58 protein-coding genes and 1 tRNA gene (2 of these 59 cut by a window edge) are annotated in these 54,319 nt (G+C 67.3%); 27 read left to right on the forward strand and 32 right to left on the reverse strand.

Going from position 1 to position 54,319, the window contains the following annotated elements:
- Positions 1–148, forward strand: partial view of a GNAT family N-acetyltransferase gene (locus QRN13_RS00780; RefSeq protein ID WP_284876457.1) — the final stretch only. The gene continues 1,508 nt to the left of window position 1, outside the view; the window shows 148 of its 1,656 coding nt (coding positions 1,509–1,656); its start codon lies off the left edge, out of view; the stop codon is at positions 146–148.
- On the opposite strand, the gene hemW is transcribed toward QRN13_RS00780, so the two are convergent.
- Together hemW and rdgB are read right to left on the reverse strand one after the other, a co-directional pair.
- Complete coding sequence (gene hemW / locus QRN13_RS00785; RefSeq protein ID WP_284876458.1) at positions 145–1,305, reverse strand: radical SAM family heme chaperone HemW; 1,161 nt, start codon at positions 1,303–1,305, stop codon at positions 145–147. The two genes, QRN13_RS00780 and hemW, sit on opposite strands and share 4 nt — an antisense overlap.
- The gene (gene rdgB / locus QRN13_RS00790) at positions 1,298–1,900 is read right to left on the reverse strand and encodes an RdgB/HAM1 family non-canonical purine NTP pyrophosphatase (RefSeq protein WP_271042428.1); all 603 of its coding nucleotides are present in this window, start codon (positions 1,898–1,900) and stop codon (positions 1,298–1,300) included. The genes hemW and rdgB overlap by 8 nt, the downstream gene beginning before the upstream one ends.
- 453 nt (positions 1,901–2,353) lie before the next feature.
- Here rdgB and QRN13_RS00795 point away from each other — a divergent pair, with 453 nt between their 5' ends.
- The 3 genes from QRN13_RS00795 to QRN13_RS00805 are packed head-to-tail and all read left to right on the forward strand — an operon-like array spanning position 2,354 to position 3,801.
- Positions 2,354–2,959: a DUF2975 domain-containing protein gene (locus QRN13_RS00795; protein WP_284876459.1), complete on the forward strand. Its 606-nt coding sequence runs from the start codon at positions 2,354–2,356 to the stop codon at positions 2,957–2,959.
- Positions 2,960–2,983: 24 nt separating this feature from the next.
- Positions 2,984–3,223, forward strand: a complete 240-nt coding sequence (locus QRN13_RS00800) for a helix-turn-helix domain-containing protein (RefSeq protein WP_017504942.1) — start codon at positions 2,984–2,986, stop codon at positions 3,221–3,223.
- Entirely contained in the window at positions 3,220–3,801 is a 582-nt protein-coding gene (locus QRN13_RS00805) for a Smr/MutS family protein (RefSeq protein WP_284876460.1), read from the forward strand. The genes QRN13_RS00800 and QRN13_RS00805 overlap by 4 nt, the downstream gene beginning before the upstream one ends.
- A 66-nt stretch (positions 3,802–3,867) precedes the next feature.
- Here the strand turns inward: QRN13_RS00805 and QRN13_RS00810 are convergent, their stop codons facing one another.
- Both QRN13_RS00810 and QRN13_RS00815 read right to left on the reverse strand, forming a co-directional pair.
- Positions 3,868–4,509, reverse strand: a complete 642-nt coding sequence (locus QRN13_RS00810; RefSeq protein WP_039243898.1) for a TetR/AcrR family transcriptional regulator — start codon at positions 4,507–4,509, stop codon at positions 3,868–3,870.
- 191 nt (positions 4,510–4,700) lie between these two features.
- Positions 4,701–6,536 (reverse strand): cation:proton antiporter domain-containing protein, encoded by a 1,836-nt coding sequence (locus QRN13_RS00815; protein WP_284876461.1) that lies wholly within the window; start codon positions 6,534–6,536, stop codon positions 4,701–4,703.
- A 156-nt stretch (positions 6,537–6,692) separates the two neighbouring features.
- Between QRN13_RS00815 and QRN13_RS00820 the strand changes: the two genes are divergently transcribed.
- The gene (locus QRN13_RS00820; RefSeq protein ID WP_153922824.1) at positions 6,693–8,816 is read left to right on the forward strand and encodes a M13 family metallopeptidase; all 2,124 of its coding nucleotides are present in this window, start codon (positions 6,693–6,695) and stop codon (positions 8,814–8,816) included.
- 364 nt (positions 8,817–9,180) lie between these two features.
- On the opposite strand, the gene hisS is transcribed toward QRN13_RS00820, so the two are convergent.
- Positions 9,181–10,671 (reverse strand): histidine--tRNA ligase, encoded by a 1,491-nt coding sequence (gene hisS / locus QRN13_RS00825; RefSeq protein ID WP_284876462.1) that lies wholly within the window; start codon positions 10,669–10,671, stop codon positions 9,181–9,183.
- 153 nt (positions 10,672–10,824) lie between these two features.
- Between hisS and QRN13_RS00830 the strand changes: the two genes are divergently transcribed.
- Both QRN13_RS00830 and QRN13_RS00835 read left to right on the forward strand, forming a co-directional pair.
- Positions 10,825–11,031: a hypothetical protein gene (locus QRN13_RS00830; RefSeq protein ID WP_055754345.1), complete on the forward strand. Its 207-nt coding sequence runs from the start codon at positions 10,825–10,827 to the stop codon at positions 11,029–11,031.
- Positions 11,031–11,612, forward strand: a complete 582-nt coding sequence (locus QRN13_RS00835) for a ClpP family protease (RefSeq protein ID WP_055754346.1) — start codon at positions 11,031–11,033, stop codon at positions 11,610–11,612. The genes QRN13_RS00830 and QRN13_RS00835 overlap by 1 nt, the downstream gene beginning before the upstream one ends.
- 13 nt (positions 11,613–11,625) lie before the next feature.
- Here the strand turns inward: QRN13_RS00835 and hslV are convergent, their stop codons facing one another.
- A complete protein-coding gene (gene hslV, locus QRN13_RS00840) occupies positions 11,626–12,186 on the reverse strand; it encodes an ATP-dependent protease subunit HslV (protein WP_017504950.1) in 561 nt (186 codons plus the stop codon).
- A gap of 134 nt (positions 12,187–12,320) precedes the next feature.
- On the opposite strand from hslV, the gene QRN13_RS00845 reads away from it, so the two are divergent.
- A complete protein-coding gene (locus QRN13_RS00845) occupies positions 12,321–12,722 on the forward strand; it encodes a BLUF domain-containing protein (RefSeq protein ID WP_284876463.1) in 402 nt (133 codons plus the stop codon).
- Between the two features lie 54 nt (positions 12,723–12,776).
- Complete coding sequence (locus tag QRN13_RS00850) at positions 12,777–13,514, forward strand: HesA/MoeB/ThiF family protein (protein WP_284876464.1); 738 nt, start codon at positions 12,777–12,779, stop codon at positions 13,512–13,514.
- 3 nt (positions 13,515–13,517) lie between these two features.
- Here the strand turns inward: QRN13_RS00850 and QRN13_RS00855 are convergent, their stop codons facing one another.
- The gene (locus tag QRN13_RS00855; protein WP_055807490.1) at positions 13,518–13,769 is read right to left on the reverse strand and encodes a hypothetical protein; all 252 of its coding nucleotides are present in this window, start codon (positions 13,767–13,769) and stop codon (positions 13,518–13,520) included.
- A 119-nt stretch (positions 13,770–13,888) separates the two neighbouring features.
- On the opposite strand from QRN13_RS00855, the gene QRN13_RS00860 reads away from it, so the two are divergent.
- Entirely contained in the window at positions 13,889–15,097 is a 1,209-nt protein-coding gene (locus QRN13_RS00860; protein WP_284876465.1) for a DUF6880 family protein, read from the forward strand.
- Here QRN13_RS00860 and QRN13_RS00865 read toward each other — a convergent pair.
- A complete protein-coding gene (locus tag QRN13_RS00865; RefSeq protein ID WP_026108384.1) occupies positions 15,094–16,080 on the reverse strand; it encodes a 2-hydroxyacid dehydrogenase in 987 nt (328 codons plus the stop codon). The two genes, QRN13_RS00860 and QRN13_RS00865, sit on opposite strands and share 4 nt — an antisense overlap.
- A gap of 67 nt (positions 16,081–16,147) precedes the next feature.
- Between QRN13_RS00865 and QRN13_RS00870 the strand changes: the two genes are divergently transcribed.
- The 4 genes from QRN13_RS00870 to QRN13_RS00885 all read left to right on the forward strand — a co-directional run bounded on the left by QRN13_RS00870 (position 16,148) and on the right by QRN13_RS00885 (position 19,984).
- The gene (locus QRN13_RS00870; RefSeq protein ID WP_231868706.1) at positions 16,148–16,720 is read left to right on the forward strand and encodes an SH3 domain-containing protein; all 573 of its coding nucleotides are present in this window, start codon (positions 16,148–16,150) and stop codon (positions 16,718–16,720) included.
- Between the two features lie 69 nt (positions 16,721–16,789).
- On the forward strand, positions 16,790–17,323 hold the full coding sequence (fabA, locus tag QRN13_RS00875; protein WP_199060587.1) for a 3-hydroxyacyl-[acyl-carrier-protein] dehydratase FabA: 534 nt from the start codon (positions 16,790–16,792) through the stop codon (positions 17,321–17,323).
- Between the two features lie 66 nt (positions 17,324–17,389).
- On the forward strand, positions 17,390–18,607 hold the full coding sequence (gene fabB / locus QRN13_RS00880; protein WP_284876466.1) for a beta-ketoacyl-ACP synthase I: 1,218 nt from the start codon (positions 17,390–17,392) through the stop codon (positions 18,605–18,607).
- A gap of 333 nt (positions 18,608–18,940) precedes the next feature.
- Positions 18,941–19,984: an aspartate-semialdehyde dehydrogenase gene (locus QRN13_RS00885; RefSeq protein WP_284876467.1), complete on the forward strand. Its 1,044-nt coding sequence runs from the start codon at positions 18,941–18,943 to the stop codon at positions 19,982–19,984.
- A 9-nt stretch (positions 19,985–19,993) separates the two neighbouring features.
- On the opposite strand, the gene truA is transcribed toward QRN13_RS00885, so the two are convergent.
- Genes truA through QRN13_RS00930 form a run of 9 tightly spaced genes read right to left on the reverse strand, consistent with a single transcriptional unit; the run spans position 19,994 to position 27,097 of the window.
- Positions 19,994–20,737, reverse strand: a complete 744-nt coding sequence (gene truA / locus QRN13_RS00890; protein ID WP_284876468.1) for a tRNA pseudouridine(38-40) synthase TruA — start codon at positions 20,735–20,737, stop codon at positions 19,994–19,996.
- A complete protein-coding gene (fmt, locus tag QRN13_RS00895; protein WP_284876469.1) occupies positions 20,737–21,660 on the reverse strand; it encodes a methionyl-tRNA formyltransferase in 924 nt (307 codons plus the stop codon). Before fmt ends, truA begins: the two co-directional genes overlap by 1 nt.
- Before the next feature lie 27 nt (positions 21,661–21,687).
- Positions 21,688–21,966, reverse strand: coding sequence for a hypothetical protein (locus QRN13_RS00900; RefSeq protein ID WP_017504962.1), 279 nt, complete (start codon positions 21,964–21,966; stop codon positions 21,688–21,690).
- A complete protein-coding gene (gene def, locus QRN13_RS00905) occupies positions 21,966–22,541 on the reverse strand; it encodes a peptide deformylase (protein ID WP_284876470.1) in 576 nt (191 codons plus the stop codon). Before def ends, QRN13_RS00900 begins: the two co-directional genes overlap by 1 nt.
- A 57-nt stretch (positions 22,542–22,598) precedes the next feature.
- Positions 22,599–23,000: an acyl-CoA thioesterase gene (locus QRN13_RS00910; RefSeq protein WP_284876471.1), complete on the reverse strand. Its 402-nt coding sequence runs from the start codon at positions 22,998–23,000 to the stop codon at positions 22,599–22,601.
- Positions 23,001–23,033: 33 nt separating this feature from the next.
- Positions 23,034–23,612, reverse strand: a complete 579-nt coding sequence (locus tag QRN13_RS00915; protein WP_284876472.1) for a hypothetical protein — start codon at positions 23,610–23,612, stop codon at positions 23,034–23,036.
- A gap of 4 nt (positions 23,613–23,616) precedes the next feature.
- Positions 23,617–24,789 (reverse strand): polysaccharide biosynthesis/export family protein, encoded by a 1,173-nt coding sequence (locus tag QRN13_RS00920; RefSeq protein WP_055754356.1) that lies wholly within the window; start codon positions 24,787–24,789, stop codon positions 23,617–23,619.
- A gap of 30 nt (positions 24,790–24,819) precedes the next feature.
- Entirely contained in the window at positions 24,820–26,103 is a 1,284-nt protein-coding gene (locus QRN13_RS00925; RefSeq protein WP_284876473.1) for a glycosyltransferase family 4 protein, read from the reverse strand.
- Between the two features lies 1 nt (position 26,104).
- Complete coding sequence (locus QRN13_RS00930) at positions 26,105–27,097, reverse strand: KpsF/GutQ family sugar-phosphate isomerase (protein WP_284876474.1); 993 nt, start codon at positions 27,095–27,097, stop codon at positions 26,105–26,107.
- A gap of 168 nt (positions 27,098–27,265) precedes the next feature.
- On the opposite strand from QRN13_RS00930, the gene otsB reads away from it, so the two are divergent.
- The 3 genes from otsB to QRN13_RS00945 are packed head-to-tail and all read left to right on the forward strand — an operon-like array spanning position 27,266 to position 31,268.
- Positions 27,266–28,024: a trehalose-phosphatase gene (gene otsB / locus QRN13_RS00935; protein ID WP_284876475.1), complete on the forward strand. Its 759-nt coding sequence runs from the start codon at positions 27,266–27,268 to the stop codon at positions 28,022–28,024.
- A gap of 4 nt (positions 28,025–28,028) precedes the next feature.
- Entirely contained in the window at positions 28,029–29,813 is a 1,785-nt protein-coding gene (locus QRN13_RS00940) for a glycoside hydrolase family 15 protein (protein ID WP_284876476.1), read from the forward strand.
- A 42-nt stretch (positions 29,814–29,855) separates the two neighbouring features.
- Positions 29,856–31,268 (forward strand): alpha,alpha-trehalose-phosphate synthase (UDP-forming), encoded by a 1,413-nt coding sequence (locus QRN13_RS00945; protein ID WP_284876477.1) that lies wholly within the window; start codon positions 29,856–29,858, stop codon positions 31,266–31,268.
- A gap of 3 nt (positions 31,269–31,271) precedes the next feature.
- Here the strand turns inward: QRN13_RS00945 and QRN13_RS00950 are convergent, their stop codons facing one another.
- The 6 genes from QRN13_RS00950 to QRN13_RS00975 all read right to left on the reverse strand — a co-directional run bounded on the left by QRN13_RS00950 (position 31,272) and on the right by QRN13_RS00975 (position 37,315).
- A complete protein-coding gene (locus tag QRN13_RS00950) occupies positions 31,272–32,246 on the reverse strand; it encodes an esterase-like activity of phytase family protein (RefSeq protein WP_284876478.1) in 975 nt (324 codons plus the stop codon).
- Complete coding sequence (cobT, locus tag QRN13_RS00955; RefSeq protein ID WP_284876479.1) at positions 32,243–34,126, reverse strand: cobaltochelatase subunit CobT; 1,884 nt, start codon at positions 34,124–34,126, stop codon at positions 32,243–32,245. The genes QRN13_RS00950 and cobT overlap by 4 nt, the downstream gene beginning before the upstream one ends.
- 41 nt (positions 34,127–34,167) lie before the next feature.
- Positions 34,168–35,412 carry a DUF418 domain-containing protein gene (locus tag QRN13_RS00960; protein WP_284876481.1) on the reverse strand — a complete coding sequence of 415 codons (1,245 nt, stop codon included), beginning with the start codon at positions 35,410–35,412 and terminating at the stop codon, positions 34,168–34,170.
- A 57-nt stretch (positions 35,413–35,469) separates the two neighbouring features.
- Positions 35,470–36,027, reverse strand: a complete 558-nt coding sequence (locus QRN13_RS00965) for a phthalate transporter (protein ID WP_137720670.1) — start codon at positions 36,025–36,027, stop codon at positions 35,470–35,472.
- Positions 36,024–36,905 carry a 3-hydroxybutyryl-CoA dehydrogenase gene (locus QRN13_RS00970; protein WP_284876482.1) on the reverse strand — a complete coding sequence of 294 codons (882 nt, stop codon included), beginning with the start codon at positions 36,903–36,905 and terminating at the stop codon, positions 36,024–36,026. Before QRN13_RS00970 ends, QRN13_RS00965 begins: the two co-directional genes overlap by 4 nt.
- Positions 36,906–37,009: 104 nt before the next feature.
- The gene (locus QRN13_RS00975) at positions 37,010–37,315 is read right to left on the reverse strand and encodes a YggT family protein (RefSeq protein ID WP_017504977.1); all 306 of its coding nucleotides are present in this window, start codon (positions 37,313–37,315) and stop codon (positions 37,010–37,012) included.
- Positions 37,316–37,478: 163 nt separating this feature from the next.
- On the opposite strand from QRN13_RS00975, the gene QRN13_RS00980 reads away from it, so the two are divergent.
- Positions 37,479–37,554: transfer RNA gene (locus QRN13_RS00980), tRNA-Ala, on the forward strand.
- A gap of 49 nt (positions 37,555–37,603) precedes the next feature.
- Here the strand turns inward: QRN13_RS00980 and uraH are convergent.
- The 3 genes from uraH to QRN13_RS00995 are packed head-to-tail and all read right to left on the reverse strand — an operon-like array spanning position 37,604 to position 39,037.
- Positions 37,604–38,002, reverse strand: coding sequence for a hydroxyisourate hydrolase (uraH, locus tag QRN13_RS00985; RefSeq protein WP_284876483.1), 399 nt, complete (start codon positions 38,000–38,002; stop codon positions 37,604–37,606).
- Positions 38,003–38,051: 49 nt separating this feature from the next.
- Positions 38,052–38,606 (reverse strand): lipocalin family protein, encoded by a 555-nt coding sequence (locus tag QRN13_RS00990; protein ID WP_284876484.1) that lies wholly within the window; start codon positions 38,604–38,606, stop codon positions 38,052–38,054.
- A gap of 53 nt (positions 38,607–38,659) precedes the next feature.
- Entirely contained in the window at positions 38,660–39,037 is a 378-nt protein-coding gene (locus tag QRN13_RS00995) for a hypothetical protein (RefSeq protein WP_066552955.1), read from the reverse strand.
- Positions 39,038–39,172: 135 nt separating this feature from the next.
- Between QRN13_RS00995 and QRN13_RS01000 the strand changes: the two genes are divergently transcribed.
- Positions 39,173–39,964 carry an SDR family oxidoreductase gene (locus QRN13_RS01000; protein WP_284876485.1) on the forward strand — a complete coding sequence of 264 codons (792 nt, stop codon included), beginning with the start codon at positions 39,173–39,175 and terminating at the stop codon, positions 39,962–39,964.
- Here the strand turns inward: QRN13_RS01000 and QRN13_RS01005 are convergent, their stop codons facing one another.
- Positions 39,965–40,912, reverse strand: a complete 948-nt coding sequence (locus QRN13_RS01005) for an aspartyl protease family protein (RefSeq protein ID WP_284876486.1) — start codon at positions 40,910–40,912, stop codon at positions 39,965–39,967. It lies immediately after the preceding gene.
- Between the two features lie 211 nt (positions 40,913–41,123).
- Between QRN13_RS01005 and QRN13_RS01010 the strand changes: the two genes are divergently transcribed.
- Positions 41,124–41,468, forward strand: a complete 345-nt coding sequence (locus QRN13_RS01010; protein WP_284876487.1) for a hypothetical protein — start codon at positions 41,124–41,126, stop codon at positions 41,466–41,468.
- Here QRN13_RS01010 and QRN13_RS01015 read toward each other — a convergent pair.
- The 3 genes from QRN13_RS01015 to fsa are packed head-to-tail and all read right to left on the reverse strand — an operon-like array spanning position 41,465 to position 43,779.
- Positions 41,465–42,394 (reverse strand): tyrosine recombinase XerC, encoded by a 930-nt coding sequence (locus QRN13_RS01015; protein WP_284876488.1) that lies wholly within the window; start codon positions 42,392–42,394, stop codon positions 41,465–41,467. The genes QRN13_RS01010 and QRN13_RS01015 overlap by 4 nt on opposite strands.
- Positions 42,376–43,089 (reverse strand): DUF484 family protein, encoded by a 714-nt coding sequence (locus QRN13_RS01020; RefSeq protein WP_284876489.1) that lies wholly within the window; start codon positions 43,087–43,089, stop codon positions 42,376–42,378. The genes QRN13_RS01015 and QRN13_RS01020 overlap by 19 nt, the downstream gene beginning before the upstream one ends.
- 36 nt (positions 43,090–43,125) lie before the next feature.
- A complete protein-coding gene (gene fsa, locus QRN13_RS01025) occupies positions 43,126–43,779 on the reverse strand; it encodes a fructose-6-phosphate aldolase (protein WP_284876490.1) in 654 nt (217 codons plus the stop codon).
- A gap of 30 nt (positions 43,780–43,809) precedes the next feature.
- Here fsa and QRN13_RS01030 point away from each other — a divergent pair, with 30 nt between their 5' ends.
- Positions 43,810–45,987, forward strand: a complete 2,178-nt coding sequence (locus QRN13_RS01030; RefSeq protein WP_284876491.1) for a primosomal protein N' — start codon at positions 43,810–43,812, stop codon at positions 45,985–45,987.
- Positions 45,988–45,997: 10 nt separating this feature from the next.
- On the opposite strand, the gene QRN13_RS01035 is transcribed toward QRN13_RS01030, so the two are convergent.
- Entirely contained in the window at positions 45,998–46,393 is a 396-nt protein-coding gene (locus tag QRN13_RS01035; RefSeq protein WP_284876492.1) for a Tat pathway signal protein, read from the reverse strand.
- Between the two features lie 135 nt (positions 46,394–46,528).
- On the opposite strand from QRN13_RS01035, the gene ahcY reads away from it, so the two are divergent.
- The 3 genes from ahcY to QRN13_RS01050 all read left to right on the forward strand — a co-directional run bounded on the left by ahcY (position 46,529) and on the right by QRN13_RS01050 (position 50,010).
- On the forward strand, positions 46,529–47,920 hold the full coding sequence (gene ahcY, locus QRN13_RS01040) for an adenosylhomocysteinase (RefSeq protein WP_017506126.1): 1,392 nt from the start codon (positions 46,529–46,531) through the stop codon (positions 47,918–47,920).
- Between the two features lie 33 nt (positions 47,921–47,953).
- A complete protein-coding gene (locus QRN13_RS01045; RefSeq protein ID WP_284876493.1) occupies positions 47,954–49,174 on the forward strand; it encodes a BaiN/RdsA family NAD(P)/FAD-dependent oxidoreductase in 1,221 nt (406 codons plus the stop codon).
- Positions 49,175–49,629: 455 nt separating this feature from the next.
- Positions 49,630–50,010, forward strand: coding sequence for a TFIIB-type zinc ribbon-containing protein (locus QRN13_RS01050; protein ID WP_284876494.1), 381 nt, complete (start codon positions 49,630–49,632; stop codon positions 50,008–50,010).
- Between the two features lie 6 nt (positions 50,011–50,016).
- Here QRN13_RS01050 and QRN13_RS01055 read toward each other — a convergent pair whose 3' ends face one another.
- Positions 50,017–51,735: a hypothetical protein gene (locus QRN13_RS01055; RefSeq protein WP_284876495.1), complete on the reverse strand. Its 1,719-nt coding sequence runs from the start codon at positions 51,733–51,735 to the stop codon at positions 50,017–50,019.
- A 254-nt stretch (positions 51,736–51,989) separates the two neighbouring features.
- On the opposite strand from QRN13_RS01055, the gene chvI reads away from it, so the two are divergent.
- The 3 genes in view from chvI to QRN13_RS01070 are tightly spaced (each overlapping or abutting the next) and all read left to right on the forward strand, a layout consistent with a single transcriptional unit that may run on beyond the window.
- On the forward strand, positions 51,990–52,694 hold the full coding sequence (chvI, locus tag QRN13_RS01060) for a two-component response regulator ChvI (RefSeq protein ID WP_045810684.1): 705 nt from the start codon (positions 51,990–51,992) through the stop codon (positions 52,692–52,694).
- Positions 52,663–54,273, forward strand: coding sequence for a two-component sensor histidine kinase ChvG (gene chvG / locus QRN13_RS01065; protein ID WP_284876496.1), 1,611 nt, complete (start codon positions 52,663–52,665; stop codon positions 54,271–54,273). Before chvI ends, chvG begins: the two co-directional genes overlap by 32 nt.
- Positions 54,270–54,319 carry the 5' portion of an HPr kinase/phosphorylase gene (locus QRN13_RS01070; protein WP_284876497.1) on the forward strand. The gene runs 379 nt beyond the window's last position, so the window shows 50 of its 429 coding nt (coding positions 1–50); its start codon is at positions 54,270–54,272; its stop codon lies off the right edge, out of view. The genes chvG and QRN13_RS01070 overlap by 4 nt, the downstream gene beginning before the upstream one ends.

Consider the following 54,319-nt stretch of genomic DNA (forward strand, 5'->3'; position numbering starts at 1 on the left):
GCGCAGCTACAAGGCCAAGTTCGGCCCGGACTGGCGTTCGCGCTTCATCGCCGCGCCGGTTTCGACGCCCCTGCCGCTGGCCCTGCTGGATGTCGCTTTGCTGACCAGCGGCGGCTGGCTGGGGATGCTGGGGCTGAAGAAGGCCTAGGTCAGCAGCGCCTTCAGCACGCCATCCAGCACAGGTCGGCCGCGCTCGGTTGCGATCAGTCGCTCGGCCTTCAGCATCAGGAATCCGTCGGCGATCAGGTCCGCGACCGGCGCGCATTCAGCCGACAGGCCGAGCGCCGACAGCAGGGCGACAGGCGCGCCTTCGGTGGTGCGCAGGGCCAGCAGCAAACGTTCTTCAGCGGCGTCGACTGGGGTCTGGGCGTCGCGCTCGGACCAAGGCGTGAGGCCCGAGACGCCCGCCACATAATCGGCGATGCGGCGGTGGGCGACGGTCGCGCTCCTGACGCCGTCCAACGTCAGCCGGCCATGGGCGCCGGGGCCAAGTCCCAGATAGTCGCCGCCGCGCCAGACATGCAGATTGTGCGACGACCGGGCGGCGGGACCGCGCGCGTGGTTGGACACCTCATAGGCTTCGAAGCCGGCGGCCGAGAGGACATCCTGGGTGGTTTCGTACAGCGAGGCGGCCCGGTCCTCGTCAGGCGGGGTCAGGGTTCCCCGTGCGAAGGCTCGGCCAAAGGCGGTCGTCGGCTCTATGGTCAGCTGATAGGGCGAGACGTGTTCGAACCCGAGCGCCAGCGCCGCCGTCAATTCGGCGGCCCAATCTTCAGGCGTCTGGTCCGGGCGGGCGTAGATCAGGTCGATGGACAGACGGTCGAAGGCGCGGCGGGCCAGATCGACCGCGCGCAGGGCCTCGGCCGCCGCATGGTCGCGACCCAGAAAACGCAGGGCGGCGTCGTCCAGCGCCTGAACCCCCATCGACAGGCGGTTGATCCCGGCGTCGGCCAGGGCGGCGAACCGGCCGGCCTCGGCATCCGTGGGATTGGCCTCCAGCGTGATCTCGATGTCGCCGGCGGGCGGGAACAGGTCGCGGGCCGCCGCCACGATTCGCGCGACGGCGTCGGGCGCCATCAGCGACGGCGTGCCGCCTCCGAAGAAGATTGAGGCCAGGCGTCGCGAGCCCGTGAGATTTCTCTGTGCGCGCAGATCGGTCAGGATCGCCTCGACCAGCCCGGCCTGTTCCTCGGTGCGCCCGCGATCGCGCACGACGTTGAAGTCGCAGTAGGGGCAAATGCGCGCGCAATAGGGCCAGTGGACGTAGAGGCCGACGTCCGATCCCGGATCAAGCGGATCAGTCAATCAGGGCGGCTCTCAGCTTGGCGAAGGCGACGGTGCGGTGGCTGATGGCGTCCTTGGCCGCCGGCTCCATCTCGCCAAAGGTCTGATCGCCCCCATTCGGAATGAAGAGCGGGTCGTAGCCGAAGCCGCGATCGCCGCGTGGGGGGAAGGTCAGCTGGCCGTGAACCTCGCCCTGCACCACCACACAGGGGCCGTCCGGCCAGGCGACCGCCAGGGCCGAGGTGAACCAGGCGGTGCGGTCTGTCGCGCCGATCTCTTCCAGCCGCTCCTCGACCTTCTTCATGGCGACGGCGAAATCCTTGCCCGGCCCGGCCCAGCGCGCAGAGAAGATGCCCGGCGCGCCATCCAGCGCCGCGACCGACAGGCCGGAATCGTCGGCCAGCGAAACCTCGCCCGACAGTTCCGCCGCGTGGCGCGCCTTCAGCATGGCGTTGCCGGTGAATGTGCTCTCCGTTTCGTCGGGTTCGGGCAGGTTCAGCTGGCCGGCGGTGACGAGTTCGTAATTTCCGCCGAGCAGCGCCGAGATTTCGGGAACCTTGCCGGCGTTATGCGTCGCCACGACGATCCGCATCCCTTTGATAAGCTTGAGATTCATCGTCGATCACGCTCCTGAAACAGTCTATTGCCAAAGTTTAATATCGTTAAACGATATGTAACGTGCCTTTTTCGCCCGCACGGCCTATCTATTGATCGTCAGGAACGAGGTCGCAGCGTTCAGGACTTCCGGAAAACCGGGAACGATCATGCGGCTAACAAATCCAAACGGCGATAATCGCCCAAACACGAAAGACGGAGAACCACAATGCATACGATGAACACCTCGATGTGGCTCGACAAGGTCGGCGCTGCTTTTGTCAGCACCGTTCTGATCGCCGCCCTGCCCACCGCCCTGGTCGTTACCCTGTTCCAAGCCCTTTGATCCCTCGCTTTTCGATCACTGGAGCTTTGACGACCTGCATGAAGACCGCGATGTATAGAGCCGCGCGCGGGTTCGCCGGACCCCGCGTGGCCATCGCCCCGCCTTCCCCGGCTTGAGATCAAAAAGACCATGCGCCTGCCCCTGCCGCCAAATCCGCTGAAGCGAGGCGAGGCAAGCGTTCCGAACTGGCTGGGCGCGCCGATCAAGGCGCTAGGCCCAGGTTCGGTGTCCAGCGTGTTGAAAGTAGTTCTGGACGTCGCCCATATCCTTCTCTGGTTGATCACCGGCATTCTGCTGCTGCTGGTCATCGCCGCGATCTTCATTCCCCTGGACAATGTGAATATCACCGTCAGCGGGGATTCCGGCGGCAAGCAACTGCCGCTGACGCGCACCCTGCTGCTGTTCGGCTTGGGCGCCGCGACCGCTTACTTCGGCGGGTTCATGCTGATCTTGCGCAGCCTGCGCCGCATCATCCGCACCCTGACCATGGGCGACCCGTTCCAGCCCGATAACGTGCGCCGTCTGCGCCAGATCGGCCTGATCCTGGCGGTCGTGACCGGCGGCGTCTGGGTGGCCCAGGGCTTCGTCGCCAAGCGGCTGGCGCCCGGCGTCATGGATCCGCAGGGCTTTGGCGAACTGCTGACCCCCATCTTTTCCGTGCTCATCGTCTTCGTGCTGGCGGAGGTGTTCCGCGAGGGCGCGCGCCTGCGTCGCGAATCCGAACTGACGATCTGAGCCGTTTCGAAGTAGGATTTCCGCATGGCCATTCGCGTCCAGCTCGACCGCGTCCTCGTGGAACGCCGCATGTCGTTGACCGAACTCGCCGACCGGGTCGGGGTGACGGTGGCGAACCTGTCGATCCTGAAGACGGGCAAGGCGCGCGCGGTGCGGTTCTCGACCCTGGACGCCCTGTGCCGAGAGCTGGACTGCCAGCCCGGCGATCTGCTGGCGCATGAGCCCGGCCCGGGCGACACCATCGAGGACGACGGCGAGGCATGAGGCGAAAGGGCCCGAGCCGTGACGAGAACGGACTGACGCCCGAAGACCGTCGCATCTGGACCCGCGTGGCCGGATCGGTCGTGACGCCGAGGACGCGCAAGGCCGCCCGCGTCACGCCCGGCGCCGAAACGCCTCCCGAGATCGTAGTGACGCCGGTCGAGCGGCCGCGCCCCTTGGTCAAGGCGTCTCCCAAACGCACCGCTGTCGCGCCGCCGGCGGAAAAGCGACCTTCGCCCAACAAACCCAAGCCCGCGCCCGAGGATCTGGAGCCGCGTCGCAAGCAGCGCCTGTCGCGCGAACGCGATCCCATCGAGGCGCGCATCGACCTGCATGGCTTCGGCCGGTTCGAGGCCGAGGATCAGCTTCGAGGCTTCCTGACGTCGTGCCAGGCGCGCGGAATGCGCGCGGTGCTGGTCATCACCGGCCAGGGCCGGATGGGCGGCGGGGTGATCCGTTCGGCCTTTGCGGAATGGATGCATTCGCCCGCACTGCGCGGCGTGGTGTCAGGCTTCACCATCGCCCACCAGAAGCATGGCGGGAACGGCGCCTTCTACGTCACCCTGAAACGCCGGACCTGACGCTCACGAAAAAGGCCGGACCCGCGCTGGCGGACCCGGCCTTTCGAAAAGCGGCTTTGCTCTGGCCTATTTGGCGGCGATGGCGCCGGCCAGGATCACGTCGATCTGCTTGCCCATATGATCCGACAGGGCCTGCGCGTCCCATTCGTCATAGGCGGCGCGGCGATAGTTCGACAGATAGGCGTCCCAGATCAGCTCGACCAGCAGACGGCTGTCGGCGTCCTTGGACAGCTCACCCTTGGCCACCGCATCCTGAAGGATGTTGCTGATGGCGAGCAGCAGGTTCTTGGTCGCGGCGCGGGCGCGCATTTCGGCGGCCAGGGGCTGGAACCACGAGCGCGCCACGATGGCCTGGAACAGGGGCAGTTGGTCCAGCGACGAGTGATAGCCGGCGCTCAGCGCGCTGACGAGGCGCTGGCGGACGGGCTCGCCTTCAGGCGCCGCGGCCTCGACCACCTCGGCCAGACGCGTCATGTCCTCGGTCAGGACCGCTTCGAACAGTTCGGCCTTGTCCTGGAAGTTGGCGAAGACGGCGCCGGTGGACATGCCCGCGCCCTTGGCGATGTCGCGGATCGTTGCGGGCTCATAGCCGCGCTCGGCGAAGAGCGAGCGGGCGGCGTCCAGAACCTTTTGTCGCGTGCGGATCTTGGCGGCCTGGCGGCGGTTCAAGCGGGGCTCGACAGCGAGGGAGGCGACGGTATCTGTCATATAATCAGGCTTTTACTCTACTTTCGGCCTTTGGTCGGGGCGGGCCCGGCAGCGACCTCGAATGAATATCTGAGCCCTTGGATCGAACCGAAAGGGCGCTTCTGCTCCGCAGATGCAGTCATGGAGAGGCGCGCTTGCATCACGGAACCATGACGAAAATGGGTCCGGCGACAGTCTGTAAGGGGCTTCCCTTACTCCGGCGCGGGGTCGACCCGCGCCGGGCGCAGCGTGCGGCGCAGTGCGCGGCTGGGGCGATTGCGACGCTCGATCGGGATGGCCGACTGGAAGGCCTTGCGAAACTGATCGCGACGTTCGTGGACCGAGGCGAGCACCAGCCCCATGGGCACGCCCAGATCGACCAGGGTGTTTTCGGCCAGCTGCAGACTGGCCTCGGTCGTCTCCGGCACGGCGTCGGTGACGCCCAGTCCATAAAGCCGAATGGCGTGCTGATCGTCGCGAGCGCGTGCGATCAAAATCAGGTCGTCGCGCATCGACCGCGCCGTAGTGACCACCTCGTCCACCTTCGTCGGCGCGTCCATGGTGACGATCAGGGCGCGGGTGGATTGAACGCCGCAGTGCTGGAGCATCTCGCGCCGCCCCGCATCGCCATAGAAGACATCGAATCCGTCACGTCGGCCCGCAGCGACGGCGCTGGAATCGGTGTCCAGGGCGATGAAGGGCTGATCGTGCGCCTTCAGCATTTCCCCGATCAGCCGGCCGACGCGCCCGAAACCGACGATAATGACCGCGCCGTTGGCCGCCTCCAGCTTTGGAAGCTCGACAGGCTGGCCTGCGGCAGACGACTTGCGCGCCAACTTCTGGCCCAGCAGGGCGAGCAGGGGGATCGAAAAGATGCTGACGGTGGCAGACAGGGCCACGGTGTTGGTCAACTGCGGCGGCGCGAGGCCCTCGACCAGGCCGGTGGCGAAGACCACGAAGGCGAACTCGCCCGCCGGCGCCAGAACGAGCGCCGTCTCCAACGCCGGTCGGGCGCCCAGGCCCCAGAAGCGGGCCAGGCTGAAGATGACGCCGGTCTTCACGATCGTCAGGGCCAGGGCCAGGCCGAAGACGCCGACCGGATCGGCGGCGATGGCGTCCAGGTCCAGGCCCAGGCCAACGCCGACGAAGAAGACGCCCAGCAAAAGCCCCTTGAACGGCTCGATGGAAACCTCGACCTCGCGCCGGAACTCGGTCTCGGCCAGCAGCACGCCGGCCAGAAGCGCGCCGATACTCATCGACAGGCCGCTGGCCTGGGCGGCGAGACCTGCGCCGACCACCACCAGCAGGGAGGCAGCGACGAACAGTTCGCCGCCTTGGTCGGCCTTGCGCGCCTTGGCCACCGATCGGAACATCGGCCGCAGCACCACGCGTCCCAGCAGCACCATCAGACCCAGGCCGATGGCGGCCGGAACCAGGGTGAACAGGGCGCGTCCCAGCACGGCGGGATCCAGCGCGCCGCCCTGCTGGGCCAGCGCCGCCAGGACGGTGACGGTGATCAGGATCGGGGCCACCGACAAATCTTGGGCCAGCAGAATGGCGAAGGTGGACCGGCCGACGGTCCCCTTCAGCCGTCCCCGCTCGGCCAGCACAGGCATGACCACGGCCGTTGAGGACAGGGCGAGGCCCATGCCCAGCACCACGGCGCTGGCCAGGGTCTGGCCCATCAGCATGAAGCCGCCCGCCAGCACGGCGGTGCAGACGACGACCTGCATCAGGCCCAGGCCGAACACGAGACGGCGCATGGCGCGCAACCGCTCCCACGATAGCTCCAGACCGATCATGAACAACAGGAAGGCGACGCCCAGTTCCGACAGCTGCGCCAACTGGCCCGGATCGCCGATGGTCAGCCACGACAGCCAGGGCAGGCTTTGCGCGAACCGGCCCAGGCCGTCCGGCCCCAGCAAAACGCCCGCAGCGAGGAAGCCCAGGACGGGGCTGACCTTGAGCCGATTGACCAGGGGCACGATGACGCCGGCGGCCGCCAGAAAGACCACCAGATCCTTATAGTCGCCGCCCTGACCGTGCATCCGCCCTCCTCGCGTCGGCGTATCTGACCCTGATCCCGGCGCTGTGGCGAGAGGCCGCATCGGAATCATGAACTTTTTTTAAGGCGACACCCCCCCTCGCCGGACTAGGGTCTGCGCCGAACCATCCAAATGCCGGGTGGGAACAGGGACATAGTGATGAAACGTCTGCTTATCGGGGCCGCCGTCGGCGCCCTTCTTCTGCCCGCCAGCACGGTTCTGGCTCAGGATATCGGTCACGACCACGCCTGCATCGACGACGCCTGCACCATCGTTTCGCTGTTCTCGGGCGAAGAGACGGCAGCCGGTTGGCAGGGCACCGAGGCGCCCCGCTATGGAACTTGGGGCTTCGACATGGCCGGCCGCGACACCTCGGTGAAGCCAGGCGACGACTTCTTCCAATACGCCAACGGCAAGGCGCTGGAAAAGCTGGTCATTCCGTCGGACCGCACCAGCTATGGCTCGTTCGCCCTGCTGCGCGAACTGTCGGACAACCGCATGAAGGAACTGGTGCTGGGCTTGGCCAACCGCACCGACCTGGCGCCCGGATCGGACGAGGCCAAGGTCGCCGACGCCTATCGCTCCTACATCGACGAGGCGCGCATCGAGCAGCTGGACGCCCAGCCGCTGCAACCCTATCTGGCCGCGATCCGCGCCGCCGACAGCCACGACAAGATGGCCGTCTATATGGGCCAGACGGCCGGCCGCTTCGGCTCGTCCTTCTTCGGCACCGGCATCACGATCGATTCCAAGCAACCGACCCGCTACGTCGTCTCGACGGGCCAGTCGGGCATCGGCCTGCCGAACCGCGACTATTATCTGGACGCCCGTTTTGCCGACAAGAAAGAGAAGTATCAGGCCTATGTCGGCCGGATGCTGGAGATGATCGGCTGGACCAACCCGACCGAGACCGCCGCCCAGATCGTCGCACTGGAAACCAAGATCGCCGAGGCCCACTGGACCCCGGTGGAGAACCGCAACCGCGACCGGACCTATAACGAGTTCACCATCGCCAAACTGGCCGAGGACGCGCCGGGCTTCGCCTGGCAGGCCTATTACGATGCGGCCAAGCTGGGCGGCGTGCCGCGCCTGATCGTGCGTCAGGATACGGCCATGCCCAAGATCGCGGCCATCTACGCCGAGACGCCGGTCGAACTTCTGCAGGCCTGGCAGGCCTTCCACACCGCGGACGACATGGCGCCGCTGATGTCCAAACGCTTCGCCGACGCCCAATGGGAGTTCCGTTCGCGCGATCTGTCGGGTCAGCCTGAGCAGCGCACCCGCGAAAAGCGCGCGATCTCCTTCGCCGAAGGATCGCTGGGCGAGGCTACGGGCCGGCTCTACGTCGCCCAGTATTTCCCGGCCGAATCCAAGGCCAAGATGGAAGAGCTGGTCGCCAATCTGCGCACCGCCCTGTCGCACCGGATCGACAACCTGACCTGGATGGGGACCGAGACCAAGGCGGCGGCGCAGGAAAAGCTGCGCAAGTTCACCGTCAAGATCGGCTATCCTGACAAATGGCGCGACTACTCCGGCCTGGACATCCGTGCGAACGACTTGGTCGGCAACGCCGAGCGCCGCGGCCTGTTCGAATGGAACTATGATCTGGCCCGTCTGAACGAGCCGGTCGACAAGTCGGAGTGGGGCATGACCCCGCAGACCGTCAACGCCTACTACAACTCGGCCAACAACGAGATCGTCTTCCCAGCCGCGATCCTGCAACCGCCCTTCTTCGATCCGAATGGCGATGCGGCTGTCAACTATGGCGGCATCGGCGGCGTGATCGGGCACGAGATCGGCCACGGCTTCGACGACCAGGGCTCCAAGTCCGACGGCGACGGCGTGCTGCGCAACTGGTGGACGCCGGAAGACAAGGCCAACTTCGAGGCCCTGACGGCGCGTCTGGGCGCGCAATATGCGACCTACGAGCCGATCGCCGGCTATCACATCAACCCTGGCCTGACGATGGGCGAGAACATCGGTGACGCGTCTGGCGTGGCCGTCGGTCTTGAGGCCTATCACCTGTCGCTGAACGGCCAGCCGGCGCCGGTTCTGGACGGCGCGACCGGTGACCAGCGCTTCTTCTACGGCTGGGCTCAGGTCTGGCAGTCGAAGTACCGCGACGAGGCGCTGAAGCAGCAGGTCGCCACCGACCCGCACTCGGCCGCCCAATTCCGCGTCATCGGCCCGCTGCGCAACGTCGACGCCTGGTACGACGCCTTCGACGTTCAGCCGGGCACGAAATACTATCTGACGCCCGAGGAACGCGTCCGCCTCTGGTAAGGCGACGCTTGTTCGAGAATGGAAAGGCCGGGGTTCGCCCCGGCCTTTTTCATATCGAGAACCAGATGCTCGATCTCGACGTCGCATAGAGAATTTGTCGAGATTTTATCATGATTTGTCTGGGCTCCAGACGCGAAAAAGCCCGCTGCGGGGGATACATCGCAGCGGGCTTTCGCGCTCTTTAAAGAGCGGACGTTTCCTCCCCGAAACGCCTTCGAGTGCTGCGCGCTTGAGCAACGCTTGCCCTCGAGTGAGGTCATTTGACGCAAGGGCCGGTCGGTCGTCAACGACCGGTTTCACAAGAGTCGAACTTTCTTCGACTTATCACTGATAACCCATTTCAGGGACGGGTCATTATCGAAGCCTATTCGATAATGGACTTTATGGCGGCGACCAAGCCTTCGCGGGCGATCTTCATCTGGCCGGGGCGTTCGGCCTTCCAGGCGTCGTTGTCCGTGATGGCGGCGGCGGCGGCGCGGCCGGCGTCCAGATCCTTGATCGTGACCTCGCCGGCGGCGATCTCGTCTCCGCCCAGGATGACGACAGCCGGGGCGCCGCGCCGGTCGGCGTATTTCATCTGCGCCTTCATGCCGGCGCGACCCAGATAGAGCTCGGCGGCGATCCCGGCGGCGCGCAGTTCGGCGACGGCGGTCAGATAATGAGCCATGTCGTCCTCGGAGAAGACGATGATGACCACGGGGCCGCGCACGGCGTCCTCGGCGCCACGTCCCGCCGCGCGCAGGGCCGAGGCCAGACGCGAGACGCCGAAGGAGAAGCCGGTCGCCGGCGTGCTCTGACCGGTGAAGCGGGCGACCAGATCGTCATAGCGGCCGCCGCCGCCGATCGAGCCGAAGCGGACGGGACGACCCTTGTCGTCAACCGTGTCGAGCAGCAGTTCGGCCTCGAACACGGCGCCGGTGTAATATTCCAGGCCGCGCACGATGGTCGGATCGAACTTTACGGCGTCCTGACCGACCGACATGGCCGTCAGCGCCCGGTCTATGGCGGCCAGTTCATTCAGCGCCGCCTCGCCCGCCGCGCCGAGGTCGCCGGAGCGCGCGACGGCGTCCAGCGTCTCGGCCCGCGACAGGCCGGGGGTATTGGCCGAGGCCAAAAACGCCTCGATGGCGGCCGTGACCTGGGCGGGTAGCTGGGCGCCCTTGGTGTAGTCGCCCGAGTCGTCCAGACGCCCTTCGCCCAGCAGCTGGACCACGCCCTCCCAGCCCAGGCGGTCGAACTTGTCGATGGCGCGAAGCGCCGTCAGTCGCTGACCGGCCTCGGTCACGCCGCCGGCGTCGAACAGCCCGTCGAACAGCTTGCGGTTCGAAACGCGGATCTGGGCCTGGCCGGCGTCCAGCCCGGCGGCGCGCAGGCCTTCGCAGCCCATGGCGATGATTTCGGCGTCGGCCTCGGGCCGGTCCGAGCCGACGGTGTCGGCGTCGCATTGCCAGAACTCGCGGAAGCGACCTGGGCCGGGCTTCTCGTTCCGCCAGACCGGACCATAGGCATAGCGGCGGAACGGCTTGGGCAGGGTCTCCCAAGTCTGGGCCGCGAACCGGGCCAGGGGCGCGGTGTGGTCGTAGCGCAGGGCCATCCATTCGCCCGGCTCGTCTGATCCGGCGTCGTCCTGTAGTGCGAAGACGCCCTCGTTCGGCCGATCGGCGTCGGGCAGGAACTTGCCCAGCGCATCGGCATATTCGAAGGCTGGCGTCTCCAGCGGCTCGAAGCCCCAGCGCTCGTAAACCTCGGACACGCGCGCGACGATGCGCCGCTCGGCGGTCAGGTCGCGGCCGCGCTTGTCGGCGAAGCCGCGCGGGTTGCGGGCGAGGGGGCGGGGAGGCGCGGCGTCGGTCATGGCGCGCGCTTAAGCCAAGGGGGGATCGATCGCAAATTCTCCCATCAAGGCGGTGCAGGCGTCGTGGCCTCCTGCGTCGCACAATGTTTTGTTCCTAAAGGCAAAATGTCGAGTTCGAAGGAACCGAAAGGGGCAATGTTTCGTTGATGGCGCATGACGCCCCACGCCCTTCTCGTTCCGCGCACCTGCAACACCTCGGATCGCCGCACGATCCGGTGGTGGGAGTGCGAACTGATCGATGACGCCGGATCGCGTCGCTTGCAGAACCAGGCCTTCTTCTCGATCCGTGAAGCCCGGTCATGGGCGTCGGCCCAAGGCTATCCCGTCAGCGACGACGCCGCCGCTGCGGCCGAGCTTTGATGTCCGAGGCGGCGCCGAGCGGCATTCTGACCGCCGAAGCTTTCGATACGCCCCGTATCCTGCTCGCCGGCGCGGTCGATTACGCCATGTACGACCGCTTCCGCCAGCAAATGGCGGAAGCGCCAGACACCGGGCTGACCGTCATCGAACTGTCGACCCTGGGCGGTGATCCGGAGGTGGCGCGCATGATGGGCGAGGACGTGCGCTTTCAAAGCGACATCAATCCTTCCCGCCGGTTGGTCTTTCTGGGCAAGGCGGCGATCTATTCCGCCGGCGCCACTTTCATGAGCTTCTTTGCCGTAGAAAACCGCTATCTCACGCGTGGCGCCCGGGTGATGATCCACGAGCGCAAGATGGACACGCAACTGCATGTCACGGGACCGCTGACGACCTGCATCGCCTCGGTTCGCGCCATGCTGAACGAGCTGGAACACTCCATCGCCATCCAGAACGAGGGTTTCGAGAACCTGGTGCGCGGATCGTCGGTGACGATGGAGGAGGTGCTGAAACGCGCCCCTGCCAACTGGTACATCGAGGCCCAGGAGGCCAAGGCGCTGGGGCTGATCGCCGAAGTGATCTGACCCGCTCGCCGGATCAGGCCTGGAGCGTTTCCACAGTCAGATTGCCGTTGGTGTAGACGCAAATTTCGGCGGCGATCTTCATGGCCTTGCGGGCGACCTGTTCGGCGTCGAGATCGGTTTCCTCGATCAGGGCGCGGGCGGCCGACAGAGCGTAGTTGCCGCCCGAACCCACGGCGGCGACGCCATACTCCGGCTCCAGCACATCGCCGACGCCCGTTACGGTGAAGATGGACGACTTGTCCGCCACCAGCAGCATGGCCTCCAGCCGGCGCAAATAGCGGTCGGTACGCCAATCCTTGGCGAGGTCGACGCAGGCGCGCGCCAGCTGATCAGGATACTGCTCCAGCTTGGCCTCAAGCCGTTCGATCAGGGTGAAGGCGTCGGCCGTGGCGCCGGCAAAGCCGGCCAGCACCTTGCCGCCGGCCAGAGTGCGCACCTTGCGGGCCGCGCCCTTGACGATGGTCGGGCCCATCGAGACCTGGCCGTCGCCGGCGATCACGGTGCGTCCGTTCTTGCGCACCGCCAGAATGGTGGTGCCGTGCCAATCGGGGAAGTTGGATGCGGTCTGGGTCATGACGATCAGATGGCGCGGCCGGGCGTCGGCATCAAGTCTGTCGCGCCTCGGTATAACGCTGTCTTATTTTGACCCCAATATTGGCTAGAAGGCGCAATCCGCTTTCGCGGTTCTTTGAAATCGAGGGACAGGTTTTGCTTTATCGCGTCGTTTTCGTGAGTGAAATGATCGGTGGCGCGAACCACACGACCCAATCGCTTGCCGAAATCCTCGGCGCGTCGGAGCGAAACAACCGCCGCGACGAGATCGGCAGCGCCATGCTGTTCCACGAGGGCGAGGCGGCCCAGGTGATCGAAGGCGCTCGTGCGGACCTGGACCGCTTGATGTCGCGCCTCTGGAAAGACCCGCGTCATCATAACATCCGCGTCCTGGATGATCGGCCCGTCATGCAGCGGCGGATGCGCGAACCCGCGCGGCTGTGCGCCCTCAGCGCTCAGCAGGCCGCTGACATTCTGCGCGGACGGCGCCTGAGCGATCTGTCCAGCGCTGGTCTGGAAAAGCTGCTGTCGTGCGAACACGTCCGGATGGCCGCTTAAGGCGACAGGCGACAGGCCCCTCGCGCCGGAACCTCTGCGGCGCTAGATAGGGCGGTGATCTTTCCCGAAGACGAAGTCGAACGCTATGCGCGCCATCTGGTCCTGTCCGAAGTGGGCGGGCCTGGGCAGCAGGCGCTGAAGCGCGCGCGGGTGCTGATCGTCGGCGCGGGCGGCGTGGGGTCGCCGGCGGCCCTCTATCTGGCGGCGGCGGGCGTCGGGACGCTTGGGTTGATCGACGACGATGTCGTTGGCTTGTCCAATCTGCAACGGCAGATCGCCTTTTCGACGGTGCAGGTCGGCCGGTCGAAAGTCGAGGCGGCGGCGGAACGGCTGGTCGGCCTCAATCCGCATGTCGCGGTCGAAACCTTCGCCGAACGGATCACCGCCGAAAATGCGGCGACGCGGATCGGAGCCTTCGACATCGTGCTGGACGGGACCGACGATTTCCAGACCCGGCTGTGGGTCAACGCGGCCTGTGTTGCGGCGAGCAAGCCGCTGGTGTCTGGGGCGCTGGGCCGCTGGAACGGGCAGGTCGGGGTGTTTTCGGGCCAGCCCTGCTATCAATGCCTGGTGCCCGAGGTTCCGCCGGACGCCGAAACCTGTGCGCGCGTCGGCGTCGTGGGCGCCCTGACCGGCGTGATCGGATCGATGGCGGCGCTGGAGGTCATCAAGCTGATCACCGGCGCGGGCGAGGCCCTGACGGGACGGCTGATGCTGTATGACGGTCTGGCGGGCTCGGCGCGGACCGTGCGGGTCGCCGCTGATCCGGAATGCCCGGTCTGCGGCGGCTGACGATCAGGCGGCCGTCGCGAAACGGATGTCGGCCAGATCCAAGTCAGGCAGGGGCGGAGCGAAGCCCAGCGCCGGGTTGCTGAGCACCGTGACCAGACGTTCGCCGCAATAGAGATAAAGGGTCTCGAACCCGACCCAGTTGCGGGCGATCGCCTCCAGCGCCTGATTGGCTGCCGTGTCGTTCGCCGCGTCGAGGACGCAGATGTCCCGCACCGGAACGCCGGGCAGGTTGACGATGCAGTAGTAGGAGTCCAACGCACACTTCCTCGATCAGGACGCCGGAAACGAAGCGCGTTTACGACGGTTCCTCCCCTGCCAGCGGTTTTCGACAGCCGTGTGAGTTCGGTCCGACAGACTTGTGAAAAGGAGGCCTGATGGCCCGACGTCCCGCCTCGCCCAAACGCTTGAACGCCGCAAATCTCAGCGGCTTAGGCGCTGAGCGTCTGGGCGAATTGCTGATGCAGGCGGCGGATGCGGATGCGATCCTGAAGCGGCGGCTCAGGCTGGTGATGGCGGCCGAGACGGGGCCGGACCTGCTGGCCCTGGAAATCGACAAGCGCTTGACGACCATCGCGGCCAGCCGCGCGCGCGTGTCGTGGCGAAAGCGGCCGGACCTGCTGCGCGATCTGGAAATTCTGCGGTCTGCGATCGTCGAGGATCTGGCCGAGGCCGCCCCGGCGATGGGGTTGGAGCGATTGATCGGCTGGTTCGATCTGTTTCGCGGTCTGGCGTCGCGGGTCAAGGATCAGAAGGGCGAACTGGCCGATGCGTTCGAAACGGCGGCTGCAGATTTGTGGCGGATCGCGGAGGACGCGGTTCGGACGGACGAAAGCACAGTGGGTCTGCTGGCGGAGGCGGTGGCGCGGCAACCGCTCGAATACGCCCGCTGGATAGGGGCGGGCGGCGACGATCTGACGGCGGACATGGCCAAGAGGCTGCTGGATCGTCTCGATACCGCATCCACCGCGCGCGGCATGCGGACGGTCGTCCGACGGCTGGCCGACCGGGCGGGCGATCTGGACCTGTGGCTGTCGATGACGACGCCGGACGAACGGGGCTCGCCGGATTTCGCGGCGGTGATGGCCAAGCGGCTGCTGGTGGCCGATCGCATTCCAGAAGCGCGTCAGGCGCTGGAGGCGGCGCTGAAACCGTCAGCGGGCAACCGGCGCTGGACCTTCGGGCGATCGCCGCAAGCCGGACCGCCGGTCCTGACGCCGGCATGGGAGGCGACCTCGATCGACCTCTTGGAAGCCGAGGGCCGCAAGGACGAGGCGCAGGACCTGCGCTGGGCGATGTTCGCGCGCGACCTGTCCGCGCCGGTGCTGCGGGCCTATCTGGCGCGCCTGCCCGACTTCGACGATGTGGAGGCGCTGGACCGCGCCCTGGCTCACGCCGCGACCTACGCCGATGTCGAGACGGCGCTGGGGTTTCTGATGGACTGGCCCGCGCACCGCGAGGCCGCCGCCCTGGTCGAGCGCCGCATTCGCGAGGTGCGCGCGCCGCTGCCGCTCAAGGCCGACTGGGCGGCGCGGCTGGCGCAAAAATATCCCGATGCGGCCGAGCGTTTGCTGGCTGCGCCCTAAAGCATTGCGGGGATGACCCGATCCGGCGGGCGGTGGCCGTTCTGATAGGTCATGACGTTGGCGATGACGCGGTCGCCCATGTCCTGACGCGCTTCCAGGGTGGCGGACCCCAGGTGGGGCAGCAGCACGACATTGGACTGGCCCAGCAGGCCGTGATGGATCGCGGGCTCGTTCTCGAACACGTCCAGGCCGACGCCGGAGAGGGCGCGCATGGCCACCGCCTGGGCCAGGGCCGCCTCGTCGATCAGCTCGCCGCGCGCGGTGTTGATCAGGATGGCGTGGGGCTGAAGCCGGGCCAGGCGTTCGGCCGACAGCAGATGATGGGTGTCCTTCGTCGCCGGGCAGTTCAGCGAGACGATGTCCATCCGCGCCAGCATCTGGTCCAGGTCGTCCCAGTAGGTCGCGCCCAGCTCTTCCTCGATCAGGGCCGGGACGGGCTTGCGATTGTGATAGTGGACCTGAAGCCCGAAGGCCTTGGCGCGGCGGGCCAGGGCCTGGCCGATCCGGCCCATGCCGACGATGCCCAGTCGCTTGCCCCACAGTTTGCGCCCGCACATCCAGGTCGGGGTCCAGCCCTCGAACCGGCCTTCGGCCACCACCTGGGCGCCCTCGACGATGCGGCGGCTGACGGCCAAGATCAGGCTCATGGCCAGGTCGGCGGTGTCCTCGGTCAGGACGCCGGGCGTGTTGGTCACGATGATGCCGCGCGCCACGGCCGCATCGACGTCGATATGGTCCACCCCCGCGCCGAAGTTGGCGATCATCTTCAACTGCTCGCCTGCGCCATTGATCAGGTCGGCGTCGATGACGTCGGTGATGGTGGGCACCAGAACCTCGGCCCGCTGGACGGCGGCCTGCAAGGCGGCGCGATCCATCGGCTGATCCTTCAGGTTCAGCTCGGCGTCGAACAACTCGCGCATACGCGTTTCGACCGCGTCGGGCAGGCGTCTGGTTAATACGACCTTAAGCTTGCGGGGGGACATTCTCGGCCTTGGTTAGCGGGCGGCGATTCAGACGGATCAAAGCCCGCGCGACGGGTCGTTCCAATCAGTGTCTAGCAAAGCCGCCGCCATCTTCCAAAGCCTGCGACGCCGCATCGCCCTCGTTGGAGCCATTCTCGGCCTCGGCGTGATGGCCAGCGCCGGCGCGACCATGCCCGACGGCCGCCCGACGCCGACCGGGCTTGAGGTGCCGCGCTGGATTTCGCTGAAGTCCTCGCACGTCCGCGCGCGCCAGGGGCCGGGCCTGGACTATCCGATCCTGTGGGAATACCGGGCCGCCGGCCTGCCGGTTCAGGTGATCGCCGAGACGACCGAGTGGCGCAAGATCTGCGACCCGGACGGGGCCGTGGCCTGGATCCACCGCACGGTGTCGTCGGGCCGGCGCTATGTTTTCAACACGACTGCCGAGGAAGTGCCGATCCGGTCCGGCCGATCCGAGACGGCGTCGGTGCGGGCGCGCCTGTCGCCGCGCGCCCTGGTGATGCTGGACGAATGCGAAGAGGGCTGGTGCAAGGTCCGGGCGCGACGGCTGGAGGGTTTCGTGGCCCAGCGGGCCGTGTTCGGCACCCAGGAACGCGCACTGTGCAACGCCAATCGCCCCGCAGGCACGGGTCGCAACTGACCGCACGCTGTTGAGCGAAGCGGCGCGGTCGTGTAACCCGCGCGCAACGTATCAAGAAACGGAAGCGCCTTGACCCAGTCCCAATATCCTTCGTCCTTCGATCATGAGGCCCTACTGGCCTCGGGCCGCGGCGAGCTGTTCGGTCCCGGCAACGCCCAGCTGCCTGCCCCGCCGATGCTGATGTTCGACCGCATCACCACGATCAATGCGGACGGCGGAGAGCACGGCAAGGGCTATGTCGAGGCCGAACTCGACATCCATCCCGACCTCTGGTTCTTCCAGTGCCACTTCATCGGCGACCCCGTCATGCCGGGCTGCCTGGGCCTGGACGCCATGTGGCAGCTGGTCGGCTTCTATCTGGGCTGGATCGGCGGTCCCGGCCGCGGCCGCGCCCTGGGCGTCGGCGAGGTCAAGTTCACCGGCCAGGTCACCCCGGACGTCAAGAAGGTGGTCTATAAGATCAACCTGAAACGCGTCATCAACCGCAAGCTGGTCATGGGCATCGCCGACGGCGTGCTGGAGGCCGACGGCCAGGTCATCTACACCTGCAACGACATGCGGGTCGGCCTGTTCGGCGCCAAGGATGAGGCGGCGGGCGGTTAACGCCCCTATATAACCGCGAACAAGGCGGACGGTCCTCGGACCAGGAAGCATCAAGAAGGAAACACCATGCGTCGTGTCGTCGTCACCGGCCTGGGCATCGTCTCTTCCATCGGCCACGGCGCCGAGGAGGTGACCCAGTCCCTGCGCGAAGCCCGGTCGGGCGTCGTTCATGCCCCCGACCACGCCAAATACGGCTTCCGCAGCCAGGTCTGGGCGCCGCCCAAGATCGGTCCGTGGGAAGAGCTGGTCGACCGTCGCGCCGCCCGCTTCCTGGCCAACGGCACCGCCTGGGGCCACATCGCCTTCGAAGAGGCGCTGAAGTCGTCGGGCATGACGGCGGACGAGATCAAGGATGACCGGATCGGCCTGATCGTCGGCGAGGGCGGTCCCTCGACCCAGGTGATCCTGCAGGCTGCCGCGACCACGGTCGAAAAGGGCGCGCCCAAGCGCATCGGCCCGTTCGCGGTGCCCAAGGCGATGGCGTCGGGCCCGTCGGCGGTGCTGTCGACCTGGTTCCAGATGCGCGGCATCAACTATTCGATCAGCTCGGCCTGCGCGACGTCGGCCCACTGCATCGGCGCCGGGGTCGAACAGATCCAGTGGGGCAAGCAGGACGTGGTCTTCGCCGGTGGCTGCGAGGACATCGACTGGTCCATGTCCAACATGTTCGACGCCATGGGCGCCATGTCGTCGGACTTCAACGACAATCCGTCGGTCGCCTCCAGAGCCTATGACGCCAACCGGGACGGCTTCGTCATCGCCGGCGGCGCCGGCATTGTGGTGCTGGAAGAGTACGAGCGGGCCAAGGCGCGCGGCGCGACCATCTACGCCGAAGTCACCGGCTATGGCGCCAACGCCGACGGCTACGACATGGTCGCCCCCTCGGGCGAGGGCGCCCAGCGCTGCATGAAGATCGCGCTGGAACAGGCCGGCAATCCGAAGATCGACTATCTGAACCCGCACGGCACCTCGACGCCGGTGGGCGACGCCAAGGAGATGGAGGCCGTGCGCGCCGTCTTCGGCGACCAGATGCCGATGATCTCCTCGACCAAGTCGCTGACCGGCCACTCGCTCGGCGCGGCCGGCGCCCAGGAAGCCATCTACTGCCTGTTGATGATGCAGAACGGCTTCGCCGCCGAAAGCGCCCATATCGAAAATCTCGATCCGGCGTTCGAAGGCATGCCGATCCTGCGGGAGCGCCACGACAGCGAACTGACCCACGTCATGTCCAACAGCTTCGGCTTCGGCGGCACCAACGGCACGCTGATCCTGTCCAAGGTCTGATACGCGAACCTTCGGCTCCGTCATCCTTTGGTCAAGCTTGAGGATGACGGGAGGCGAGATCGACGGCTTTATTGCGCAGGCAAGCCCGCGATCATGCTTGCTGCGTTGATTTTTCCGTGGTCAGCCGTTTACACGACCGGTTCTCACCCTTAGAGAGCGTCGCCGTGACGCAGCGCCTGACCAAAGCGATGACCCTGAAAACCACCGGCTTCGGCGGGGCGGTTTCGGGTGCGCGCACGGTCTAGCGTCAAACCCGATCCCAAGCCCCGCCGATGCGCGGGGCGGTCGATCCGGCTGAACCCCGCGCCCTCCATCCTGTCAGGAGACGCCTTCATGTCCTTTTCCCCGTCCAATCCGCCCCACGTGGGTATCGCTGGCGCCACCGGTCTCGTCGGCGAGATGATGCGCGGCCTGTTGGCCGAGCGGAACTTCCCGCTGGCTTCGCTGCGCCTGTTCGCCTCGGCCCGGTCGGCGGGCAAGACCATCCGCTTCGGTGACAACGACATCGTGGTCGAGGATGCGGCGACGGCGGATTATGCCGGTCTGGACATCGTCTTCTTCTCGGCGGGGGGCGAGACGTCCAAGGCCCTGGCGCCCAAGGTGGCGGCCGCCGGCGCCGTGGTGATCGACAATTCCTCGGCCTGGCGGTCTGACCCCCAGGTGCCACTGGTGGTCGCCGAGGTGAACCCCCACGCCCTGGCCGACCTGCCCAAGGGCATCATCGCCAATCCCAACTGCACCACCATGGCCGCCATGCCGGTGTTGAAGCCCCTGCACGACGCGGCGGGGCTGAAGCGTCTGACGGTCTCCACCTATCAGGCCGTCTCGGGCGGCGGGATCGAGGGCATCCGCGTGCTGGAGGATCAGTCGCGTATTGCCGTGGGGCAGGGCGCGGCCTTGGCCCGCGACGGCGGGGCTGTGGACTTCGGCGCGCCCGAGAAGTGGGTCGTGCCGATCGCCGCCAACGTCGTGGCCCTGAACTATACGCTGGGCGAAGACGGCTATACCGACGAGGAGCTGAAGCTGCGCGACGAGAGCCGCAAGATCCTGGAAATCCCCGGCCTTCTGGTTTCGGGCACCTGCGTGCGGGTGCCGGTCTTCACCGGCCATTCGCTTTCGATCAACGTCGAGTTCGAGCGCCCGCTGTCGGCGGCTCAGGCGCTGGACCTGCTGGCCCAGGCGCCCGGCGTGGTGGTGACGGCCGTGCCGAACCCGCTGGAGGCATCGGGTCAGGACCCGGTCTTCGTCGGGCGCGTGCGCCCCGATCCGACGGTCGAACACGGCCTCGCCTTGTTCGTCTCCAACGACAATCTGAGGAAGGGCGCGGCTCTGAACGCGGTCCAGATCGCCGAGGTGCTGGTGCAGCAGCGCGGCTGACCGGCGAGCTTAGTCGTAGCGCACGCCGCTGAGATAGAGCCCTGCCGAGGGGGCGACGGGGCCGCACCGGGCGCGGTCCTTCGCCTCCAGCGCGGCCTTGACGTCGTCGGCGCTCCAGCGGCCAAGCCCCACCTCGACCAGGGTGCCGGCCATGGACCGAACCTGGCGGTGCAGGAAGCTGCGCGCCTGAAACACCAGATGCACCTCCTCGCCGAAGCGGGACACGCGCGCCACGTCCAGCGACTTGACCGGTGATTTGGACTGGCAACCGACATCGCGGAAGGTGGTGAAGTCGTAATGGCCGACCAGCACCTGGGCCGCGTGATGCATGGCCTCGGCGTCCAGCGTCTTCTTGACGTGCCAGACCCGGTCCCGTTCCAGCACCGGCTGGGGGCGGCGGTTCAGGATGCGGTACAGATAGCCCCTGCCGGTAGCCGAGAACCGGGCGTGCCAGTCAGGATTAGGCGCGTATTCGGCCGCCAGGACACAGACGTCCTGTCGCACCAGATGCGCGTTCATGGCATTCAGCACCGTATCGACCGGCCAGTCGCGCTCCAGATCGGCATGGATGACCTGGGCCGTCGCATGGACCCCGGTGTCGGTGCGGCCGGCGGCGGCGATGCGGATCCGCTCGCCGGAAAAGGCGTGGATCGCCGCCTCAAGCGCGCCCTGCACCGTCGGCTGGCCGTCCTGCGCCTGGAAGCCGTTGTAGGCCGTGCCGTCGTACTCGATCGTCAGTTTGTAGCGCGGCATCAGCCGAGCACGGTCCCGGCCGGCAGGGGAAAGCCGCGCAGCATCTCCTCAGCCGATTGCGCCGCCTTGCCTTCGCGCTGGACGCGGATCAAACGCACCGCGCCGTCGCCGCAGGCCACGGTCAGGGCGTCATCCAGCACGGTTCCAGGCGCGCCCGATGCGTCCGCCAGACCCGACAGCAGCGCCTTAATCCGCACGGGGCCAGCCTCTGACGGGGCCTCGAACCAGGCGCCGGGGAAGGGCGACAGGCCTCGGATATGGGCGTCCACCTCGGCGGCGGCGCGGGGCCAGTCGATCCGGGCCTCGGCCGCGGTGATCTTCTTGGCGTAGGTCGGCTCTCCGACCTGCTCGGACGGCGTGACCCCGCCCCGGTCGATGGCGGCCAGCGCGCGCGGCCACAGGCCCGCGCCGACATGGGCCATCCGTTCGGACAGGCTGGCGGCCGTGTCGTCGGGCAGAATGTCCATCAGTTCGCTGAGCAGGATGGGGCCTTCGTCCAGACCCAGGCTCATCTGCATGATCTGGACGCCAGTCTGTTTGTCGCCGGCCATGATGGCCCGCTGGATCGGGGCAGCCCCGCGCCAGCGCGGCAGCAGGGAGCCATGCAGGTTCAGACAGCCCAGGCGTGGCGCTTCCAGCACCTCGGTCTTCAGGATCTGGCCATAGGCGACGACGCAGGCCGCATCGAGATCCAGACTTCTGAAGGTATCGATCGCCTCGGCGTCCTTCAGGCTTTCGGGCGTGAAGACGGGCAGGCCCATGGTCTCGGCGAAGGCGTGGACGGGCGACGGCGTCAGCTTCTGCCCCCGGCCCTTGGGGCGTGGCGGCTGCGAATAGACAGCGACGATCTCGTGACCCGAGGCGATCAGCTCGGCCAGGGACGGCACGGCGAAGTCGGGAGTTCCCATGAAGGCAAGGCGCATGGGCACGCCTTTAGAACTTTAGGCGGCTTACTGCCAGCGGGTGAAGACGCCGCCGCCCTCGTCCCATTCGCCGCCCGCGTCCAGGGCGTCGTCGAAATCGAGCAGCCGGTCCAGCAGCAGGCCCGCCACCACGCCCAGCAAGGCCACGCCGGCCAAGGTCGCGACGCCGGCGACGCCGACCTTCTGGCTGCGCGTCAGGCGACGACGGCCCGAGGCGTCGATGATCAGCGAGCGGCCGCGCGGGATGGACGGCGCGATCCGGCGCGCAGCGCGTTCAATACGTTCGGGGCGGACGATCTTGGTCATCAGGCGGCGATCCTGTCGCGGGCGGCCTTCTTGACCTTGGTCACGGCGCGGTCCCGCTTGAGACGCGACAGATGGTCGATGAAGAGCACGCCGTTAAGGTGGTCCATCTCGTGCTGAATGCAGACGGCGTAGAGACCCTCGGCCTCTTCCTCCACCGACTGACCGTCACGGTTCAGATAGCGAATGCGGACACGGGCCGGGCGTTCCACCTTGTCGAAATACTCGGGGATCGACAGGCAGCCTTCCTCGTAGGTGTAAAGCTCGTCCGAGGTCCACAGGATTTCCGGGTTGGCGAAGAAACGCGGGTTCTTGCGCGCCTCGGCGTTCTCGGCCGCCTCTTCCTCGGTCTCACAGACCACGCCGTCCTTGTCGCCCAGGTCCATGACGATGACCCGGTCCAGGGCGCCGATCTGAACCGCGGCCAGGCCGATGCCTGGCGCATCGTACATGGTCTCCAGCATGTCGTCCATCAGGGCGCGGACGGCGTCCTCCACGGCCGCGACGGGCTTGGACACCTGCTTCAGGATCGCCAGGTCGGCGGCGTTGTCGATGGTGAGGATGCGTCGAATGGCCATGGCCGGGACGTAGGCCCGCCCCGGCGCTAGGTCAAGATTTGCGCCCCTTGCCTAGCTTTACGCCTTGACGGGCAGAGCGCGGGGTTTGCGGTGCTCGTCGATGGCCACATAGGTGAAGACGCCCTGGGTCACGCGCACCGACGCGGCCTGGGGCTGGCCCCGCGCCCGTTTCCACGCTTCGACCTGGACGCGGATGGAGGTGCGGCCCGAGCCGATGACATGGGCGTAGATGCTGACCTCGTCGCCAACCGAGACGGGCTGGTGAAAGACCATGCCGTCCAGCGCCACGGTGGCGCAGCGCCCGCAGGCCAGTTCGAACGCCGGGGTCGCGCCCGCAAGGTCCATCTGGGCCAGCAGCCAGCCGCCGAAGATGTCGCCCTCGGGATTGGTGTCGGCGGGCATGGCGATGATGCGACCGACGGGCTGATCTTCGGGCGGATATTCGGGGGCGTCGGACATAGGAGGAGCCTGCAGTTCGGGGAGGCCGGCTCTCTAGCGCGGCCTTGGCGGCTTGTCGCCCTTGAGCGCCCTGGGACGTGCGGGCTCTGGCACGGACAGGGTGAGACGGGATGTGCGAAAAGCCTGTGCATCGCGCAGGGCGCGCCAGGCGGCGCCCAGTTCCATGGCGGTCAAGAGATGATCGTGGGTCAACACGCCGCGCCGAGACGCCCGCAAGGTCGCGACATCGGCCATGAGACGCGCAGCGGCTTGAACATCGTCGCGGTCCGACCGCGCGCCCAAATCCTCCAGCCGGGCGAAGCGCCATCCCTGTTCGGGCGGATAGCGCAGGGCCAGGGCGAAGCGTTCGGACGGCTCGATCTGGCGGGCTATGAAGATCCAGCCCGCCGTGTCGGGATCGCGGCGATAATGGCCCGGCTGGGTGGGAAGGCCGGCCTGCGCATAGATCTCCAGCGCCCCGGCCTCAATTTCAGCCAAGGCCAGGCTCAAGGCGTCGGGTTCTTCCGGCTCAAGCTCGGTCGGCCGCTCGAACGCGTCGATCGTGTCGTCGACGGGCGCAGCCGGTGACTTGCGTGAAAACAGTCCCGAAAGCAGCGCCCGCCGTCTGGCCATGACGTCAGTTGTTGTTGAGCGTGCTGGTCACCGACACGTCATAGACGACGCGGGTCAGGCTCTGAACGACCTCGAAGAACTTGCGCATCTCCGCGGCGCCGGCCAGGGGCACATAGATCACGTCCTCGGGCATGACCTCCATGTTGGTGGCGGCGAAGACATTGGCGGCGTCGCTGAAATCCAGCTCATAGACGACCGGCACGCCGCGCGGGGTGGCCGGCTGATTGATCCCCAGCGCCTGGGCCACCTCGGGACGTTCAAAGCGGAAGATCAAAACGCGACGCGCATTGGCCGTATTGGTGTTCAGGCCGCCGACCTTGGACAGGGCGCCGGTCAGGGTCACGGGACCGGCCGGCATATCGACCTGGGCCACGGCGTTCAGGCCGCCGAAGGTCGAGAAACGACGGGGCTTGTACTGAACATTGACCACGTCGCCGCGCTGCAGACGCACGTTCTCGCCGAACTCGGTTGTCACCGCCGACAGGGGCGCGGTGTAGGTGCGGCCCTCGCGCTGGATCGAGATGGTCAGGTCGTCGGTGGTGCGGGCCGAGCCGCCGGCTGCGGCGATCACGTCCAGAATGCGGTCGCTGTTGACGCCCAAGGGCGCGCGACCCGGCTGGCGCACGTCGCCCAGCACGTTGACCGTGTTGGAAGCGTTGCCGGCGATGGACACCAGCACCTGCGGATTGGCGACCTTGCCGACCAGGGCGCGCCGGATCGCGGCCGCCGCCTGTGTCGAGGTCAGGCCCTGAACACGAACCTGGCCGCCGAAAGGAATGGTCACGGAGCCGCTGCGATCGACAGTCGCGCCGGGAAGGGCCTGGTTGCCGCCCGACAACGTTGTGTTCGTGCGGCTGGACGAGGATCCGGAGCCCAGGGTTCCTCCGAACAGCGCGCCCGACGGGTCGAAGATCGAGATCGCCAGGGTGTCGCCCTCACCAATCACGTCTGCGGGCTGATCGCTCGATCCTGCGGCGAGGCTGCCGAAGAACTGCGGCGGAACCTGCTTCATCCGTTCGGTCGCTTCGAACGTCAACGGCACCAGCGCATAGCTGCCCAGAGCCGAGGCGGTCGTAGCCCCGGCGTTGACCGAGGCGCCCGAGGGCCCGTCGCGAGGCAGTGTGGAGCAGCCGCCGAGAATGGCGACAATGGCAAGCGGCAGGATGGTGCGCGTCATGAAGCTGGATAGCCCTCGTTCGCGGATTGATTACAAGCCTTTGGGCGCGCTCGCCAGTGACGAAACGGGCGGAAGGCCGATGACGTCGGCGACGATGCGGAAATGCTCGGTCCAAGACGGTGCCTGGTAGGAGGGGGGCGGTATCGGCGCCGCCTTGGTCGTACGCTCGATGGCGGCCAGCCAGCCGAGGCCGTCGAGCGGATCAATCAGTTCGGCGTTCGGCGTCAATTCGCGGTGCGGCGGGATGTCGGAGGCGATCAGCGACAGGCCCATGGCGCACGCCTCTACGGCGGGCAGGTCGAAGCCTTCGACGGACGAGGGGGCGAGTATGGCGCGGGCCCCGCGCATCAGCCGCGCCAACATGGCGTCGGACAGGTTGGATGCCTGGTGGACGACCCCTTGCAGATTGGGCGAGCGCTGCAGATGATCCAGCACCGCCTCATTCTCCCAGCCATAGCGACCGACCAGCACCAGGGACGGCGTCTGATCGCCCATCCGTTCTTCTAGTCGCCGCCATAGGGTCAGCAGCAGAGCCAGATTCTTGCGCGCCTCGATCGTGCCGACGTGGACGAAATAGGGACGCGGCGCCTCAATCGCGTCGCCGGCGACGAAGGCCGGCTCGAGCCCGAGGTGGGCGACGTGGACCGGCGGCAGAGGCAGGCCCTCGCGCTCGGCGAAGGCGCGGAGTTCGTCGCCCGTATAGGCGGAGTTGACGATGATCCGGCTGGCCAGGCGCAGGGTGTTTGAGACCCGCGCATGGTGTTTGTCGCCGTCGCCGGGTCGGCAGAACTCAGGATGGGTGACGGGGATCAGATCATGCAGCAGGACGACGCGCTCGATCCCAGCGGCCTTCAATTCTTCCAGCGCCGTCGGCTGGTGCAGGGTGGTGTGGCCGACGGTCAGATACAGGTCGGCCTGCGGCAGCGGGGCGACGTGGCGCGAACGGAAGAACTGTTTGAACACCCGCGTCTTGTCGGCGGGCTTCTCCTTCTCGGGAGCGGGCGCCGGGCAAAGCACCGAGGCGGCCGGCCGTCGTTCCGCCGTCAGGGCGGCGAGCAGCCGCTGTTCGTGCGCCAGATCTGCGGCTGTGCTGGCGGCGCCGTTCCATTTGGCGCGCAGGTCGGCCACGAACCGCCGGAACCAGCCGATCTCGACGGCGACCAGCCGGTTCTTGCGGCCACGCACCGGGATGGTCGTGATATCGGGCGAGGCCAGCAGCCATTCGGCATAGGCCAGACACACCCGGTCCACGCCCGTCGGTGCCGACCGTTCGGCCCGGCTCATCAGCCGGCTGGCGTCGTAGAGAATGCGCATTCTAGGCGACGTAGCCGGCCTGCATCAGTTCGGCGATATGGACGATGGCTGTGGGTTTGCCGTCCTCGACCACGAACAGATTGGCGATCTTGTTGGCGGTCAACAGATCGACGACGTCGCTCATGCGCGCATCCGGATCCACGGTGATGGGATTGGCGCCCATGATATCGGCCGCCGTAAGATGGGTGGTGTCGCGCTGGAAGGCCCGGCGCAGGTCGCCGTCGGTGACGATGCCTGCAAGCGCGCCGTCGGCGTCGAGCACGGCGACGGCCCCCTTTCGGCCCTCGGTGATGGCCGACACCACGTCGCCGAAGCCGGCGTTCAACGGGACGCTGGCCGGGACGGCGGCATTGTCGCCCATCCATTCGCGCACGCTTTGCAAGCTCATGCCCAGGGCGCCGCCGGGGTGGTGCAGGCCGAAGTCCATGGCCGTGAACTTGCGGCGATCCATCAGCACCATGGCCAAGGCATCGCCCAGGGCCAGGGTCATCAGGGTCGAGGTGGTGGGCGCCAGGCCATTGGGGCAGGCCTCGGCGACCTTCGGCATGGTCAGGCAGACCGCTGCGTTGCGTCCCAGGAAGCTGGCGGGCCGCTGCGTGATGGCGATGACGGGAATGCCGTTGCGTTGGCAATAGATCAGCGGATCGCGCAGCTCGCGGCTCTCGCCCGAGTTGGAGATGGCGAGCACCGTCACGTCGGGACGCAGCATCCCCAGGTCGCCGTGGCTCATCTCGGCGGGGTGAACGAAGAAGGCGTTGGTGCCGGTCGAGGCCAGTGTGGCGGCGATCTTGCCGCCGATATGGCCCGACTTGCCCATGCCGGTGACGACGACATAGCCCGGCCGGCTCATGATGACATCGACCGCGCGCGCCATCGACACGTCGATCGAGCGTTCCAGCGCCTCCAGCGCCTCGATGTTCAGACGCATGACCTCACGGGCGCGGTCGGTCATCACGGCGATGTCGTCGGGGGTCGAGTGAGCGATCTCGGTCATAGTGTTCTGGCCCGCAGCCGGGCTCTCCTTCTTTGACGAGCGCGATCCGCCATGAGTGCGTTTCGCGCGCCGCCTCCCTTTCAGACGACTTTGTCGGTTTCTGGTCAACCTTTGCCGCTCTGGCGCGTTACGCCGACCGGGGAACTAAAACAAAGAGTTTGATCGTCAATGCCGTCTCATGCCGGAGCCGCTTCGCTATTGCTCCCGACGCCGCCCGTGGTCGCCGACGGGATCGCGCTGTTCCTAGACATGGACGGCGTGTTGGCCCCGATGGCGCCGACCCCCGATGCGGTGGTGCCGACCGCCCGTCGTACGGCGGCGCTAAAGGCGGTTGAGGCGCGACTTGCAGGCCGTGTCGCCATCGTCAGCGGCCGAACGATCGCCGAGATCGACCGCATTTCCGATCATGCCCTTGTCTCGGGCTCGGGCGTGCATGGCCTGGAGCGGCGTCTGAAGGATGGCTCCATTGAACGCAAGACGCCCGACGCCGGCGTCGCCCAGGCGCTGGACGCGTTCGAGGAATTCGCCGCCGATCGCCCCGGCGTGATCGTCGAGGACAAAGTCGTCTCCGTCGGTCTGCACTATCGGCAGGCGCCGGATGAAGCCGGCGCGGCCAAGGGCTTGGCCGCCGAGCTGCAGGCCGAAACGGGATTGACGCTCCAACCCGGTCATATGGTGCTGGAGCTGAAGACGCCCGGCGCCGACAAGGGCACGGCCGTCACGGCCTTTATGCAGGAGGCGCCGTTCAAGGGTGCTGTCCCGGTCATGCTGGGCGACGACCTGACCGACGAATATGGGTTCGAGGCTGCGGCGGCGCTGGGCGGATACGGCGTGCTGGTCGGCCCCGAGCGCGAGACGGCGGCCCGATACCGGCTGGACGATGTGGATGCTGTGCTCACCTGGCTTGAAGCCGTAGCGAAGGCCTGAACCGATGAAGCCCAATCTGGATCTGTTTCCCATCGGCAACTGCGGCGTCAGCGCCCTGATCGACCGCCAGGGGCGTTTCGTCTGGGCCTGCGCGCCGCGCGTGGACGGCGACCCGGTCTTTTCCGCCCTGATGGATGGCATGGAGCCCGAGCACGGCTTCTGGGCCATCGAGATGGAGGACGTGAAGTCGATCGATCAGGCCTATGTGCGCAACACGCCGGTTTTGCGCACGGTCATAACGGCCGAGGACGGATCGTCAGCCGAGATCATCGACTTCGCCCCGCGTCATCCGAAACATTCGCGCACCTATCGCCCGCTGGCCTTTGCGCGCATCGTGCGGCCGCTGTCGGGGACGCCGCGCATCCGTGTGCGGTTGCGGCCCTCGACAGACTGGGGCGCGCGCCCGGCGCCGCACACCTCCGGATCTAACCACATCCGCTATATGTGCACCGATGTCACCTTCCGCCTGACGACCGATTGTCCCGTGTCGCATGTGCTGGAGGAGCGCGTGTTCCGGCTGGAGCGGTCGCACGCCTTCTTCCTGGGCCCGGACGAGGGCTACGACCAGGATGTCGGCCACGGCGTTCAGGGCGCGCTGGATCGCACGGTGGCCTATTGGCAGGACTGGGTGCGCAAACTCTATCTGCCGCTCGACTATCAGGAGGCAGTGATCCGCGCGGCGATCACGCTGAAGCTGTGCGCCTATGAAGAGACCGGCGCCATCGTCGCGGCCATGACGACCTCGGTGCCCGAGTTCAAGGAGAGCGGGCGCAACTGGGACTATCGCTACTGCTGGATCCGCGACGCCTATTACACGGTGCGGGCGCTGAACCGGTTGGGTGCGGTCGACATCCTCGAGAACTACCTCGTCTATCTGAGGAATCTGGTCGACGATTCCGCCGGCGGTCATGTCCAGCCGGTCTATGGCGTGGGCCTGGAGCCTGGAATCGGCGAGAGCATCATCGACAGCGTCGAGGGCTACCGCGGCATGAAGCCGGTGCGGATCGGCAATCAGGCGCACGAACATCTGCAACACGACGTCTACGGACAGATCGTGCTACCTCTGGTTCAGGCCTTCTATGACGCACGGCTCCTGCGTCCGGGTACGCTGGAGGATTTCCACGCGCTGGAGGCGATCGGCGAGCGCGCCTTCGCCATGCACGATCAGACCGACGCGGGCCTGTGGGAGTTCCGCACCATTGCGCGGGTCCACACCTATTCATCCGTCATGTGCTGGGCCGCCTGCGATCGTCTGGCCAAGGCGGCGGACCATCTGAATCTGCCGGATCGGGCCGTCTTCTGGCGTGAGCGGGCGCAAATCATCCGTCAGCGGATCGAGGCGGAGGCCTATCTGCCCGACGAGGGCCGGTTCGCCGCCAGCTTCGGCGGCCGCGAGTTGGATGCCTCCCTGCTGCAGATGACCGATCTGGGCTTCCTGGAGGCGCACGATCCGCGTCAGGTCGCCACCTTCGACGCCATCGAGCGCGACCTGAAGAAGGGCAGCCACCTGTTCCGCTATGTGGAGCCGGACGACTTCGGCGAGCCGGAGACCGCCTTCAACTTCTGCACCTTCTGGTTCATCGAAGCCCTGCACCAGAACGGCCGCATCGAGGAAGCCCGCACCATATTCCAGGAAATGCTGAGCCGACGGACGGCCGCAGGTCTGCTGAGCGAGGACATCTCGATCGACGATGGCGAACTGTGGGGCAACTATCCGCAGACCTATTCCCTGGTCGGCATCATCAACTGCGCCGTGCTGTTGAGCCGTTCCTGGACCGATGTGCGTTAATGTCTGGACCCCGGGGCTGGGGTCGCTGTGTGAAGTGAAGTCATGAGCCGCCTGATCGTTGTTTCGAACCGGGTTTCGGCCCCGACCGACCCCGCCGCCGGGTCCGCCGGCGGCTTGGCGATGGCCCTGTCCGCCGCCCTCAGAAAATACGACGGCCTGTGGTTCGGTTGGTCGGGCGAGCGGGTGGACCACTACACCGGCGAAGTGAAGATCGAGGACCGGGCCGGCGTCACCGTAGGGCTGGTCGACCTAGAGGGGCAGGACGTCGACGAGTACTACAACGGCTACGCCAACAAGACGCTGTGGCCGCTGTTCCACCACCGCATCGACCTGGCCCAGTACGAGCGTTCCTATGGCGAGGGCTATGAGCGGGTGAACCGGCGTTTCGCCGAGGCGCTGGCGCCGTTGATCCAGCCCGACGACATGATCTGGATCCACGATTATCACATGATCCCGATGGCGCGGGATCTGCGCCGCCTCGGTGTGCGCAACCGGATCGGCTTCTTCCTGCATACGCCCTGGCCGGCACGGCAGTTGCTGGTGACCCTGCCGCATCACCGGCGGTTGGTGGAATCGATGTTCGATTTCGACCTGATCGGTTTCCACACCCAGGAATGGAGCGATCTGTTCACCGACTATGTGGTGTCTGAGGCTCAGGGCGAGTTGGACGGGACCGGCGGGCTGGAGTGTTTCGGTCGCAAGGTTCAGACTGGCGTCTTCCCCATCGGCATCGATGTGGACGGGTTCCTGGCGGCGCGAAACTCGGCGCTTGGGGCGCGGACCTATGACCGAATGGCGGCGTCTTCGGCTTTCCGCTCGATGATCGTGGGGGTGGACCGGCTGGACTATTCCAAGGGGCTGGAAGAGCGGCTGCTGGGTTACGAACAGTTCCTGCACGACAACCCCTCGATGCGGGGCGAGGTCTTCCTGTTGCAGGTCACGCCCATCTCGCGCGACGACGTGGACAGCTATCAGGACATTCGTTCGCGGCTGGACGCCCTGGCGGGACGGATCAACGGCGCCTTCGCCGACATGGACTGGCAGCCGATCCGTTATCTGAACCGCACCTATCGCCGGGATCAACTGGCGGGCATCTACCGCGCGGCGCGGGTGGGGCTGGTGACGCCGTTGCGCGACGGTATGAATCTGGTGGCCAAGGAATATGTCTGCGCCCAGAATCCGGACGATCCCGGCGTGCTGATCCTGTCGCGCTTTGCCGGGGCGGCCGAACAGATGGGCGAGGCGCTGCTGGTCAATCCCTACAGTCGCGAAGAGCTGTCGGACGCCATCCAGAAGGCGCTGACCATGCCGCTGGCCGAGCGGATCCGAAAATGGGAGGCCTTGATGGATGTGGTTCGCGCGACCGATGTCGGCATCTGGCGCGATGATTTCGTGCGCGCCCTGCAAGCCGATGAATCGACCTCGCAACCGACGCAGTGGGCCGGCGCGGCCTGACGCCTAGCGCAGGTCGAAAGCCAGCATCAGGGTGCGCTGGGCCGGATTGAAGTTGTCGTCGGACAGGATGTAGAGGCGGGTCCTGCCGTTGCGCGTCTCTGCGGCGATCCCCTCGAAGTTGTCGGTCGTGCCGGGCAATTTCAGCTCGATCAGCACAGGCCCCAGCGTTCCGTCAGGGGTCATGCGGCGCACGCGCGCGCGCATGTCGATGGGCGCCCGGTACAGGCGCTGGACCACGAACCATCCAACGCCGGACGGATCGCGATCCAGACCGGTGATGCGGTATTCGCTGTCGGGGATAGGGGTTGCAGGCGGCGCGATCACGACCGTGCATCTCGCCGCCGCGCAGTCCCAGACGCCGCCGGCCTCGCCAGAGACGCGCCAGCCGCCGGGCGCAATGGCTAACCCTTCCATCCCGTCGTTCTCCGTGAAGGCGAAGTCGGGCGACCGCACTGGCGTCGGCCGCGTCCGCAGCGCCGATAATGGGCCGTAGTTCCAGATCCGGTGACGCCGCTCGAAACTGACCAGCAGATCACCGGAGGGGGTGATGGCCAAGCCCTCGGCGTCGCCGTCCGACTTGTCGGAAATCGCGGCGCCGTCCTGAAGCGTCAGCCGGCGCGAGCGGAAATGATCCAGCCCGACCAGCCGTCCCCGGGCGTCCAGGCGAATGTCGCCGCGCACCAGATCGCCGGTGTCCGATACCGTGACGAAGCCGCCGTCGCCGGTCAGCTTCAGGTCCGACAGGCTGTGAAGAGGCGAGGTCGGGGCCGCGCTGATCTGCAGGCCGCCGGCGAACGTCACGCCGTCGGCCAACTGCGTCCCGCCTGGCAGGCCCAGGCTGACGCTTCGCAGTTCCGCGACCTGGGGCGTCCAGCCGTCCGATGACAACGGATAGGGACGCGGCGCGCCCAGCGAGGCGGCGCAGGCCGACAGCGACAGGGCGATCCAGACACTGGCCAGCCGGCCGAAACGGCTCATGCCGCCAGCTTTCGCTTGGTGCGACGGGCGGGACCGGCCGCGCCCTCGTTCTCGAACAGTTCGGCCAGCTTCTCGGTCATGGCGCCCGCCAACTGCTCCACGTCCACGATGGTCAGGGCCTTGCGATACCAGCGGGTCACGTCGTGGCCGATGCCGATGGCCAGCAGTTCGACGGGCGAGCGATCCTCGATCTCGGCGATCACCTGGCGCAGGTGTTTGTCCAGATAAAGCGCGGCGTTGGCGGATTGGGTCGAGTCGTCCACCGGCGAACCGTCGGAAATGACCATCAGGATGCGGCGCTGCTCGGTGCGGGCCAGCAGGCGGCCGTGGGCCCATTGCAGGGCCTCGCCGTCGATATTCTCCTTCAGCAGACCTTCGCGCATCATCAGGCCCAGGTTCTTCTTGGCCCGGCGCCAGGGCGCGTCGGCGGCCTTGTAGATGATGTGGCGCAGGTCGTTCAGGCGGCCCGGATTTTGGGGCTTGCCGGCGGTGATCCAGGCCTCACGGCTCTGCCCGCCTTTCCACGCGCGGGTGGTGAAGCCCAGGATCTCGACCTTGACGCCGCAGCGTTCCAGCGTCCGCGCCAGGATGTCGGCGCAGACCGCCGCCACCATGATCGGCCGCCCGCGCATCGAGCCGGAGTTGTCGAGCAGCAGGGTTACGACCGTGTCGCGGAACGGGCTTTCGCTCTCGGCCTTGAACGACAGGGGGGCGGTCGGGTCGGTGACGATCCGGGTCAGCCGCGCCGTGTCCAGCATCCCCTCTTCCAGATCGAAGACCCAGGAGCGGTTCTGCTGCGCCAGCAGGCGGCGTTGCAGCTTGTTGGCCAGGCGCGACACGACGCTGGACAGGATGGCCAGCTGGCCGTCCAGCAGGGCGCGCAGCCGGTCCAGCTCGACCGGATCACACAGGTCGGCGGCGTCCACCACCTCATCGAAGGCAGTGGTGAAGACGCGGTAGAAATCGACCGCGCGGCCGTCGTCGGCCGTCTGCTGACGGTTCGGCTGCTGGCCTTCCTGAAGTTCCGGGCCATCGTCGGCGCCTTCGCCGTCGGGATCGGCGGGCGCGCCTTCGGGGCGACTTTCGCGCTCTTGCTCGGAAGATTGATCATCGGCGTCGCCCTCCATCGACTGGGAGCCTTCGCCGCCGTCCTGCTCTTCCTCCTCGTCCTGATCGTCATCGGCGGCCGGATCCTGGGGATCGGGTTCCTCGTCGCCGGGATCTTCGGAAGATTCCTCGCCGCGCCCGTCGCCGGGGTCGAGGTCCAGGGCGCGCAGCACCTCGCGCATCTTCAGCGCAAAGCCTTCCTGATCGCCCGCCGTGCCGGCCAAGGCGTCCAGCTTGGCGCCGGCCTTGGCCTCGATGTTGGCGCGCACCAGATCCAGCATGGCCCGGGCGCCGTCGGGGGGCGGGCGCCCGGTCAGCCGCTCGCGGACAAGCAGGGCCACGGCCTCGGACACGGGCACGCGGTCGGCGTCGCTGATCCGCAGGGCGCCGGTCTTTTCCAGTCGCGTGATCAGGGCGGCGCCCAGATTGTCGCGCACCCCGGCCAGATGTTCCGAACCGAAGGCCTCGACCCGCGCCTGTTCGACCGCGTCGAACACCTCGGCCGCCTTGGCGTCCGCCGGCCGCATCCGGCTGTTCACCGCCGCGTCGTGATTGGCCAGACGCAGCGCCAGCCGGTCGGCCTGGCCGCGCAAGGACGCGCTCTCGGGCCCCGATGGGTCGCGCGGCGGATGGGGCAGCGTCAGGACGCCGTTCGACAGTTTGGGCCCGTCTGACCCGAACACCACCTCCAGCTCGGGCTGTTCGGCCAGCGCCCGCGCGGCATGACCCAGCGCGCGCTTGAAGGTTTCGGCGGGAGTATCCTGGGCGGCCATGGCCCTCAATTAATCGCTTCGCGCCTGCGATAAAAGCGCCGTCAGCCGCCTTTTGAAATCGGCACGCGACGGCCGTAGGTCAGACAGCGCCAAACCCACTCCAGCGGCCCCATGCTGAACCGCGACAACCACAGCGGCGACCAGATCAGTTGAAGCGCCCAAACCGCCAGGACCAGGCCCCACATCTGCACATAGTCGGCCCGTCCGAACAGACGCGGACCCCACGGCATGTAGAAGATCGACGTCATGATCAGGGTCTGGGTCAGATAGTTGGTGAAGGCCATCTGCCCTACCGGCCGCAGCGCCGCCGTGATCCACGCCAGCCCCCGGGTCGTCGCCAGCACGATCAGGCTGACGTAGGTCAAGGTGACGAAGACAGGGAAGGAGGCGACGACCTCCGCCAGGCCGCGCGTCGGGTGGGTTCCGGCCGGGGCCAAGGCCTCGCGCCATTCCAGCACGCCCAGCAGGGCCAGTACGGCTCCGCCGACGCCGATCAAGGCGACATAGACCCCGTTGGGCGCCCGGCCGCTGAACACGCCGGCCTTGAACAGGCCCAGTCCCAGCATCATCAGGGCCACGGTCGAGAAGACGAACATCGTCAGGCTGGCGCCCTGCAGCAGCAGCCAGTTCTGAATGTTCTGGCCCATCGCCCCGGTCCAGCCGCTGCGATAGGCGGCGATCGACTCCGTCACCATGGCGGCGGTGTAATGCGGCCCGCCCTGGTTCATCGCCTCGGTGATCGCCGGCGGCCCGGCGACCATCAGCCAGGTCGCGCCCGCCTGCATTGCGCCTAGCAACAGGGTCACGCCCAGGCCGATCCCGATCAATGTCCCGGCCCGCATGGACCGCATCAGCATCACGAACAGGCCCGACCAAGCGTAGAGCAGCAGCACGTCGCCATACCAGAAGGCCAGGCCGTGGATCAGGGCGATGACGGCCAGCCAGAACAGGCGGCGTCGCAGCAGTTTGCCACGCGCCGCATCGCCCCGCTCGCCCCCGACCAGATAGATCGAGGCCCCGAACAGCATCGAAAACAGGGTGATGAACTTCTGATGGAAGAAGACGTCCATCGTCCAGCGCGCCACGGCGTTCGCGCCGGTGACCGGAAACGGGCTCAGGCTGGCGTCCTGATAGACCATGACCGGCAGGCCGAACGAGACGACATTGACCGCCAGGATGCCCAGCACCGCCAGCCCCCGCATGACGTCCAGGCTGGCGATGCGCGAGGTCGCCGCGACGGGCGACAGCATCTCCGCCGCATCCTTGTCCGTGTCGTCCATGGTCATTCTCGGATCCCCCAATCCTCGAACTCAGGCGTCAGGCGCAAACGCCAACCCTGTGTCTCAGCCCTTCGGCATCAAGCCGAGTCTGTCCTTGACCGCCGGCCGCGCCTCGAAGGCGATGAAGGCGGCGCACAACCCGGCCCACAGGGCGTAGCTGACGCCCACGATCATGGCGATGGGCAGGCCGCCGACGCCGAAGATTAGCAGGGTGGTCTCGGTCGCGCCCAGGGCCTGCATGACGTCGCCAGCCTCGAACCAGCCCATCACGCTCATGCCCAGGGCGACGACGATCTGGACCAGGGCCGCCGCCAGGCCGCCGTACATCATGAAGCGCCAGACGACGCCCAGCCGCGTGCCGGGCCGGCCGTCGCGCTTGCGCTCGTTCAGCACGCGATACAGCGCCAGCGGCACGGTGATCAGGCCAATCAGCATCACCACCAGCCGCCAGTCCATGTCGCGACCCGGCAGATAGGCGTGCGGCCGCCAGAAGGGCAGGGTCAACCACAGGGGCGGCCAGGCCGCGCCGGCCAAACAGGCCAGAATCCGAGGCGTCCGTCCGGGCCGCGCGGCGATGGTCGCCTGACCGGGCAGGTCGGAATAGCTCTCGAACCGGCTCATCGCGTCGGCGCCGGCGCAGCGCCGGAATAGTCATAGAAGCCGCGTCCGCTCTTCCTGCCCAGCCAGCCGGCCTCGACATATTTCACCAGCAGCGGGCAGGGACGATATTTGCTGTCGGCCAGGCCGTCATACAGCACGTTCATGATGGCCAGGACGACATCCAGACCCATGAAGTCGGCCAGTTCCAGCGGGCCCATCGGATGATTGGCGCCCAGGCGCAGCGCCTTGTCGATCGAGGCGACGTTGCCGACCCCTTCGTACAGGGCAAAGATGGCCTCGTTCATCATCGGCACCAGGATGCGGTTGACGATGAAGGCGGGAAAATCCTCGGCGTCCGTGGTGGTCTTGCCCAGGCTTTCGGCGAAGGCGACGGCGGCGGAATGGGTCTCGGCCGAGGTGGCGATGCCGCGGATGATCTCCACCAGCTTCATCACCGGCGCCGGCTTCATGAAGTGCAGGCCGACGAACCGGTCCGGCCGGTCCGTCGAGGACGCCAGGCGGGTGATCGAGATCGAAGAGGTGTTGGACGCCAACAGGGTCTGCGGCCCCAGGTGCGGCACCACCTGCGCATAGATGGCCTTCTTGACCGCCTCGTCTTCCAGCGCCGCCTCGATGACCAGATCGGCGCCGGCGACGGCCTCGGCCATTGCGTCGCTTGTCGTGATGCGGGCCAGGGCCGCATCGGCGGCGGCCTGATCGACCAGACCGCGTCCGACATGCCGCGCCAGGCTGGCCGCGATCTCGCCCTGCGCCAGCGGCAGCCGGTCGGCGACGACGTCATAAAGGCGAACCGAATAGCCCCCGAGCGCGACCGCCTGCGCGATGCCTGCGCCCATCTGTCCGGCGCCCAGAACGGCGACTGTGGTGATCGAGGTCATGAACCGTGGTCGAAAGTGGTCGGGCGGGCACCTTTAGAAAGGAAGGCGCGCGGCGCAAGAGCGGATCAACCCTCTCGCATCAGATTTCCGCCCGCCGTGTCGCCTCAGCCGAGCAACTGGATCAGGGCCGGCGCCGCCGTGCGGTTGAACAGCACGCTGATGAACTGCAGCAGCAGGATCACCACGATGGGCGAGATGTCGATGCCGCCCAGGTTTGGGATGATGCGGCGGAACGGCTCCAGCAGGGGCGCGGTGACCCGGTCCAGGAAGGTCCCGACCGAATAGACGAAGCGGTTGCGATAGTTGACGACGTCGAACGCCACCAACCAGCTCAGAATGGCCTGGGCGATGATGAACCAGATCATCAGACTGATGATGGTGTTGATCAACCAGACGAGCGCATAGCCCATGAACGGTAACTCCTGCTTGGATCGGCGCTTCTAGCCTGTTCGCCCCTGCTCCGACAACGGCCGTGTCCGACCTGCGCGCTTTGCGCGCACAAGCCCGTTGACACCACGCCCGCCCGCCTTCTATGTCCGCCACGCCTGTGAAACCCGATCCCACGCTGGAAACGGGGCCGTAGCTCAGTTGGTAGAGCGCGTCGTTCGCAATGACGAGGTCAGGGGTTCGACTCCCCTCGGCTCCACCAGGCGTTTTCAATCAGAGCCGAGCTACCAGCCGCCCGTGCGGCCCCTGGCTCAGTTGCCGCGGTAGGTGCTGTAGCCGTAGGGGCTGACGACGACGGGGACGTGGTAGTGGATGCTCGGGTCGCGGACCTGGAACACCACGTCGATCTCGGGGAAGAAGGGCTGGGCGTCCTTGTCGCCATATTGCGACATGTCGAACGTCAGCTTGTAGGTCGCGGCCTGCGTCGTGACCTGATCGCCGAACGAGCGGACGCGGCCGTTCTCGTCGGTGCGCGCCGTCGCCAGTTGTCTCCAGCCGCCGTCGCCGTCCTTGATCGCCAGGGTGACGGGCACATCGCGGCCGCCGACGCCGCGCGCCAAATCCAGGACATGGGTCGAAATCGTCTCGGCCGAGGCCGATCCTGCGGAGATCAGAAAGGCGGACAGGGCGGCAAGCGCTGCAATACGCATGGAAGAGCCTTGAAGACGGGTTGGCTTCGGGGCGGCGTGAGCCGGGCGATCAGTGGTGGGTCGGCCGGACCAAGGTCAGGTCGTAGCCCAGGGCGCGGGTGCGGTTCAGGATGGTTTCGCGTGTCTGGGCCGAGGGTTGCGCGGTGCGGCTGAGCAGCCAGAGGTAACGGCCCGACGGCTCGCCGACGATGGACCAGGAATAGTCGTCGGCGTGGTCCAGCACCCAATAGTCGCCGACGTAGAAGGGGCCGAAGAAGGACACCTTCAGCTTGGCGTTGTCGCTGCCCTCGACGATCTTCGCCTTGCCCTCGGAGGTCTTCGCCGGACCATCGACCGCGCCCCGGCGGCAGGTGTTCAGCACCCCGACCAGACCGTCATCGCGCACCGTATATTGGGCGGTCACGCCTTCGCAGCCGCGCTCGAACCCGTTCTCGTAGCGCCCGATTTCATACCAAAGACCGGCGTAGCGGTTCAGGTCGACCGGCTTGGCGGGTTGGGGCACGGCGGCGTTGCCGACGGGACCGCGTTGCAGGGTGGCGCAGGCGCCCAGCGCCAGGGCGGCGCCGACGATCAGGGCGATGGAAGCGGTGCGAGCGATTTTCATGGCCGCAGAACGACGATGAAGGCGCCCGGTTCCGGACACTCGGTCTCGTCAGATCACCGCAGCGCGACGTAGCCCCGTTCGATGACCCGGCGCAGCGCCTCGTAGGCTTCGGCCAGTTCGTCGTAGGCGGTGCGGGCGGCGGTCAGGCGGGCGACCTGGTCAGGCGTGACAGCCGAGCCGGAGTGGGCCAGGCGCAGCGATTCCGCGACCCATTTGGCGCGGGCCGTGGCGGTCATGACCGCCAGCTTTTGCAGCGATGCGGCGTCCACGCCGGTCAGGGCGTGACCGATCACCTCCTTGTTGGCGACGTAGGCGGCGTAGTCGATCTGCTCCAACTGCCCGCGCAGGCGACGCTGTTCGTGCGGATCGGTGTCCTGCGGCTCGAAATGGTCGCTGTGGCGGCGGGTGCTGGACGTCATCTTGGTCGACATGGGCGAGCCCTCCCCGGCCTGTCCTGGCGGTCTAGGCGGCCGCTCGACAAAGAAGGTGCGCCGTCTCGGTTAACGCCGCGTTGCGCTGGGGACCCACGCATCCGATATCGGGGCTACACAGGATCGGAGAAAACCATGGACCTGAAACTGAACGGCAAGCGCGCCCTGATCTGCGGCGGCTCATCCGGCCTTGGCCGCGCCGTGGCGACGGCCCTGGTCGCGGAGGGCGCGCACGTCGCCCTGCTGTCGCGCGATGAAGGCAAGCTTCAGGCCGTGGCAAATGCGTTGAATGCGGCCGGGCCTGGCCGGGCGGTCGTGGTTACAGCGGACCTGGCGGACCATGAGGCGCTGTTGAAGGCGACGGACCGGGCCGAGGATCTGCTGGGCGGGCACATCGAAATCCTGTTGAACAACACCGGGGGGCCGCCGCCGTCGGGCGTGTCGGGGCTTGAGCCGGCGGTGTGGCGCGATCATTTCGAGTCGATGGTGCTGTCGATCTTCCGCCTGACGGACCGGGTGCTGCCGGCCATGCGGGCGGCCGGCTGGGGGCGCATCCTGAACGTCGCCTCGATCACAGTGGTCGAGCCGTCGGCGGCGCTGGGCGTGTCCAACACCCTGCGAGCCTCGGTCGCGGCCTGGGCCAAGACGCTCGCCAATGAGGTCGGACCGGACGGGGTGACGGTCAACACCCTGCTGCCTGGTCGGATCGATACGCCGCGGATCGAAAGGCTGGACCAGGCGACCGCCGAGCGCACCGGCACGACGCCGCAAGACGCGCGAGCTGAATCCGTCAAATCCATCCCCGTCGGCCGTATCGGCACGACAGAGGAGTTCGGCGCCACCGCCGCCTTCCTGGCCAGTCCGCTGGCGGCCTATGTCACCGGCTCGCTGATCCGGCTGGACGGCGGGGCGATCAAGGCGATCTGATCAGCCGGGCGCACGACGGCGCAGCACACCGCCGAAGGCTACGCGGCTGCGGCCGTAATCCAGGGTGATGCGGCTGAACCGGCTCAGAATATCGGCGCCCAGCAGCAGGGCCGGCTTGTCGATCAGGTCCATGACCTGAAACACATGCAGGTCGGCGAACAGCAGCGGGGTCGGTCCCAGCGATCGTCCCGCGATGTGCAGGGCGGGCGTCGTGCCGGTGCGGGCCGTCACCGCCCCGCCGACGATGCCAACCATGCGCACAGGCTCGGACGGGGCGGCGGCCTGGCCGATGTTGATCGCCTGCATCAGGGCCAGATTGCCGATCGAATATTGCGCGCCGCTGTCGATGAAGGCCGCGACCTCCACGCCGGCGACCTCGATCCGTGTCAGGATCAACTGACCAAATCGGCCGCGACGACCGGCGACCAGCACGTCCTGTTGCTGGGGCCGGGTGGCGTCGGGGCTGGTCGTCAACGCGATGCTGGTCGAGCCCGAAGGCGACAGGGCGACCTGGCGGGCGTTGACGTCCAGCGTCAGGCGAAAGCGCGACAGCAGGTCCAGCCCCAGCAGGCCGTCGGCGTCCAGGGCGTCGCGCGGAAAGACCGGCAGGGTCAGGTCGGTGAAGCGTCGGCGTCCGATCTCGATCTGCGCCAGTTCGACGGTCGGCGTGACCTCAGACGCCGTGATCCCGTGCACCACGACCGGGCGGCCGGGCGGCAGAGACAAGGCCTGGGCCAGCTCGGCCGAGACCGCGCTTCGCTCGGCACCGGTGTCGATGACGAAGACCTGCTGGACGCCCTCGTTTAGACGCACGCCGACGCCCATCCGTGTCAGCAGATTTTGCAAGAGCCGGACCTGATCGGGCGGGTCCGCCGGGACGGCGGTCTGGGCGGACACAAACGGAACAGCCGCCAGCAGGCCCAGCGTCTTGCGCCGCGACGTTTTCACGCTCGATCCTTCGCCAAACCCTGGCCGCACTTGCCTGTCCTCCTCGGGCCGTCGCCAGGGCAGGGCAGGCTACGCGCTTTTGGCGAAGAGCCTGAGACATATTCTTGTCCGTCGTGTCTCAGCGAGGCTGCGCCTTCCCGCCCGGCGTTCGGCGCCGTCTGGCCAATCGGGGGTTGTCGACGTATCGTCCCAGCCGAAACAGGAGGATGCGATGCTGACCTTGCTTATGCTGGCCCTGTCCGACCCCGCGGCGGCGTCTTCCAGCGCGATTACCAGCCGTGATCTTGTCGTTGTTTCCGCACCAAGGGAGGCCACGCAGCGTTGTGGCGATCCGCTGATGCAGGCTCGGCAAAGCGGCGTCGGCGCCATGACGCTGGATCGATCGCTCGATGACGGACAGGTCCGGCGCTATCTGCTGCTGGATCGGCGCGACCAGAACAACTGTCCCCTGCCGATCAGCTACGCCGTGCCGGATCAACGGGCGCTGGGTCGAAACCTGATGCCGGCCCAGCCCGACGTCGGCGTGCCACCGGCTCCGCCCGCGCCGCGTCGCTAGGAGCGGGGATGGGCGGCCGCATAGGCGTTCAAAAGGCGATCCGCATCGACGCCGGTGTATTTCTGGGTCGTCGACAGGCTGGCGTGGCCCAGCAGTTCCTGAATCGACCGCAGGTCGGCCCCGGCGCCCAGCAGGTGGGTCGCGAAACTGTGGCGTAGGGCGTGAGGCGTAGTGCGCTCCGGCAGACCTAGCCGGCCGCGCAGCCGCTGGACCGAGGCCTGGACGTGACGGGGGCTCAAGGGGCCGCCGCGGCGCGCGCGGAACAGAGCGTCGGCAGGCTGGACCGGGAAGGGCAATAGAGCCAGATAGGCGTCCACTGCGGTGCGCACGGCGGGCAGGATCGGCGCGATCCGCGTCTTTGACCCCTTGCCGACGATACGCAGGGTTTCGCCCAGCGGCGCATCGGCGCGGGTCAGTGACATGGCCTCGGAGATCCGCAAGCCGCACCCGTAGAGGAGGATCAGGACGGCCCGGTCACGCGCGGCCTCCCACGGTTCGGCGTCGGGATCGGCGTCCGGTTCGGCCAGCAGGCCGCGCGCCTGATCTTCGGTCACCGGCCGGGGCAAGGACGGCTTGACCTTGGGACCGCGCACCAGGGCCAGCTGCGGGGCGGGCGTGTCCAACCGCCGGTCGAGGAAAGCGTGAAAACCGCGAATGGCCGACAGGCTCTGGCTCAGCGACCGGGCTGCCAGCGGGTGATCGCCTGAGCGCCGCTCGGCCATGTGGGCGCGGACCTCGGCGGCGGTGATCGTCCCCATGTCTTTCAGCGACAGCGCCTCGCCGCGATGGTGTTCGAGGAAGGCGACATAGAGCCGGCCGATGTGGCCATAGGCCTCCAGCGTGCGCGGCGACAGCCGACGTTCGTGCGCCAGGTGATCGAGCCAGGCGCGCAGGGCGTCGGAGGCGGTCAGTTCAATACCGGCCATCGCTCGGCCATCCGCTCCGTCACCCGCGCCAGGAAGGCGGCCAGTTCGCAGCCCATGTTGGGGGTGAAACCTTCGGGCTCGGGCGAGCCGAAGGCGCAGATGCAGGGGCGCGGCGGTCCGCCCGGCGTCAGGTGCGGAGCCATGCGGACCAGGGCGATGGACCGCACCTGATCCTCGCTTGCGCCGAAGAAGTTCAGTCCCGGGATCATCGGACCCAGCCAGGTCAGGCCGTGCTCGCCCAGCAGGTTGTCGACGTCGCCCTCTTCCAGGGCGCGCCAGCCGAAGGGCACGCCGCCGGGTTTTTCCAGGGCGATGGCGGCGCCGGCTAACCCGAACCGTCCCTGCGCCGCCGCGTCCAGACGCCGGGCCAGGTCGGAATGGTTCTTGGCCTCCATCAGGTCCAGGGTCGCGACGTGCGTCTGGGTCTGGGCGGCGAAGTTGGCGCGGGCGATCAGTTCGATCTCGCGCCGGGCGCCGGTCTCGCGCTCGACCACGGCCTCCAGCCGCGTCAGGGCGGCGGCGCCGAACTCGACCACGTTGCGGCCGTGCGGACGCAGACCGATCTCTTCCAGCAGGGACCGGTCGTCCAGCAGGGTCTGGGGATGGGTCTGAAGCCAGCCGCGCACGTTGGGCCAGTGCAGGCCGTCGCCGATATGGGGCGTTACGTCCGATTCCGACGTTTCGAAAAGGTCCAATGAGCCGCTCAAACAGACCTCTCCGGGACGTGAATGCTACAGAATCGACTGACCGGTCTTGGCCCAGTCCGCCACGAAGGCATCAAGACCCTTGTCGGTTAACGGGTGGTTCACCAGGGCCTTGAAGGTGTCGGCGCCGAAGGTGGCGGCGTCCGATCCGGCGACGGCGGCGGCGGCCACATGGGCGACGTTGCGCAGGGATGCGGCCAGGATCTGGGTGTCGAACCCATGCACGTCATACAGGACGCGGATTTCTTCCAGCAGGCCGATGCCGTCGGCGCCGTTGTCTTCCAGACGTCCGACGAAAGGCGACACGAAGGTGGCGCCGGCCTTGGCGGCCAGCAGGGCTTGGGCGGCCGAGAAGCACAGGGTGACGTTGGTCTTGATCCCCTTGTCGGTGAAGACGCGGCAGGCGCGCAGGCCATCCCAGGTCAGGGGCAGTTTCACGACCACGTTCGGAGCGATGGCGGCCAGCTTGTCGCCTTCCTTGACCATGGTCTCGAAATCAAGCGAGACGGCCTCGGCGGAAATCGGCCCCTCGACCAGGGCGCAGATTTCGGCGATGACCTCGGCGATGTTCCGACCCGACTTGGCGATCAGCGACGGATTGGTGGTGACGCCATCCACCATTCCGGTGGGGACCATGTCCTTGATGACGGCGACGTCGGCGGTATCGAGAAAGAGTTTCATGGGCGGCTTCATAGCCGAGGGCGCAGTTCGGTGAAAGTCGCCTCGGTCCTCATTCCCCTGCCGGTGCCGGAGGCCTTCGACTACGAGGTTCCCGAGGCGCTGAGCCTGGCCCACGGAGATTTGGCGCGGGGCGATCAGGTCGCCGTGCCGCTGGGGCCGCGCCTGATCCGGGGCGTGGTGTCCGAGGTGTTCGAGACCACAGGCTCAAACCGGCGGCTGAAGGCGATCGACAGCGTGTTGGACGATCCGCCCTTGCCGGCGGGCGTCATGGATTTTGTGGAATGGGCCGGACGCTGGACACTGTCGGCGCCGGGCGAGATGGCGGCGACGGCGTTGAAGGGCTTGCGCGCGCCTCGACCCCGGCCGGAACGCCGGGTGCGACGCCTGGGCGAGCGGTCACCGTCGCGCGCCACCCCGGCCCGGACGGGCGTGCTGGAGACCCTGGGCGATCGCGCCATGCCGCCGGCCGACCTGGCGCGGGCGGCGGGCGTGTCATCGGGCGTGGTCAAGGGCCTGATCGATGAGGGCGTGCTGGAGATCATCGAGATCGCGGCCGAGGCGGCGTTCGACCGGCCCGACCCCGACCATGCGCCCGCCGCGTTGAACGGCGACCAGGCGGCGACGGCGACGGCGATGGCGGATGGCGTGGCGGGTGGCGGCTTCCGCCCCTTCCTCCTGGATGGGGTGACGGGATCGGGCAAGACCGAGGCCTATCTGGAAGCGATCGCGCGGGTGCTGCGGGCCGATCCGGCCGCGCAAATCCTCATACTGCTGCCCGAGATCGCTCTGACCCAGGCCCTGATCGAGCGGATCACGGCGCGGTTCGGCGCCGCCCCGGCCGAATGGCATTCCGGCGTCGCCCCGCCGCGCCGTCGCCAGGTGTGGGAGGCGGTGGTCGCCGGGCGCTGCAACATCGTGGTCGGGGCGCGCTCGGCCCTGTTCCTGCCGTTCGTGAACCTCCGCCTAATCGTCGTGGACGAGGAGCATGACGGCTCGTTCAAACAGGAGGAAGGCCTGGTCTATCACGGCCGCGACCTGGCCGTGGCGCGGGCGCGGATCGAGGGGGCGGCCGTGGTCCTGGCCTCGGCGACGCCGTCGCTGGAGACGCTGTGGAACGCGCAGAGCGGGCGCTACGACTGGCTGAAGCTGGGCGCGCGGCACGGAACGGCGGTCCTGCCGGACATCGCCCTGCTGGACCTCCGTCAGAACACACCCGACCCGCAGACCTGGCTGTCGCAGCCTCTGCGCCTGGCCATCGGCGAAACCTTGCTGCGGGGCGAGCAGACCCTGCTGTTCCTGAACCGGCGCGGCTATGCCCCGGTGGTCCTGTGTCGCGCCTGCGGCCATCGGCTGACGGCGCCGGACACCGACAGCTGGCTGGTCGAGCATCGCTATACCGGGCGGCTGGTTTGTCACCTGACCGGCTTCTCAATGGCAAGACCCAAACTGTGTCCCTCGTGCGGGGCCGAGGATTCGCTGGTCTCGGTGGGGCCGGGGGTCGAGCGGGTCGAGGAAGAGGTGCGCCAACTGTTCCCCGAGGCGCGCACGGCGGTCTTCAGCTCCGACACCGCGCCCGACGCCCGGTCGGCCCGCGCGCTGATCCAGAAGATGACGGACGGCGAGATCGACATTTTGGTGGCGACCCAGGCCGCAGCCAAGGGCCACAACTTCCCGCGCCTGACGTTGGTGGGCGTGGTGGATGCGGACCTGGGGCTACGCGGCGGCGACCTGCGCGCGGCTGAGCGGACCTATCAACTTTTGGCCCAGGCGACCGGGCGAGCAGGGCGTGCGGATCGGCCGGGGCGGGCGCTGCTTCAGACCTGGACGCCCGAGCACCCGGTGCTGATGGCGCTGGCAGCCGGTGATCGTGACTCCTTCGTGGAAGCCGAGATGGCCGAACGCGAGGCGGCGTCCCTGCCGCCCTATGGCCGGCTGGCGGCGATCATCCTGTCCAGCGAGAATGCGGCCGCCGTCGAGAAGGCGGCGAACGACCTGGCCCAGGCCATTCCCAACGCCGAGCGGCTGGAGGTCTATGGCCCGGCCGATGCACCGCTGGCCCTGGTGCGGGGGAGGCGGCGCAAGCGGCTGCTGGTGCGGGCCGACCGGGATGTGAACCTCCAGGCCTTTTTGAGAGCCTGGCTTCAGCGGGTGAAGGTGCCGGGGTCGGTCCGCCTGACGGTGGACGTGGACCCCTACTCGTTCCTCTAGAGGCGGGAGTTCAGACCGCCATGACGGTGCCGAGCAGCAGGCGGGCGCCGGGGCGGCCCAAGGTGGCGTTGGTCGCCGCCTGCAGCTGGGCCGACAGCTGGTCGATGTCTGGCACGACGCCGGGACGCAGGCCGTTGGCGAAGCGCTGGGCGGCGGTGTTGTAGGCGGCGCGCAGGCGCGGGGCGGACTGCTGTGCGCGGGTGCGAAGGGTCGCATCGGGCACATCGACGCCGGTTTCGATGGTCAGCACGCCCCGACGTCCGTTCGCCTGAAGGATTGAGGCGGTGATTACTGGCAGCCGGATATAGGTGTCGGCCGACGGCGCCGCGCCGCCGCTCGAAGCGCGGGCGGAGGTTGAGGCGGCCGTCGCGACGACGGCGAGACCGAGAAGAGCGCGGCGTTCCATGGTGAGGTCTCTACCGGCCAGGATTTAAGAAACTGCTGAGCCTGGATCGCATAAGGATATCTTTATGTGTTTGTTGATACTCGACGCGCGCCGGGCTATGAGGGCCCAAACTCATTGCGGCCGGGAGCCCAAGCCATGACCGACTACATCGTTCGCGACATCACCCTGGCCGATTGGGGCAACAAGGAAATCGAGATCGCCGAAACCGAAATGCCGGGCCTGATGTCCCTGCGTGACGAGTTCGGCGCCAGCCAGCCGCTGAAGGGCGCCCGCATCGCCGGCAGCCTGCACATGACGATCCAGACGGCGGTCCTGATCCAGACGCTGGAAGCCCTGGGCGCCGAAGTGCGCTGGGCCTCGTGCAACATCTTCTCGACCCAGGACCACGCCGCCGCCGCCATCGCCGCCAACGGCACGCCGGTCTTCGCCACCAAGGGCGAGACGCTGGAAGAATACTGGGACTACGCCCACAAGATCTTCGAATGGGCCGACGGCGGCTATCCGAATCTCATCCTGGACGACGGCGGCGACGCGACCCTGCTGTGCGTGCTGGGTCCGAAGGCCGAGAAGGACATCTCGGTTCTGGCCAATCCCCAGAACGAAGAAGAAGAGGCTCTCTTCAAGGTCATGAAGCGCTATCTGGCTGAGAAGCCGGGCTTCTATTCGGCCATCCGCGACGCCATCGGCGGCGTGTCGGAAGAGACCACCACGGGCGTTCACCGCCTGTACCAGATGGCCGAAAAGGGCGAGCTGCCCTTCCCCGCCATCAACGTCAACGACAGCGTCACCAAGTCCAAGTTCGACAACCTGTACGGCTGCCGGGAATCGCTCGTCGACGCGATCCGTCGCGGCACCGACGTCATGCTGTCGGGCAAGGTCGCGGTGGTCTGCGGCTACGGCGACGTGGGCAAGGGCTCGGCCGCCTCGCTGCGCCAGGGCGGCGCCCGCGTGATCGTGACCGAGATCGACCCGATCTGCGCCCTGCAGGCCGCGATGGAAGGCTATGAGGTCCAGACGCTGGACGACACCGCCGGCCGCGCCGACATCTATGTGACGACGACCGGCAACAAGGACGTCATCACCGTCGACCACATGCGGCAGATGAAGAACAACGCCATCGTCTGCAACATCGGCCACTTCGACTCCGAGATTCAGGTCGCCGGCCTGAAGAACTTCAAGTGGGACGAGATCAAGCCGCAGGTCCACCACGTCGAGTTCCCGGACGGCAAGAAGATCATCCTGCTGTCGGAAGGCCGCCTGGTGAACCTGGGCAACGCCACGGGCCACCCGTCCTTCGTGATGTCGGCGTCCTTCACCAACCAGACGCTGGCCCAGATCGAACTGTGGACCAACGCCGACAAGTACGAGAACAAGGTCTACACCCTGCCCAAGCACCTGGACGAGAAGGTCGCCATGCTGCACCTGGCCAAGCTGGGCGCCAAGCTGACCGTCCTGACCAAGGACCAGGCCGACTACATCAACGTGCCGGTCGAAGGCCCGTTCAAGGCGGATCACTACCGTTACTAAGCTCTCCCCGAGGCTGGAACCGCGAGGTTCCCAGTGACAAGGGCGTCTTCGGACGCCCTCGTCGACGTCCTGGTGGTCGGGGCCGGCGCGGCCGGGATGATGGCCGCCATCGAGGCCGGGCGACGCGGGCGGCGGGTCAGGGTCGTGGACCATGCCGACCGACCGGGCGAGAAGATCCGCATCTCGGGCGGCGGGCGCTGCAACTTCACCAATCTGGGCTGCGGACCGGCGAACTTTCTGGGCGAGAACCCCCGGTTCGCGACCTCGGCTCTACGCCGCTACACCCAGCACGACTTCGTCAAGCGGATCGACAGGGCCGGGATCGCCTGGCACGAGAAGACGCTGGGCCAGCTGTTCTGCGATGACAGCGCCAAGCAGATCGTCCGTATGCTGACCGACGACATGGCGGCGGCGGACGTGACCCTGAGCCTGAAGACCGGGGTGTCGCGGATCGCGCGATCCGGCGACGGCTTTACCGCAATCCTGTCGGACGGATCGCAGGTCACGGCGACGTCGTTGGTCGTGGCGACGGGCGGCAAGTCGATCCCCAAAATGGGGGCGACCGGCTGGGCCTATGAGGTGGCGCGCCAGTTCGATATTCGCGTCACCGAGACCCGACCGGCGCTGGTGCCGCTGACCTTCGAGGCCGGGCTGCTTGAGACGCTGACGCCGCTGGCGGGGGTGGCGGTCGACGCCTCGGTCGCCTCGGCGCCCGAAGGGGCCAAGGCGCGCAAGGCCAGCTTTGATGAGGCCATGCTGTTCACCCACCGCGGCCTGTCGGGTCCGGCCATCTTGCAGATCAGCTCCTACTGGCGCGAGGGCGAGGCGGTGGTGGCCTCGATGGCGCCCGGCCGCGACGTGTTCGAGGAGTTGAAGGCGGCTAAGGCGTCGAACGGCAAACAGGCGGTGCATACAGCGCTGGGCCATATCGTGCCGCGTCGTCTGGCCGAGAGCCTGTGCCAGCGCGAAGGGGCGGCGGGCAATCTGGCGGACCTGTCGGACAAGGTGCTGCGGCGGCTGGATCAGGCGGTCAACGGTTGGGCGGTCAAGCCTGTGGGATCCGAAGGTTACAGGACCGCCGAGGTGACGTTGGGCGGGGTCGATACGGCCGCGCTGGACCAGCAGACGATGCAGGCCAAGGCGGTCCCGGGGCTGTATTTCATAGGAGAGGCGGTGGACGTGACCGGCTGGCTGGGCGGTTATAACTTCCAGTGGGCCTGGTCGTCGGGCTGGGCCGCCGGGCAGGTCTGCTAGAATTTTCGAGTGCAATCCGTGCACATCGGCCGGCGGGTCCGCTGACAAAAAACACCGTCTAATTCGTCTAATCTGTCTAATTAAGCGCGGGTTCTGGCGGCGCGCGAAGATGTCAAAGACCGGGGCGCCATTCTAACACGGTTTACGACCATGACAGGCAAAGGGTCGTTGGTCGGTCGTAACCCTTGGTAAAGGCGCGCAATCGTCATCGCCGATAGGATGGCAGGGGCGGTCGAAGTCCCTGCGGCCCCGCGACGCATGGCGGCGGCCGGCGACGGCGCCTAGCTTGAAGAGGCGGAACGGGCCCCTCTGGCGTTCTCGCGGTCCGGCGTCCCCCTTCCTTGCGCCGGGTCGTGCGACGCGATGTCGGACCGCAAGGGCGTGTCGATGCGGCGAAGCTTTCCCCTCCTGGCCTGTCGCATCGACCGCCCATTCTTTTTCGATCGGAGCCCGACATGCCTCTTCTGATGTGCCCCAACGACAACGCCGCCATGCAGACGCTGGAGCGCAACGGCGTCCAGTTCGACATGTGTCCCGAGTGTCGGGGTGTCTGGCTGGATCGCGGCGAGCTGGAAAAGCTGATGGCCGCCGCCGTCGAGGAGGGCCGCGCCACGGCCCCGGTCGCGCCCGCGCCGCAGGCCTATGCGCCGCCGCCTCAGCCCTATGCCCAGCCTCATGCTCACCCTCAGCCCCAACCGTGGGGCGGCGGGGCGTCGCAGCCGTATCGCGACGATCGTGGCTACCGGAGCGACAAATACCGCGACGACCGGCATCGCGACGACGACTATCGCTACAAGAAAAAGAAGCGCGACAGCATCTTCGATATCTTCGACTGAGGTCGGCTAGGCCGCCAGACCCGCCTGCTGCATCAGACCTCTCAACGCCGCGACGTTTTGCGGGGCGGCGGTCAGAGCGGTGCGGACGTCGGGCGAGCGCAGCAGCTTGATGGCCTCGGCGCGGGCGCGGTCGGCCACGGGGCCCAGCGGACCGGCTTCCCCGGTAGCCAGTTTCAGCAGGGCTGTCAGCTTCTGAGGCGCAGCCGCCTGGGCGCGGACGATCTGGGCGACCAGATGGGCGTCGGCCTCCAGATTGGCGCCGACCGCGCCGATGGCGTCCATGATCTGGGTCTGGTCGTGGTCGGCCAGATGCGCGGCCTGAACCGAGCGTTGAAGCCGGGCCAGCGTGGCCAGCTTGTGCGAGGCGCTGGGGCCGCCGGGGACGGACTGGCGGATCTCGGTTTCGAAACGCAGCGAGCCGATACAGGCGCTGAGCCACCGCGCGGCGGCGCGCTTGTTGGCCCCGCCGGTCACGTTCTCGCACAGGCGGGTCAGCTGCTCGGCCTCGGCCAGGACCGTCGGGCAGGGGTTGACGTAGGCGCCGACGAAATCGGCCGTCACCAGGCTCTTGGAGCGTTCGACGAAGGCGGTCTGAACCTCTTCCAGCGTCAGCAGACGGCCGGCCGAAGCCGTCAGGGCCATGGCCAGCAGACGCAGGATGTCGATCTCTCCGACCGGATCATGGGGGCGAAGGCGGCGCTGGCTGGTCAGTTCGCGGGTGACAAGGCGAGCCAAGGACGCGGCCAGCAGCGGAAACTCACCCGAGGCCAGATGCAGGCCCAGGCGCGCGGCCGGTCCCTCGACCTGCGGCATCATCAGGGCGAGGCGCGGGTCCATCCGCAACAGGGCGTCCATCTCGTCAGGCGCGACCATGCGCACGATGGCCGCCAGATTGGCGCCCTGGTCCAGCGACGGCCCCAAAATCTCGGTCAGGTTCGTGCGCACGGCCAGCATTTCGGCGACGATCTGCTCGACCACCACCACGACCAGGGCGCGCGGCGGGCCGTCAGCGGGCGCGGCGTCCATCAGATCCATCAGTACGGTCAGGCGATCGCGGGCGCCGCGCCGATCCTTCAGCGCGCCGGCGACCACCCCGCCCATGCGCAGCGCCCGATCCGGCGCGCCGGTCAGCCGATGCGCCAGATCGGCGACGGAACGGTCGTCCAGCGTGGGGAACAGGCCGTCGCGTCCGGCCTTGCGCAGCCGGGCCATCGCCTGTTCGGTCAGCTTTTGATAGTGGCGCACCACGCCGTGCACCTCCTGCCCCGTGGCCTGGCTTTCGGGGACCGCGACCTTCTGGATGGCGTGCTGAAGCTCGACCCCGGCCGCCTCGAGCCGTTCGGCGACATCGGGGCGATGCAGCAGTTCGAAGGCGGTCACGCCCTCGCGTTTCAGCCAGTCCTCCAGCACCCGGCCGATCAAGGCGCGGGCGTGGGGCGAATAGAGTTCGGCCGGACTGCTGCAGGCCGGCGGGACCGCCTTGTCGGCGACCTTCTTTTTTCGCTCCTCCGGCGCGCCCAGCGTCAGGATGGTCAGGGAGCTGAACTCCATGGTCTCTGGGTCCAGCGTCTCCTTGGTCACGCGCGAGGCGATGGCGAGACGATCCCGAAGCTGCTCCTCGGCGGTCTCGATGGCGTGTTTGCGATCTTCGGTCGCGATCAGCAGCGTCCACGACGACGGGGCGCTCTTGCGGACATAGACTTCGTAATGGATCGGACCCGCCATGGGGCGATCCTGCATCCCAAGCCTTTAAGGCGAGGTTTTCGAAGGCGGAATGTTTCTGCCGCGCCGGAGGAAGGCGGTGCGTGCGTTGAAATGAGGCGGCGCCGTGACCATCTGGATGTCACCGAACCGCTTTCGGGTTGCAGGCGATTTTCATTCGGCCCGAAACGCTCTAGCCCTAATGTGACCGAGATCGAACGGTTACGCTTGCTGTGCGTTCTTGCTCGCGGGAACGTAAAGTTCAGGAGAAGACACCCTTGGCCAACATCACTCTGGTCGATGACGACGAGAACATCGTGGCGTCCGTTTCGCTGGCGCTGGAAAGCCATGGCCACAAGATCACCGCCTATCACGACGGGGCCTCGGGTCTGGCCGCGCTGGAATCCTCGCCGCCCGATCTGGCGATCCTGGACGTGAAGATGCCGCGCATGGACGGGATGGAGGTGCTGCGTCGTCTGCGCCAGACCTCGCAGATTCCGGTGATCATGCTGACGTCCAAGGACGAGGAGATCGACGAGATCCTGGGCTTCAACCTGGGCGCCGACGACTATATCCACAAACCCTTCAGCCAGCGTCTGCTGATCGAGCGGGTCAAGGCGCTGCTGCGTCGCACGGGCGCTGACGGCGGCGAGCCGGAAACGGCGGCCGAAGTCTCGGGCCGGGCGATCAAGCGCGGCAAGCTGTCGATGGACCCGGCGCGCCACGAGTCGACCTGGGACGGCAAGCCCGTCAAGCTGACGGTGACCGAGTTCCTGCTGCTGCAGGCCCTGGCCCAGCGTCCCGGCTTCGTGAAGAGCCGCGACAACCTGATGGACGCCGCCTACGACGATCAGGTCTATGTCGACGACCGCACCATCGACAGCCACGTGAAGCGGATGCGCAAGAAGTTCCGCGCCGTGGACAATGAGTTCGACGCGATCGAGACCCTGTATGGCGTCGGCTACCGCTACCGCGAGAGCTGAACCGGGCGGGCGCGAGCCCGACGAGGAGCCCCAGCGCCGGCCGTTGTTCCGCTTCGGCGGATCGCGGCTGGGCGGCTTCATCCTGGTGCTCAATCTGCTCAGCCTGCTGATCCTGTTCGGCGGGGCGTTGGCGATCAATGAATGGCGTCCGGGCCTGATCGAGGCGCGTCAGGAATCGCTGACGGTCCAGGCCGAGCTGCTGGCCAATGTGTTGCGCGAAGAAGGCGTGACGCGAGGCGAACCGACGCCTGAACTGGACCCCATCCGCGCGTCGATCTGGCTGACCGACCGATTCATCCCGGCGGGCCAGCGGGTGCGACTGTATGATGTGAACGGCCTGTTGCTGGTCGACAGCTATCAGGTGACCGAGGCCATCGGCGGGCGGCCACTGCCCGACGCGCAGCCGGCGGGGACGGCGACCGAGGACGCCGCCAAGGCCAATCTGCTGTCCGAGCGCCGGGTCGCGCGCGCCGACAGCGAACTGGCGGCGGAGGTGGCGGCGGCGCTGGACGGCTCGCCCCAATCGACCCTGCGTCGCAACGAATCCGGCGACCGCGTCGTCTCCGTCTCCATTCCGGTGCGCCATGTGCGTCAGGTGCTGGGCGTGCTGACCGTCGAATCCGGGGACGTGGATGAAATCCTGGGCGCTCAACGGCAGGCGCTGTTCCCGTTCGCCCTGGTGGCGTTGGGGGTCAATCTGCTGGGCTCGCTGCTCCTGCATCTGTTCGTGGCGCGGCCGATCATGCGGCTGTCGGCGGCGGCGGATCAGGTGAAACTTCAGCGCGCGCGCGCCATCTCCCTGCCGGATCTTGAGGATCGCAAGGACGAGATCGGCGATCTGGCGCGATCCTTGGAATCCATGACCGACACCCTGTCGACGCGGATGGACGCCATCGAACGGTTCGCGGCCGATGTGTCGCACGAGATCAAGAACCCCCTGACCTCGATCCGTTCGGCGCTGGAGACCCTGCCGCTGGTCAAGACCGATGCGCACCGCGAGAAGCTGACGGCGCTGTTGCAGCAGGACGTGCGTCGGCTGGACCGGCTGATCACCGACATCTCCAACGCCTCGCGGCTGGATGCGGAGCTGTCGCGGGATCGACCGCGGCCGGTCGATCTGAACCGTCTGCTGGTCGATATCGTCGGCATCTATGAAACGACGGCCAAGCCGGGCGACATTCCGGTCGTGCTCACGGCGCCCGAACAGGCCCTGCGCGTCATGGGGCGCGATGGGCCGCTGGGGCAGGTGTTCCGCAACCTGATCGACAACGCCCGCTCGTTCAGCCCCTCAGGCGGCGTGGTGCGGGTGACGCTGGAGGACATCGGGGACGATCTGCCGATCCGCGTGCGGGTCGAGGACCAGGGGCCAGGCATTCCGGCCGAGAATCTGGAGACGGTGTTCGAGCGGTTCTACACCTCGCGGCCCAAGGGGGCGGTGTTCGGCTCCAACTCGGGCCTTGGGCTGTCCATCGTGCGTCAGATCGTCGAGGCGCACGGCGGCCGCGTCCACGCCGAAAACAAGTCCGAAGGCGGGGCGCGGTTCGAGATCGTCTTCCCGGCGGTCGGCCGCTGGTCGTGACCCCGGGCCAGCCAGTCCACGCCACCACCGTCGCCGTGCGCCGACG

Source organism: Brevundimonas sp. MEB006b (genome assembly GCF_030209705.1).
GTDB lineage: Bacteria > Pseudomonadota > Alphaproteobacteria > Caulobacterales > Caulobacteraceae > Brevundimonas.

What these genes read in the sequence shown, in the direction of transcription:
- def (WP_284876470.1), bottom strand. Translation starts at nt 22,541, where the DNA reads ATGGCCATTCGACGCATCCTCACCATCGACAACGCCGCCGACCTGGCG.
- QRN13_RS00940 (WP_284876476.1), top strand. Translation starts at nt 28,029, where the DNA reads ATGAAGCCCAATCTGGATCTGTTTCCCATCGGCAACTGCGGCGTCAGC.
- QRN13_RS00990 (WP_284876484.1), bottom strand. Translation starts at nt 38,606, where the DNA reads ATGAAAATCGCTCGCACCGCTTCCATCGCCCTGATCGTCGGCGCCGCC.
- rdgB (WP_271042428.1), bottom strand. Translation starts at nt 1,900, where the DNA reads ATGAATCTCAAGCTTATCAAAGGGATGCGGATCGTCGTGGCGACGCAT.
- QRN13_RS00965 (WP_137720670.1), bottom strand. Translation starts at nt 36,027, where the DNA reads ATGAGCCGGTTCGAGAGCTATTCCGACCTGCCCGGTCAGGCGACCATC.
- QRN13_RS01000 (WP_284876485.1), top strand. Translation starts at nt 39,173, where the DNA reads ATGGACCTGAAACTGAACGGCAAGCGCGCCCTGATCTGCGGCGGCTCA.
- QRN13_RS00910 (WP_284876471.1), bottom strand. Translation starts at nt 23,000, where the DNA reads ATGTCCGACGCCCCCGAATATCCGCCCGAAGATCAGCCCGTCGGTCGC.
- QRN13_RS00960 (WP_284876481.1), bottom strand. Translation starts at nt 35,412, where the DNA reads ATGACCATGGACGACACGGACAAGGATGCGGCGGAGATGCTGTCGCCC.
- truA (WP_284876468.1), bottom strand. Translation starts at nt 20,737, where the DNA reads ATGCCGCGCTACAAACTGACGATCGAGTACGACGGCACGGCCTACAAC.
- cobT (WP_284876479.1), bottom strand. Translation starts at nt 34,126, where the DNA reads ATGGCCGCCCAGGATACTCCCGCCGAAACCTTCAAGCGCGCGCTGGGT.
- fmt (WP_284876469.1), bottom strand. Translation starts at nt 21,660, where the DNA reads ATGCGCCTTGCCTTCATGGGAACTCCCGACTTCGCCGTGCCGTCCCTG.
- QRN13_RS00995 (WP_066552955.1), bottom strand. Translation starts at nt 39,037, where the DNA reads ATGTCGACCAAGATGACGTCCAGCACCCGCCGCCACAGCGACCATTTC.
- QRN13_RS00830 (WP_055754345.1), top strand. Translation starts at nt 10,825, where the DNA reads ATGACGCCCCACGCCCTTCTCGTTCCGCGCACCTGCAACACCTCGGAT.
- QRN13_RS00865 (WP_026108384.1), bottom strand. Translation starts at nt 16,080, where the DNA reads ATGTCCCCCCGCAAGCTTAAGGTCGTATTAACCAGACGCCTGCCCGAC.
- QRN13_RS00820 (WP_153922824.1), top strand. Translation starts at nt 6,693, where the DNA reads ATGAAACGTCTGCTTATCGGGGCCGCCGTCGGCGCCCTTCTTCTGCCC.
- QRN13_RS00900 (WP_017504962.1), bottom strand. Translation starts at nt 21,966, where the DNA reads ATGACCAAGATCGTCCGCCCCGAACGTATTGAACGCGCTGCGCGCCGG.
- QRN13_RS00860 (WP_284876465.1), top strand. Translation starts at nt 13,889, where the DNA reads ATGGCCCGACGTCCCGCCTCGCCCAAACGCTTGAACGCCGCAAATCTC.
- QRN13_RS00810 (WP_039243898.1), bottom strand. Translation starts at nt 4,509, where the DNA reads ATGACAGATACCGTCGCCTCCCTCGCTGTCGAGCCCCGCTTGAACCGC.
- hslV (WP_017504950.1), bottom strand. Translation starts at nt 12,186, where the DNA reads ATGACCCAGACCGCATCCAACTTCCCCGATTGGCACGGCACCACCATT.
- QRN13_RS00945 (WP_284876477.1), top strand. Translation starts at nt 29,856, where the DNA reads ATGAGCCGCCTGATCGTTGTTTCGAACCGGGTTTCGGCCCCGACCGAC.
- fsa (WP_284876490.1), bottom strand. Translation starts at nt 43,779, where the DNA reads ATGAAACTCTTTCTCGATACCGCCGACGTCGCCGTCATCAAGGACATG.
- QRN13_RS01035 (WP_284876492.1), bottom strand. Translation starts at nt 46,393, where the DNA reads ATGGAACGCCGCGCTCTTCTCGGTCTCGCCGTCGTCGCGACGGCCGCC.
- QRN13_RS00815 (WP_284876461.1), bottom strand. Translation starts at nt 6,536, where the DNA reads ATGCACGGTCAGGGCGGCGACTATAAGGATCTGGTGGTCTTTCTGGCG.
- QRN13_RS01010 (WP_284876487.1), top strand. Translation starts at nt 41,124, where the DNA reads ATGCTGACCTTGCTTATGCTGGCCCTGTCCGACCCCGCGGCGGCGTCT.
- QRN13_RS01055 (WP_284876495.1), bottom strand. Translation starts at nt 51,735, where the DNA reads ATGGCGGGTCCGATCCATTACGAAGTCTATGTCCGCAAGAGCGCCCCG.
- QRN13_RS00885 (WP_284876467.1), top strand. Translation starts at nt 18,941, where the DNA reads ATGTCCTTTTCCCCGTCCAATCCGCCCCACGTGGGTATCGCTGGCGCC.
- QRN13_RS01015 (WP_284876488.1), bottom strand. Translation starts at nt 42,394, where the DNA reads ATGGCCGGTATTGAACTGACCGCCTCCGACGCCCTGCGCGCCTGGCTC.
- otsB (WP_284876475.1), top strand. Translation starts at nt 27,266, where the DNA reads ATGCCGTCTCATGCCGGAGCCGCTTCGCTATTGCTCCCGACGCCGCCC.
- QRN13_RS00970 (WP_284876482.1), bottom strand. Translation starts at nt 36,905, where the DNA reads ATGACCTCGATCACCACAGTCGCCGTTCTGGGCGCCGGACAGATGGGC.
- QRN13_RS00950 (WP_284876478.1), bottom strand. Translation starts at nt 32,246, where the DNA reads ATGAGCCGTTTCGGCCGGCTGGCCAGTGTCTGGATCGCCCTGTCGCTG.
- hisS (WP_284876462.1), bottom strand. Translation starts at nt 10,671, where the DNA reads ATGACCGACGCCGCGCCTCCCCGCCCCCTCGCCCGCAACCCGCGCGGC.
- ahcY (WP_017506126.1), top strand. Translation starts at nt 46,529, where the DNA reads ATGACCGACTACATCGTTCGCGACATCACCCTGGCCGATTGGGGCAAC.
- QRN13_RS00975 (WP_017504977.1), bottom strand. Translation starts at nt 37,315, where the DNA reads ATGGGCTATGCGCTCGTCTGGTTGATCAACACCATCATCAGTCTGATG.
- QRN13_RS01050 (WP_284876494.1), top strand. Translation starts at nt 49,630, where the DNA reads ATGCCTCTTCTGATGTGCCCCAACGACAACGCCGCCATGCAGACGCTG.
- QRN13_RS00795 (WP_284876459.1), top strand. Translation starts at nt 2,354, where the DNA reads ATGCGCCTGCCCCTGCCGCCAAATCCGCTGAAGCGAGGCGAGGCAAGC.
- QRN13_RS00835 (WP_055754346.1), top strand. Translation starts at nt 11,031, where the DNA reads ATGTCCGAGGCGGCGCCGAGCGGCATTCTGACCGCCGAAGCTTTCGAT.
- QRN13_RS00920 (WP_055754356.1), bottom strand. Translation starts at nt 24,789, where the DNA reads ATGACGCGCACCATCCTGCCGCTTGCCATTGTCGCCATTCTCGGCGGC.
- QRN13_RS00915 (WP_284876472.1), bottom strand. Translation starts at nt 23,612, where the DNA reads ATGGCCAGACGGCGGGCGCTGCTTTCGGGACTGTTTTCACGCAAGTCA.
- QRN13_RS00930 (WP_284876474.1), bottom strand. Translation starts at nt 27,097, where the DNA reads ATGACCGAGATCGCTCACTCGACCCCCGACGACATCGCCGTGATGACC.
- fabB (WP_284876466.1), top strand. Translation starts at nt 17,390, where the DNA reads ATGCGTCGTGTCGTCGTCACCGGCCTGGGCATCGTCTCTTCCATCGGC.
- QRN13_RS00800 (WP_017504942.1), top strand. Translation starts at nt 2,984, where the DNA reads ATGGCCATTCGCGTCCAGCTCGACCGCGTCCTCGTGGAACGCCGCATG.
- uraH (WP_284876483.1), bottom strand. Translation starts at nt 38,002, where the DNA reads ATGCGTATTGCAGCGCTTGCCGCCCTGTCCGCCTTTCTGATCTCCGCA.
- chvG (WP_284876496.1), top strand. Translation starts at nt 52,663, where the DNA reads ATGGCGTCGGCTACCGCTACCGCGAGAGCTGAACCGGGCGGGCGCGAG.
- QRN13_RS00805 (WP_284876460.1), top strand. Translation starts at nt 3,220, where the DNA reads ATGAGGCGAAAGGGCCCGAGCCGTGACGAGAACGGACTGACGCCCGAA.
- QRN13_RS00925 (WP_284876473.1), bottom strand. Translation starts at nt 26,103, where the DNA reads ATGCGCATTCTCTACGACGCCAGCCGGCTGATGAGCCGGGCCGAACGG.